This window comes from Alistipes putredinis DSM 17216 (assembly GCF_000154465.1).
Lineage (GTDB): Bacteria > Bacteroidota > Bacteroidia > Bacteroidales > Rikenellaceae > Alistipes > Alistipes putredinis.
Map to the genome: position 1 here is coordinate 286,197 of NZ_DS499580.1, position 57,671 is coordinate 343,867.

51 protein-coding genes (2 of these 51 cut by a window edge) are annotated in these 57,671 nt (G+C 57.5%); 22 read left to right on the top strand and 29 right to left on the bottom strand.

Annotation, left to right across the window (positions count from 1 at the left end):
* From carB to ALIPUT_RS10225, 17 genes are all read left to right on the top strand, one after another.
* On the top strand, positions 1–2,287 hold the 3' portion of the coding sequence (carB, locus tag ALIPUT_RS10145) for a carbamoyl-phosphate synthase large subunit (protein ID WP_004329836.1). 896 nt of this gene lie to the left of the window's left edge; only the last 2,287 of its 3,183 coding nucleotides appear in the window; its start codon lies beyond the left edge, outside the window; the stop codon is at positions 2,285–2,287.
* A gap of 276 nt (positions 2,288–2,563) precedes the next feature.
* Positions 2,564–3,307 (top strand): dihydroorotate dehydrogenase electron transfer subunit, encoded by a 744-nt coding sequence (locus tag ALIPUT_RS10150; RefSeq protein ID WP_040293804.1) that lies wholly within the window; start codon positions 2,564–2,566, stop codon positions 3,305–3,307.
* Positions 3,301–4,233 (top strand): dihydroorotate dehydrogenase, encoded by a 933-nt coding sequence (locus ALIPUT_RS10155; protein WP_004329839.1) that lies wholly within the window; start codon positions 3,301–3,303, stop codon positions 4,231–4,233. Before ALIPUT_RS10150 ends, ALIPUT_RS10155 begins: the two co-directional genes overlap by 7 nt.
* A 26-nt stretch (positions 4,234–4,259) precedes the next feature.
* Positions 4,260–4,967: an orotidine-5'-phosphate decarboxylase gene (pyrF, locus tag ALIPUT_RS10160; RefSeq protein WP_004329840.1), complete on the top strand. Its 708-nt coding sequence runs from the start codon at positions 4,260–4,262 to the stop codon at positions 4,965–4,967.
* A 256-nt stretch (positions 4,968–5,223) separates the two neighbouring features.
* A complete protein-coding gene (locus ALIPUT_RS10165) occupies positions 5,224–5,487 on the top strand; it encodes a glutaredoxin family protein (RefSeq protein ID WP_004329843.1) in 264 nt (87 codons plus the stop codon).
* A gap of 57 nt (positions 5,488–5,544) precedes the next feature.
* Positions 5,545–6,177, top strand: coding sequence for an orotate phosphoribosyltransferase (gene pyrE / locus ALIPUT_RS10170; protein ID WP_004329844.1), 633 nt, complete (start codon positions 5,545–5,547; stop codon positions 6,175–6,177).
* Positions 6,178–6,183: 6 nt separating this feature from the next.
* The gene (gene pyrB, locus ALIPUT_RS10175; protein WP_004329845.1) at positions 6,184–7,269 is read left to right on the top strand and encodes an aspartate carbamoyltransferase; all 1,086 of its coding nucleotides are present in this window, start codon (positions 6,184–6,186) and stop codon (positions 7,267–7,269) included.
* A 348-nt stretch (positions 7,270–7,617) separates the two neighbouring features.
* A complete protein-coding gene (gene purE, locus ALIPUT_RS10180) occupies positions 7,618–8,085 on the top strand; it encodes a 5-(carboxyamino)imidazole ribonucleotide mutase (RefSeq protein ID WP_004329847.1) in 468 nt (155 codons plus the stop codon).
* Positions 8,086–8,098: 13 nt separating this feature from the next.
* Positions 8,099–9,190, top strand: a complete 1,092-nt coding sequence (gene purK, locus ALIPUT_RS10185; RefSeq protein WP_040293899.1) for a 5-(carboxyamino)imidazole ribonucleotide synthase — start codon at positions 8,099–8,101, stop codon at positions 9,188–9,190.
* Between the two features lie 16 nt (positions 9,191–9,206).
* On the top strand, positions 9,207–12,917 hold the full coding sequence (locus tag ALIPUT_RS10190) for a phosphoribosylformylglycinamidine synthase (RefSeq protein ID WP_004329849.1): 3,711 nt from the start codon (positions 9,207–9,209) through the stop codon (positions 12,915–12,917).
* A gap of 22 nt (positions 12,918–12,939) precedes the next feature.
* Positions 12,940–13,656: a phosphoribosylaminoimidazolesuccinocarboxamide synthase gene (gene purC / locus ALIPUT_RS10195; protein WP_004329850.1), complete on the top strand. Its 717-nt coding sequence runs from the start codon at positions 12,940–12,942 to the stop codon at positions 13,654–13,656.
* Positions 13,657–13,662: 6 nt separating this feature from the next.
* Entirely contained in the window at positions 13,663–15,096 is a 1,434-nt protein-coding gene (gene purF, locus ALIPUT_RS10200; protein ID WP_004329851.1) for an amidophosphoribosyltransferase, read from the top strand.
* 111 nt (positions 15,097–15,207) lie between these two features.
* Complete coding sequence (purM, locus tag ALIPUT_RS10205; RefSeq protein WP_040293807.1) at positions 15,208–16,233, top strand: phosphoribosylformylglycinamidine cyclo-ligase; 1,026 nt, start codon at positions 15,208–15,210, stop codon at positions 16,231–16,233.
* A gap of 4 nt (positions 16,234–16,237) precedes the next feature.
* Positions 16,238–16,804 (top strand): phosphoribosylglycinamide formyltransferase, encoded by a 567-nt coding sequence (purN, locus tag ALIPUT_RS10210; RefSeq protein WP_004329853.1) that lies wholly within the window; start codon positions 16,238–16,240, stop codon positions 16,802–16,804.
* Between the two features lie 298 nt (positions 16,805–17,102).
* Entirely contained in the window at positions 17,103–18,632 is a 1,530-nt protein-coding gene (gene purH, locus ALIPUT_RS10215; RefSeq protein WP_004329854.1) for a bifunctional phosphoribosylaminoimidazolecarboxamide formyltransferase/IMP cyclohydrolase, read from the top strand.
* 95 nt (positions 18,633–18,727) lie between these two features.
* Positions 18,728–19,990: a phosphoribosylamine--glycine ligase gene (purD, locus tag ALIPUT_RS10220; RefSeq protein WP_004329855.1), complete on the top strand. Its 1,263-nt coding sequence runs from the start codon at positions 18,728–18,730 to the stop codon at positions 19,988–19,990.
* A gap of 63 nt (positions 19,991–20,053) precedes the next feature.
* Positions 20,054–20,905, top strand: coding sequence for a bifunctional 5,10-methylenetetrahydrofolate dehydrogenase/5,10-methenyltetrahydrofolate cyclohydrolase (locus ALIPUT_RS10225; RefSeq protein WP_004329856.1), 852 nt, complete (start codon positions 20,054–20,056; stop codon positions 20,903–20,905).
* A 263-nt stretch (positions 20,906–21,168) separates the two neighbouring features.
* Here the strand turns inward: ALIPUT_RS10225 and ALIPUT_RS10230 are convergent, their stop codons facing one another.
* The 26 genes from ALIPUT_RS10230 to ALIPUT_RS10355 all read right to left on the bottom strand — a co-directional run bounded on the left by ALIPUT_RS10230 (position 21,169) and on the right by ALIPUT_RS10355 (position 50,971).
* The gene (locus tag ALIPUT_RS10230) at positions 21,169–22,170 is read right to left on the bottom strand and encodes an electron transfer flavoprotein subunit alpha/FixB family protein (protein WP_004329857.1); all 1,002 of its coding nucleotides are present in this window, start codon (positions 22,168–22,170) and stop codon (positions 21,169–21,171) included.
* 135 nt (positions 22,171–22,305) lie between these two features.
* Positions 22,306–23,088: an electron transfer flavoprotein subunit beta/FixA family protein gene (locus tag ALIPUT_RS10235; RefSeq protein ID WP_004329858.1), complete on the bottom strand. Its 783-nt coding sequence runs from the start codon at positions 23,086–23,088 to the stop codon at positions 22,306–22,308.
* Between the two features lie 102 nt (positions 23,089–23,190).
* The gene (locus tag ALIPUT_RS10240) at positions 23,191–24,330 is read right to left on the bottom strand and encodes an acyl-CoA dehydrogenase (RefSeq protein WP_004329859.1); all 1,140 of its coding nucleotides are present in this window, start codon (positions 24,328–24,330) and stop codon (positions 23,191–23,193) included.
* A 26-nt stretch (positions 24,331–24,356) separates the two neighbouring features.
* Entirely contained in the window at positions 24,357–25,100 is a 744-nt protein-coding gene (gene fabG, locus ALIPUT_RS10245; RefSeq protein ID WP_004329860.1) for a 3-oxoacyl-[acyl-carrier-protein] reductase, read from the bottom strand.
* Positions 25,101–25,112: 12 nt separating this feature from the next.
* The gene (locus ALIPUT_RS10250; protein WP_004329861.1) at positions 25,113–25,517 is read right to left on the bottom strand and encodes a MaoC family dehydratase; all 405 of its coding nucleotides are present in this window, start codon (positions 25,515–25,517) and stop codon (positions 25,113–25,115) included.
* A 7-nt stretch (positions 25,518–25,524) separates the two neighbouring features.
* The gene (locus ALIPUT_RS10255) at positions 25,525–26,184 is read right to left on the bottom strand and encodes a 3-oxoacid CoA-transferase subunit B (protein ID WP_004329862.1); all 660 of its coding nucleotides are present in this window, start codon (positions 26,182–26,184) and stop codon (positions 25,525–25,527) included.
* Between the two features lie 72 nt (positions 26,185–26,256).
* Positions 26,257–27,048 carry a lysine 5,6-aminomutase subunit beta gene (gene kamE, locus ALIPUT_RS10260; RefSeq protein ID WP_004329863.1) on the bottom strand — a complete coding sequence of 264 codons (792 nt, stop codon included), beginning with the start codon at positions 27,046–27,048 and terminating at the stop codon, positions 26,257–26,259.
* A gap of 61 nt (positions 27,049–27,109) precedes the next feature.
* Positions 27,110–28,681, bottom strand: a complete 1,572-nt coding sequence (gene kamD / locus ALIPUT_RS10265) for a lysine 5,6-aminomutase subunit alpha (RefSeq protein ID WP_147554456.1) — start codon at positions 28,679–28,681, stop codon at positions 27,110–27,112.
* 33 nt (positions 28,682–28,714) lie between these two features.
* Complete coding sequence (gene kamC, locus ALIPUT_RS10270; RefSeq protein ID WP_004329865.1) at positions 28,715–30,112, bottom strand: lysine 5,6-aminomutase reactivase ATPase KamC; 1,398 nt, start codon at positions 30,110–30,112, stop codon at positions 28,715–28,717.
* Between the two features lie 153 nt (positions 30,113–30,265).
* On the bottom strand, positions 30,266–31,273 hold the full coding sequence (kamB, locus tag ALIPUT_RS10275; RefSeq protein ID WP_004329866.1) for a lysine 5,6-aminomutase reactivase subunit KamB: 1,008 nt from the start codon (positions 31,271–31,273) through the stop codon (positions 30,266–30,268).
* Between the two features lie 32 nt (positions 31,274–31,305).
* Complete coding sequence (kamA, locus tag ALIPUT_RS10280; protein ID WP_229034914.1) at positions 31,306–32,568, bottom strand: lysine 2,3-aminomutase; 1,263 nt, start codon at positions 32,566–32,568, stop codon at positions 31,306–31,308.
* A gap of 221 nt (positions 32,569–32,789) precedes the next feature.
* A complete protein-coding gene (kdd, locus tag ALIPUT_RS10285) occupies positions 32,790–33,833 on the bottom strand; it encodes an L-erythro-3,5-diaminohexanoate dehydrogenase (protein WP_275203427.1) in 1,044 nt (347 codons plus the stop codon).
* A gap of 42 nt (positions 33,834–33,875) precedes the next feature.
* A complete protein-coding gene (gene kce / locus ALIPUT_RS10290; protein WP_004329869.1) occupies positions 33,876–34,697 on the bottom strand; it encodes a 3-keto-5-aminohexanoate cleavage enzyme in 822 nt (273 codons plus the stop codon).
* Between the two features lie 188 nt (positions 34,698–34,885).
* Positions 34,886–35,281 carry a 3-aminobutyryl-CoA ammonia lyase gene (gene kal, locus ALIPUT_RS10295; RefSeq protein WP_004329871.1) on the bottom strand — a complete coding sequence of 132 codons (396 nt, stop codon included), beginning with the start codon at positions 35,279–35,281 and terminating at the stop codon, positions 34,886–34,888.
* 54 nt (positions 35,282–35,335) lie between these two features.
* Positions 35,336–35,989: a CoA transferase subunit A gene (locus ALIPUT_RS10300; RefSeq protein WP_004329872.1), complete on the bottom strand. Its 654-nt coding sequence runs from the start codon at positions 35,987–35,989 to the stop codon at positions 35,336–35,338.
* Between the two features lie 243 nt (positions 35,990–36,232).
* Positions 36,233–37,609 carry a GNAT family N-acetyltransferase gene (locus tag ALIPUT_RS10305; protein WP_004329873.1) on the bottom strand — a complete coding sequence of 459 codons (1,377 nt, stop codon included), beginning with the start codon at positions 37,607–37,609 and terminating at the stop codon, positions 36,233–36,235.
* Positions 37,606–39,534 carry an LTA synthase family protein gene (locus tag ALIPUT_RS10310; protein WP_040293811.1) on the bottom strand — a complete coding sequence of 643 codons (1,929 nt, stop codon included), beginning with the start codon at positions 39,532–39,534 and terminating at the stop codon, positions 37,606–37,608. Before ALIPUT_RS10310 ends, ALIPUT_RS10305 begins: the two co-directional genes overlap by 4 nt.
* Before the next feature lies 1 nt (position 39,535).
* Positions 39,536–40,387: a carboxylating nicotinate-nucleotide diphosphorylase gene (nadC, locus tag ALIPUT_RS10315; protein WP_004329875.1), complete on the bottom strand. Its 852-nt coding sequence runs from the start codon at positions 40,385–40,387 to the stop codon at positions 39,536–39,538.
* A 435-nt stretch (positions 40,388–40,822) separates the two neighbouring features.
* The gene (gene trmB, locus ALIPUT_RS10320; RefSeq protein ID WP_004329877.1) at positions 40,823–41,611 is read right to left on the bottom strand and encodes a tRNA (guanosine(46)-N7)-methyltransferase TrmB; all 789 of its coding nucleotides are present in this window, start codon (positions 41,609–41,611) and stop codon (positions 40,823–40,825) included.
* A gap of 6 nt (positions 41,612–41,617) precedes the next feature.
* Positions 41,618–42,046, bottom strand: a complete 429-nt coding sequence (locus ALIPUT_RS10325) for a hypothetical protein (RefSeq protein WP_004329878.1) — start codon at positions 42,044–42,046, stop codon at positions 41,618–41,620.
* A gap of 9 nt (positions 42,047–42,055) precedes the next feature.
* On the bottom strand, positions 42,056–43,786 hold the full coding sequence (locus ALIPUT_RS10330; protein ID WP_004329879.1) for a regulatory iron-sulfur-containing complex subunit RicT: 1,731 nt from the start codon (positions 43,784–43,786) through the stop codon (positions 42,056–42,058).
* Between the two features lie 123 nt (positions 43,787–43,909).
* The gene (locus ALIPUT_RS10335) at positions 43,910–45,271 is read right to left on the bottom strand and encodes an MATE family efflux transporter (protein ID WP_004329880.1); all 1,362 of its coding nucleotides are present in this window, start codon (positions 45,269–45,271) and stop codon (positions 43,910–43,912) included.
* A gap of 354 nt (positions 45,272–45,625) precedes the next feature.
* A complete protein-coding gene (locus ALIPUT_RS10340) occupies positions 45,626–48,085 on the bottom strand; it encodes an ATP-dependent Clp protease ATP-binding subunit (RefSeq protein ID WP_004329882.1) in 2,460 nt (819 codons plus the stop codon).
* 173 nt (positions 48,086–48,258) lie between these two features.
* On the bottom strand, positions 48,259–48,759 hold the full coding sequence (locus ALIPUT_RS10345) for a metallophosphoesterase family protein (RefSeq protein WP_004329884.1): 501 nt from the start codon (positions 48,757–48,759) through the stop codon (positions 48,259–48,261).
* Between the two features lie 176 nt (positions 48,760–48,935).
* Complete coding sequence (locus tag ALIPUT_RS10350) at positions 48,936–49,574, bottom strand: hypothetical protein (protein ID WP_004329885.1); 639 nt, start codon at positions 49,572–49,574, stop codon at positions 48,936–48,938.
* A gap of 125 nt (positions 49,575–49,699) precedes the next feature.
* On the bottom strand, positions 49,700–50,971 hold the full coding sequence (locus tag ALIPUT_RS10355) for a replication-associated recombination protein A (RefSeq protein WP_004329886.1): 1,272 nt from the start codon (positions 50,969–50,971) through the stop codon (positions 49,700–49,702).
* 490 nt (positions 50,972–51,461) lie between these two features.
* On the opposite strand from ALIPUT_RS10355, the gene ALIPUT_RS10360 reads away from it, so the two are divergent.
* Positions 51,462–51,776, top strand: a complete 315-nt coding sequence (locus ALIPUT_RS10360; protein WP_004329888.1) for a hypothetical protein — start codon at positions 51,462–51,464, stop codon at positions 51,774–51,776.
* Positions 51,777–51,995: 219 nt separating this feature from the next.
* Here the strand turns inward: ALIPUT_RS10360 and ALIPUT_RS12880 are convergent, their stop codons facing one another.
* Positions 51,996–52,217 (bottom strand): hypothetical protein, encoded by a 222-nt coding sequence (locus ALIPUT_RS12880; protein ID WP_022459563.1) that lies wholly within the window; start codon positions 52,215–52,217, stop codon positions 51,996–51,998.
* Positions 52,218–52,235: 18 nt separating this feature from the next.
* On the bottom strand, positions 52,236–53,993 hold the full coding sequence (gene aspS, locus ALIPUT_RS10365) for an aspartate--tRNA ligase (protein ID WP_004329891.1): 1,758 nt from the start codon (positions 53,991–53,993) through the stop codon (positions 52,236–52,238).
* Between the two features lie 138 nt (positions 53,994–54,131).
* On the opposite strand from aspS, the gene ALIPUT_RS13190 reads away from it, so the two are divergent.
* From ALIPUT_RS13190 to ALIPUT_RS10375, 3 genes are all read left to right on the top strand, one after another.
* Positions 54,132–54,308, top strand: a complete 177-nt coding sequence (locus ALIPUT_RS13190) for a hypothetical protein (RefSeq protein WP_004329893.1) — start codon at positions 54,132–54,134, stop codon at positions 54,306–54,308.
* Positions 54,286–54,732, top strand: a complete 447-nt coding sequence (locus ALIPUT_RS10370; protein ID WP_004329894.1) for a nucleoside deaminase — start codon at positions 54,286–54,288, stop codon at positions 54,730–54,732. Before ALIPUT_RS13190 ends, ALIPUT_RS10370 begins: the two co-directional genes overlap by 23 nt.
* A 168-nt stretch (positions 54,733–54,900) precedes the next feature.
* The gene (locus ALIPUT_RS10375) at positions 54,901–55,869 is read left to right on the top strand and encodes a tetratricopeptide repeat protein (protein ID WP_004329895.1); all 969 of its coding nucleotides are present in this window, start codon (positions 54,901–54,903) and stop codon (positions 55,867–55,869) included.
* 326 nt (positions 55,870–56,195) lie between these two features.
* Here the strand turns inward: ALIPUT_RS10375 and queG are convergent, their stop codons facing one another.
* A complete protein-coding gene (gene queG, locus ALIPUT_RS10385) occupies positions 56,196–57,125 on the bottom strand; it encodes a tRNA epoxyqueuosine(34) reductase QueG (RefSeq protein ID WP_004329896.1) in 930 nt (309 codons plus the stop codon).
* Positions 57,126–57,212: 87 nt separating this feature from the next.
* Here queG and ALIPUT_RS10390 point away from each other — a divergent pair, with 87 nt between their 5' ends.
* Positions 57,213–57,671, top strand: the start of a protein-coding gene (locus ALIPUT_RS10390; RefSeq protein ID WP_004329897.1) for an AMP-binding protein. Its footprint extends 1,182 nt past the window's final position; only the first 459 of its 1,641 coding nucleotides appear in the window; it begins with the start codon at positions 57,213–57,215; the stop codon falls past the right edge of the window.

Genomic DNA, 57,671 nt, shown 5'->3' on the forward strand with positions numbered 1-57,671 from the left:
CAATCCCCGCGTGTCGCGGTCGTCGGCTCTGGCGTCGAAGGCCAGCGGCTATCCGATCGCCCGCGTCAGCGCCAAGATCGCCGTGGGCCTTACGCTCGACGAGATCCGCATCGCCAATACGCCGGCCAGCTTCGAACCGGCTCTCGACTATGTGGTTACCAAGATCGCCCGCTTCCCGTTCGACAAGTTCAGCGACGCTTCGAACCAGCTCGGAACCCAGATGAAGGCGACGGGCGAGGTGATGTCCGTGGGCCGCACGATGGAGGAGAGCCTCCTGAAGGCGGTGCGCTCGCTCGAAACGGGGGTCTGCCATATCTACCATAAGAAATTCGACGACTGGACGGTCGATCGGATGCTCTCCTATATCAAGGAGGGAACGGACGACCGTCTTTACGCCATCGCCGAGCTGATCCGCCGGGGCGTCGAGCTGGCGCTGATCTACAACAGCACCAAAATCGACATGTTCTTCCTCGAGAAGTTTAAGAACATCGTCGAGTTCGAAAAGGTCGTAGCGGCCAATCCCCGCGACATCGAAACGTTGCGCGACGCCAAACGCATGGGTTTTAGCGACAAGTTCATCGGTCAGTTGTGGGGCATGAGCCAGAAGGAGATGTTCCTGCTGCGGCGCGAGCACAATATTTTCCCGGTTTATAAGATGATCGATACCTGCGCGAGCGAGTTCTCCTCCTATGTGCCGTATTTCTATTCCACTTACGAGCAGGAGAACGAGTCGATCGTGAGCGAACGCGAGAAGATCGTGGTGCTCGGGTCGGGACCGATCCGCATCGGGCAGGGCGTCGAGTTCGACTATTCGACCGTGCATGCCATCTGGTCGATCCGCGCCGCCGGGTACGAGGCGATCATCATCAATAACAATCCCGAAACCGTTTCGACGGACTATACCACCAGCGACAAGCTCTATTTCGAGCCGCTGACCGTAGAGGACGTGATGAACGTTATTACGCTCGAAAAACCGAAAGGGATCGTCGTGTCGCTCGGCGGCCAGACGGCGATCAACCTCGCTGAGCCGCTGCACGAACTGGGTGTGCCGATCATCGGTACGGGTGTCGAGGCGATACGGAATGCCGAAGACCGGGGTTGTTTCGAGAAGATCATGGAGGAGTTGGGAATACCCCAGCCTGAGGCCGAGGCCGTGACCGATATCGAAGCCGGTGTGCGAGCCGCCGAACGGATCGGCTACCCGGTGCTGGTGCGCCCGAGCTACGTGCTGGGCGGCCGGGCCATGCAGATCGTTTCGAACGAGGAGCGTTTGCGCCACTATCTCCAGACGGCGGTCGAAGTCAATGAGGACAGCCCTGTGCTGGTCGATCGTTATATTATGGGCCGCGAACTGGAGGTGGACGCCATCTGTGATGGCAAGGATGTCTTCATTCCCGGTATCATGGAGCACGTCGAGAAGACGGGCATCCACTCCGGCGACTCGATCAGCGTCTATCCGACCTTCAGCGTGAGCCAGAAAGCCAAGGACAAGATCATCGATTATACCGTGCGGCTGGGCCGCCGGATCGGTATCGTCGGTCTGTATAATATCCAATTTATCCTCGACGGGGAAGAGGACGTATATGTGATCGAGGTGAATCCCCGTTCGTCGCGCACCGTGCCGTTCCTTTCGAAAGCGACGGGTGTCCCGATGGCTGACATCGCCACACGGGTCATCCTGGGTCATTCGCTTCGGGAGCAGGGCATTACCGAAGTATATGGCAGGGAGCGCTCCCGCTGGTTCGTCAAGGCCCCGGCCTTCTCGTTCGCCAAGATCCGGGGCATGGAGTCCTACCTCTCGCCCGAGATGAAATCCACGGGCGAGGCGATCGGATACGACAACAAGCTCACCCGGGCGCTCTACAAGGCGCTCCAGTCGTCGGGTATGACCGTCGCCAACTACGGTACGATCTTCCTCACGATCGCCGACAAGGACAAGCAGGATGCGCTGCCGCTGGTACGGCGCTTTTATGACCTGGGTTTCAATATCGAGGCGACGAAGGGCACGGCGGAATTCCTGCGTCAGCATGGTATTCGCACCCGTACGCGCCGCAAGTTGAGCGAAGGCAGTACGGAGATCATCGACTCGCTGCGCCAGGGCCATGTGAGCTATGTCATCAATACGATCGACATCAACCAGCACAACACCCGGCTGGATGGTTACGAGATTCGCCGCACGGCCGTCGAGAACAACGTGACGATCTTCACGGCGCTCGAAACGGTAAAGGTCCTGCTGGATGTATTGGAGGAGATAACCCTGGGTGTTTCGACCATTGATGCCGAATAGTTTTCGATTTCATGCGGCAACTGCGTCACATCCCTCTTTGATCCGAATGGAAAAGACGGATAGTGTTCCCCATCCGCTTCAAAGTCACGATGCACCGCATTTGTCGGCCTGAAATCAAAAGCGAGTTTCGTTCAGAGGGCACCTTTCGCACCTTCTCGCAGTCCGCGACAGTCCCATACCAGCGAGTATGCTCTTGCCGTGTCCTGCTTCGGTCGGCGCGAAACCGGCTCCTTTGAAATTGAGACGAAAGCGAAGCACATAGTTTGGAAAAGAAAAATGTATAAAAAAGGCATATATACTGTTACGGCCAACGAACCGCTGACGCCCTCCGTCTGGCGGATGACGCTCGAGGGGGATACGCAATACCTGACCCGTCCCGGGCAGTTCGTCAATATCGAGGTCGAAGGGCTCTACCTGCGCCGTCCGATTTCGGTGTGCGACTACGACGAGCGGACGCTGACACTGATCTATAAGGTCGTCGGCGAAGGCACGGCCCGGTTGAGTGAAATGAAGGCGGGCGTCAAGCTCGACCTGCTGACCGGCCTGGGGAACGGCTTCGATCCGGATGCGGAGTGCCGCAGGCCTCTGTTGGTCGGAGGCGGAGTGGGCGTTCCGCCCCTCTACAACCTGGCCAAAAAACTGATTGACAAGGGTAGAAAAGTGACTGTGGTGTTGGGATTCAATACCGCTTCGGAGGTTTTCTACGAGGAGGAGTTTCGGGCGCTCAGTGCGGAGGTCTTCGTAACGACAGCGGACGGCACGCACGGGACAAAGGGTTTCGTAACGACGGCGATCGCTGAAAAGAAGCCGGATTTTGATTATTTTTACGCCTGCGGCCCGCTGCCGATGCTGCGTGCATTGAGCGATGCGACGGGCGACATCCCGGGCGAATTGAGTTTCGAGGAGCGCATGGGCTGCGGCTTCGGCGGCTGCATGGGTTGTTCCTGTCAGACGAAAAACGGGGCCAAACGTATCTGTAAGGAGGGGCCGGTGTTGAAAAAGGAGGAGATTATATGGTAAACGAATCCAAGAAAAACTTCGATACGTCGGTGACGCTGAGCGGCCTTCGGCTGGATAATCCGGTCGTGCCGGCCAGCGGTACGTTCGGCTACGGCAACGAGTACAAGGATTTTTACGACATCAACATTCTCGGGTCTTTCTCCTTCAAGGGGACGACGCGCGAGGCTCGCTTCGGCAACCCCACGCCCCGCATCGCCGAGTGTACGGCGGGGATGATAAATGCCGTCGGGTTGCAGAATCCTGGCATCGATGCGGTGATCGGCGAAGAGCTGCCCCGGCTGAAGACATTCTTCCGCAAGCCGGTGATCGCCAATATCAGCGGCTTTTCGGTCGAGGAGTATGCCTATTGCTGCGAGCGGATCGACAAGGAGGAACAGGTCGGTTTGATCGAGGTCAATGTAAGCTGTCCCAACGTGCGGCACGGCGGCATGAGCTTCGGCACGTCGCCCGAAGCGGCGGCCGAGGTGACGCGTGCCGTGAAAGCCGTGACCACCAAACCGGTCTATATCAAACTCAGTCCTAACGTGACGGACATCGTGGCGATCGCCCGGGCGTGCGAGGAGGCCGGTGCCGACGGCATCTGCCTGATCAATACGATGCTGGGCATGCGGATCGACGTGAAATGCCGCAAGCCGATCATCGCCAACGTAATGGGCGGATTTTCCGGTGCGGCGATCTTCCCTGTGGCCGTGCGGATGGTTTATCAGGTAGCCCGGGCCTGCCGGATTCCGGTGATGGGGTGCGGCGGCGTGGAGACGGCCCACGACGTTATCGAAATGATGATGGCCGGGGCGACGGCCGTGCAGGTGGGGGCCGCCAACCTGCGGAACCCTTATGCCTGCAAGGAGATCGTCGAGGCACTGCCCTGTGAAATGGAGCGGCTGGGGATCGAACGGCTGTCCGATATTATCGGCATCGTGAAGTAATTTTGTGAAAATTATAAATAAGAGATATGACCAACAGAGACGTAATCATCGCCTGCGATTTCAGCAGCGCCGAAGAGACTTTCCGGTTCCTCGATCTGTTTAAGAACGAGGCCCGCAAACCTTTCCTGAAGATCGGCATGGAGCTTTTCTATGCCGAAGGGCCCGAAATCGTGCGTGAGATCAAGCGCCGGGGGCACCGGATTTTCCTTGATCTGAAACTGCACGACATTCCCAATACGGTCAAGAAGGCGATGGCCGTGCTTTCGCGCCTCGACGTGGACATGTGCAACGTGCATGCGGCCGGCACGATCGAGATGATGCGTGCGGCGGTCGAAGGGCTGACCCGTCCCGACGGCACGCGCCCGTTACTGATCGCCGTGACGCAGCTTACTTCGACTTCGGAGGAGCGTATGCAGCGCGAGCTGCTCATTTCGGCTTCGATCAACGATACGATCGTCAAGTATGCGCAGAATACCCGCGAAGCGGGACTGGACGGCGTGGTCTGCTCGCCGCTGGAGGCCGGTATGGTGAAGGCGGCCTGCGGAAAGGAGTTCCTGACCGTTACGCCCGGCGTGCGTTTTGCGGACGGAGAGGTGGCCGATCAGGTGCGGGTCACGACTCCGGCGCGTGCGCGGGAAATCGGCTCGGACTATATCGTGGTTGGGCGTCCCATCACGGCGGCAGCCGATCCCGTGGCGGCCTATCGCCGGTGCGTGGAGGAGTTCGTGAAATAGAGTGTGCGACGGTAGGGAGTATTTCGGGCGGTACGGAAGGAAGGGCTGCTTTGCGGCCCGGATCGAGCGATACGGACGGGATTCGTGTCGTGCGGCAGTTGTCTAAAATGGGTTTGGGAGCGTGGAGTTCGCGGAACTTCGGTCGGCACGGGTGTTGCCGGATCGTGCGAACGGAATGCGCGCCGAATTGCGGCGACCGAAGAGGCCGATTGCCGCGACAGGCAAGAAATAAGTTTTACTCTAAATCAAGAAAGTTATGAAACCGGTTACACTTTTCTATCAGCCCCGGTGCCCCTTCTGCAAGAAGGCGCTGGGTTATCTGGAGGAACTGCAGCGGCAGGAACCGTACAGCCGCATCGAAATCAGGATGATCGACGAACTGGCCGAACCCGAAGTGGCCGACCGTTACGACTACTATTACGTACCGACATTTTACGTCGGGGACAAGAAAGTGCACGAGGGCGGTATTATGCCCGACGAGGTGGAGGCCGTACTCCGTATGGCCCTCGACGAGCGATAGGCGGAAAGCCGTTTTTGCGGAAAAAGGAATGACAATCTAAAGAATGTAGAAATAGTTATGGAAAGAGAAATTGCCAAAGGCCTGCTCTCGATCGGTGCGGTATTCCTGCGCCCCGAGCAGCCGTTTACCTGGGCGAGCGGTATCAAAAGCCCGATTTATTGCGACAACCGGTTGATTCTGACCGCCCCCGAGGTGCGGAAGAAGGTCGAGGCCGCGATTGCGGAAACGGTGAAGGCGAAATTCCCCGCGTGCGAGGTGCTGATGGGAACATCGACGGCAGGCATCGCTCATGCGGCCATCGCCGCGACGATCCTCGACCTGCCGATGGGATATGTCCGCAGCGGCTCGAAGGATCACGGTCGGGGAAACCAGATCGAGGGCAAACTCGAAAAGGGCCAGAAAGTCGTGGTAATCGAAGACTTGATTTCGACGGCGGGATCGTGCATCGAAGTGGTCGAGGTGTTGCGTGCGGCCGGTGCCGAGGTGCTGGGCGTAGTGAGCATCTTTACGTACGGCATGAAGAAAGGACTGGATCGGCTTGCCGCAGCCGACGTAATCAACCATAGCCTTTCGAATCTCGACGCGCTGGTCGAAGTGGCGGCCGAGGAGGGGTATATCAAGCCGGAGGATCGGCAGCGCCTGATCGCCTTCCGCGACAATCCTTCGGACGAAAGCTGGATCAATAAATAAACCGCTATGCGCCATTTAATCGACCCTACGGATCTGTCGGTCGCCGAGATCGGGCAGATCATCGCCTTGGCGGAGGACATCATCGCCAACCGGGCCAAATACAGCGAAGTCTGCAAGGGCAAAAAACTTGCGACGCTCTTCTACGAGCCTTCGACCCGCACGCGGCTGAGTTTCACTTCGGCCATGCTGGAGCTCGGCGGCAGCGTCATCGGCTTTTCGGACGCCGCTTCGTCGTCGGTGTCGAAGGGCGAAACGGTCGCCGATACGGTACGGGTGATTCGTTGCTTCGCCGACATCATCGCCATGCGCCATTTCAAGGAGGGGGCGCCGCTGGTCGGTTCGCAGTATGCCGGTATCCCGGTCATCAATGCCGGGGACGGCAGCCACAGCCATCCGACGCAGACACTTACCGACCTGCTGACGATCAAGCGCGAGAAGGGGCGGCTGGATCACCTGACGATCGGCTTCTGCGGCGATCTGAAATTCGGCCGCACGGTGCATTCGCTTATCAAGGCGATGTCGCGCTACGAAGGGATTCGGGTGGTGCTGATCGCCCCCGACGAGCTGCGGCTGCCCGAGTATATGCTTCATGAGATCGAAACCCAGACCGAAGGGGTGGAATTCCGCGAGGTATCGACGATGGAGGAGGTGATGCCCGAGTTGGACATTCTCTATATGACCCGCGTGCAGAAGGAGCGTTTCCTCGACGAGGAGGAGTTCAACCGCGTGAAGGACAGCTTCGTGCTGGATCCGTCGAAACTCCGCACGGCCAAGCCGGATATGATCGTGCTGCATCCGCTGCCCCGCGTGAACGAAATCACGCGTGCGGTGGACAACGATCCCCGGGTAGCCTATTTCCGGCAGGTCGAGAACGGCAAATTCGTGCGTATGGCCTTGATCTATACATTGTTGAAGTGGGCCGAAGGCGAGAAGCTCGCCGCAGTCCCCGACCTGGCCGAGGGGATGTTCATAGACCGGAGTATGAAATGTCCCAACTCCCGGTGTATTTCGGCTACGGAGGATGTCGATCCGCTTTTCGTCAAAGCGGGAGACACCTGCCGTTGCGCTTATTGCGAGGCGAAAATCCGGTAGCGGATTTTGTCGATACAATGTCGAAATAAAACTGTCGGGATTGTTAGGTTGTCGTTGAAATTATTCGTACTTTTGTGCAAGTAAAAGACGATGGGCCGCAGGTCCGTCGGCGGCTACGGCTTCCGAAACGATGGAAAGGATTCAGATGCACCATACCCGGCGAAAGCGACAGCAGATGCTGTCGGCTCGATGTGCGGTCGGAGCGTGCAGTGTCGTTCCTGCATCGGATTTTATCGACGGAACTATGCAGGAGGGCACGAATCGGCTTCCCGCAGCAATATAATCTTGCCGCTATGACGAATTCTGTCGTAGCGGCTCTTTTTTGGTTGATTTAGTACGTTTCTTACTATGAAAGTTGGAGTAATCATGGGTTCGACCAGCGACTGGGACGTTATGTCCGACGCTGCGGCGACGCTCGCGCAATTCGGTGTGGAGTTCGAGAAGCGGGTGGTGAGCGCCCACCGCACCCCCGACCTGCTGGTGGAGTATGCCAAAACGGCCAAGTCGCGCGGACTGGAGGTAATCATCGCCGGAGCCGGAGGCGCTGCGCACCTGCCCGGCATGGTGGCCAGTATGACCGCACTTCCGGTGATCGGTGTGCCGGTCAAATCTCGAGCCCTGAACGGGCTGGATTCCTTGCTTTCGATCGTGCAGATGCCCGGCGGCGTGCCGGTTGCGACCGTAGCGATCAACGGGGCGAAGAATGCGGCCCTGATCGCCGTGTCGATCCTGGCGTTGAAGGACGAGGCGCTGGCAGCCCGTCTGGAGATGTTCCGTGCGAAACAGACTGAGGATGTACTTAAAGCGGAACTTTAGACCGATGAGTGCGGTGAAGACGATCGGAATTATCGGTGGCGGCCAGTTGGGGCTGATGATCATCGAGCAGGCGCATCTGCTGGGTGCGCGGACGATCTGCCTCGATCCGGCGGAGGATGCTCCGGCGTTTAAGATCAGCGACGAGCGGATCGTGGGCCGGTTCGACGATCCGGCGGCGCTCGAAGAGCTTTGCCGCCGCAGCGACGTGGTGACCTACGAGTTCGAGAACGTGCCGGGCGATCTGCTGGTGGCTCTCGAGCAAAAATACAATATCAAACAAGGGTTCAGGCCTCTGTTCGACTCGCAGGATCGCCTGCGGGAGAAGAGCAATGCCTGCGATCATGGATTGAAGACGCCCGCTTTCATGGCTGTCGATGACGAGGAGTCGCTGCATCGGGCCATTGCGCGAATCGGTTATCCGTGCGTGCTCAAGACCCGTACGCTGGGCTACGACGGACACGGTCAGGCGGTGCTTCGCGGCGAGGCCGACCTTGCGAAAGCCCGCGAACTGCTCGCGGTGCCCTGCATTCTGGAGGAGTTCGTCCCGTTCGATTTCGAGGCCAGCGTGGTGCTGGTGTCGGACGGAGAGCGCGTGATCTGCTTCCCGGTAGGGCGGAATATCCACAAGGACGGTATTCTGGATCTGTGCATCGTGCCGGCGGAGATGCCGGACCAGGTGCGGGAGCGGATGGTGTCCCAGAGCAAGCGTTTCATGCGCGACTGCGGTTACCGGGGGATTCTGGCTATCGAATATTTCGTGAAGGGAGACGAGGTCTATTTCAACGAAATGGCGCCGCGCCCGCACAACAGCGGACACTGGACCATCGAGGGTTCGACGACCAATCAGTTCCGGGAGCTGTGCCGTTACCTGCTCGATATGCCCCTCGAAGAGCCGCAGCTGAAGGCCCCTACCGTGATGAAAAACATCCTGGGACAGGATCTGGAGCGGGCCGAGGCGCTTGCCCGGGAGAATCGCCCCGGTGTGTATGTCCATATTTACGGCAAGACCGTTTCCAAGCCCAAGCGCAAGATGGGACACGTGACTTTCGTCGGTGTGACCGGCGAGGAGTATGCCGCCAAGTGGGCCGACAGATTTGTGAAATAAAGTCAAAAATAAGATAATGAAGAGTTACCGTATTTTCGTTGAGAAATACCCCGAATTCCGGGTCGAGGCCGAGAGCCTGCTCCGCGACCTGAATGCCAACCTGAATCTTTCGCTCGACGGCCTGCGGCTGCTGAACGTGTACGACCTGTTCGGTTTTTCGGACGAATTGCTGGAGAAGAGCCGTTACAGGGTCTTCGGCGAGGTGGTTACCGATGCCGTGACGGATTCGTGCGATCTGGGCGGCAACAGCTTTCTGGCTGTGGAGTGCCTGCCCGGACAGTTCGACCAGCGAGCGGCTTCGGCCGTGGACTGCGTGCGGTTGATCGATCCTTCGGCCGAGGTGAAGATCAAGAGTTCGAAGCTGCTGATCTTCCCTTCGAAACTTCCCAAGGAGACGATGGAGCGTATTCGTCGCTATTATATCAATGCCGTGGAGTCGCGCGAGAAGGATTTGCGGGTCCTGGACGATTTGGAAAGCGCCCCCGTGAAACCGGTGCCGGTATTGGACGGGTTCCGGGAGATGGAAGATGCGGAACTCGATGCCTACTGCAAGAAGAACGGTCTGGCGATGAATGCCGACGACCTGCGCGAAGTGGTCGAATATTTCCGGAGAGAGGGTCGCGATCCGTTCGAAACCGAGCTGCGGATTCTCGATACGTACTGGAGCGACCATTGCCGTCATACGACCTTCACGACCGAGCTGGAGAACATTACGGTCGAGGAGTCGTTCGTGAAAGACGAGATCGAAGGCACGCTGGCGCTTTACCTGAAAATCCGCCGCGAACTGGGGCGCGAGGGCAAGAGCATCTGCCTGATGGACCTGGCGACGATCGGTGCCCGTTACCTGCGCAGCAAGGGACTGCTCGACGACCTGGAGGTGAGCGAGGAGAACAACGCATGCAGCGTTTTCGTCGATGTGGACGTCGATGACCGGACCGAGAAATGGCTCCTGCAATTCAAGAACGAAACCCATAACCACCCGACCGAGATCGAACCTTTCGGCGGAGCTTCGACCTGCCTGGGCGGTGCCATCCGCGATCCGTTGTCGGGTCGCAGCTACGTCTATCAGGCGATGCGTGTGACGGGTGCGGGAAATATCTATCAACCCGTAAGCGAAACGCTGCCCGGCAAATTGCCCCAGCGCGTCATCAGCCTCAAGGCCGCTGCCGGTTATTCGAGCTACGGCAATCAGATCGGACTGGCCACGACCCACGTCCGCGAGGTGTATCATCCCGACTATGTGGCCAAACGCCTGGAGGTCGGTGCCGTGGTCGGTGCCGTGAAAGCCGAAAACGTGCGCCGGGAGTCCCCCGTGCCGGGCGATGTGGTCCTGCTGCTCGGCGGCCGCACGGGCCGCGACGGTGTCGGCGGTGCGACGGGTTCGTCGAAAGAGCATACCGACAAGTCGCTCGAAATGTGCGGCAGTGAGGTGCAGAAGGGCAACGCCCCCGAAGAGCGCAAGCTGGAGCGGTTGTTCCGCCGTCCGGAAGTGACGCGCCTGATCAAGAAGTCGAACGACTTCGGTGCGGGCGGTGTGAGCGTAGCCATCGGCGAGCTGACCGACGGCCTGGATATTTACCTCGATCGCGTGCCGACCAAGTACAGCGGTCTGAATGCGACGGAGCTGGCGATCAGCGAGTCGCAGGAGCGTATGGCCGTTGTGATCGAAGCGAGTGCCGAAGAGGAGTTCAAGCGCTACTGCGCCGAGGAGAATATCGAAGTGACCCATGTGGCGGACGTGACGGACTCGCGCCGTATGCGGATGTACAACAAGGGCAAATTAGTGGTCGATCTTTCGCGCGAGTTCATCGACAGCGCAGGGGCCAAGCACTATGCCCAGGCCGCGATCGGTGCGGTCGAGGAACGCGATCCTTTCCGCCGCGAGGTGAAGGGCGGTACGCTGCGCGAAAAGATGCTTGCGAACCTGGCGGACGACAATGTCCTCTCGCAGAAGGGGCTGATCGAGATGTTCGATTCTACGATCGGCGCTTCGACCGTGCTGCTGCCTTTCGGCGGTCGTACGCAACGTTCGGAAACACAAGTGTCGGTGCAGAAGTTGCCGACGGACGGATATACCGATACGGCCAGCATTATGGCCTTCGGCTACAACCCTTTCCTGGCGTCGTGGAGTCCCTACCACGGTGCGGCCTATGCCGTCGTGGACGCTGCGGCCAAAGTCGTGGCGGCGGGTGCCCGCTACGATAAGATGCGCTATTCCTATCAGGAGTATTTCGAGCGCATGACCAAGTCGCCCCGTACGTGGGGCAAGCCGCTCGGGGCGCTGCTCGGTGCCCTGAAGATGCAGGTCGAGCTGGGACTGCCCTCGATCGGCGGCAAGGACTCGATGAGCGGTACCTTCGAGCAGATCAACGTCCCGCCTATGCTGATGGCCTTCGGTATTACGACTGTCGATGCCGGACGCGTCATCTCGACCGATTTCAAGAAGGCGGGCCATTCGATTTACCTAGTGCGTCATACCCCGCTCGAAAACCATATGCCCGATACCGGGGCGTTGAAGCGGAATTTCGATTTCGTAAGTTCGGCTATCGAGTCCGGCAAGATCGTTTCGGGCTATGCCGTCGGCTTCGGCGGTGTGGCGGAAGCGCTGGCCAAGATGTCTTTCGGCAACGGCATCGGTGCCGATGTCGAGGTGGATGAAGCGACGTTGTTCGACAACTCTTACGGTTCGATCGTGGTGGAGAGCACCGAGCCGCTCGATTTCCCGGCCGCCGAGTTGCTGGGACATACCGAGGCGGAGGAATCGCTCACGATCAACGGCGAAAAAATGCCGCTCGAAGAGCTTTACCGGGCCAATACCGAACGCTTTGCGACGGTTTATCCCGATAAGGGAATCAACCATGCGCCGGTCATGGAGGCGATGCCGGCTCTCCGCAGCTTCACCTATCCGGGCGAGGCGGTCGAGCGTCCGGTGGTTTTCATCCCCGTATTCCCGGGCAGCAACTGCGACTACGACACCGCGAAGGCCTTCCGCCGGGCGGGTGCCGAAGTGCGCAGCGAGGTGTTCTGCAACCTGACGGCGGAGGCTATTTTCGACTCGATCCGCCGGATGAAGGAGGCGATCGCTGCGTGCCATATCTTCGTGCTCTGCGGCGGCTTCTCGGCGGGCGACGAGCCGGACGGCAGCGGTAAATTCATTGCCAATGTGCTGAACAACAAGGATATTTCGGAGGAAATACATCGTCTGCTCGACCGGGGCGGCCTGATTCTGGGCATCTGCAACGGCTTCCAGGCGCTGGTCAAGTCGGGCCTGCTGCCCTACGGACGGCTGGGCCTGGTGACCAAAGAGTCGCCGACGCTCTTCCGCAACGACATCAACCGTCATGTGTCGCAGATTGTTTCGACCCGCGTGGCGACGACCAACTCCCCGTGGCTGTCGAGTTTCTCGGTGGGCGATATCCATTCGATCGCCGTGAGCCACGGCGAGGGCAAGTTCGTCGTGAACGAGCCTCTGGCCCGCGAGCTGTTCGAGAACGGGCAGGTGGCGTTCCAGTATGTCGATGCCGAAGGCCGCGTGACGGCCGAAGCCCCGTACAATCCCAACGGATCGTATTATGCGATCGAGGGTATCGTGAGCCGCGACGGGCAGATACTCGGTAAGATGGGCCATACGGAGCGTTACGGGGAGAACCTCTTTAAGAACATCGCCGGAGAGAAGGTGCAGGACATCTTCACGAATGCGGTGAACTATTTCCGGAAAACAAAATAACAATTATAAAATACCAACCACTATGCAACAAGGCGAAATGCTTTACGAGGGTAAGGCCAAACAGGTTTTCCTGACGGACGATCCGGATATGATCCTGATTCACTACAAGGATGCGGCGACGGCGTTCAACAACATCAAAAAGGCCACGATCGAGAACAAGGGCGTGCTGAACAACCGGATCTCGACCCTGATCTTCGAATATCTCAACAAGCAGGGGATCAAGACTCACTACGTGAAGACCCTGAACGACCGCGACCAGTTGTGCCGCCGTGTGCGGATCATTCCGCTGGAGGTGATCGTCCGCAACGTCATCGCCGGCTCGATGGCCCAGCGTCTGGGTATCGAGGAGGGAACGAAGCCTTCGAACGTGATTTTCGACATCTGTTACAAGAACGACGAGCTGGGCGATCCGCTGATCAACGATCATCATGCGGTGGCGCTGGGTGTCGTAACCTATGACGAGTTGAAACAGATTTATGCCATGACCGCCCGGATCAACGAGGTGCTCAAGGAGCTTTTCGCCAAGATGAATATCAACCTGATCGACTTCAAGATCGAGTTCGGCCGCACGTCGGACGGCGAGATCGTTCTGGCGGACGAGGTGTCGCCCGATACCTGCCGGCTGTGGGATATGGCTACCAACGAGAAGCTCGACAAGGATCGCTTCCGTCGTGACTTGGGTAAGGTGCGCGAGGCTTACGAGGAGATCCTGGCCCGTCTGGAAAAAGTAATCAAATAAGTTCCGATGCACAAAGAGAGCATAATGCAGCCGATCTGCGACCGGGAGCTGCACGAGGAGTGCGGCGTTTTCGGCGTCGTGGGAGTGCCCGACGCAGCTAACCTGACCTACTACGGCCTTCATTCCCTGCAACATCGCGGGCAGGAAGGGTGCGGTATCGTAAGCGTTTCGAAGGAAGGGGCGATGCGGCGTGTTCGGGGCGAAGGACTTGTTACGGAGGTGTTCAACGAAGCCAAGCTGGCAAACCTTGCGGGCGATATGGCCATCGGTCATGTCCGTTATTCGACGGCCGGTGGCGGCGGGACGGAGAATATACAGCCTTTTCTGTTCCATCATAACACGGGTGATTTCGCATTGGCCCACAACGGGAATATCGTCAATGCGGATCTGCTGCGCAACTACCTGGAGAACAAGGGCAGTCTTTTCCAGTCCACTTCGGACAGCGAAGTGTTCGCCCATCTTATCAAAAAGGAGGTACGCAACCACAACCGGCCCCGTATCTATTCGATCATCGAGGCGCTCAATATGCTCGAAGGAGCGTTCGCGTTTCTGGTGATGACGGCTAACCGCATCTATGCCTGCCGTGACAAACACGGTCTGCGGCCCCTTTCGATCGGCAAGTTGGGAGACGGCTATGTCGTCAGCAGCGAAACCTGTGCTTTCGAGGTGGTGGGTGCCGAATTCGTGCGTGACGTAGAGCCCGGCGAGATCGTTACGATCGATCGGCACGGCATCCGCAGCAGCGACTATTCGATGTTCAAGCGCCATATGATGTGTGCGATGGAGTATATCTATTTCGCCCGCCCGGACAGCGACATCGAGGGCCGTAACGTGCACGCCTTCCGCAAGGAGTCGGGACGCTTGCTCTACAAGGAGGCGCCGGCAGACGCGGACATCGTGGTCGGAGTGCCCGATTCGAGTTTGAGCGCTGCCATGGGATACGCCGAAGCGAGCGGTCTTCCCTACGAGATGGGACTTATCAAGAACAAATACATCGGCCGCACCTTCATCCAGCCGTCGCAGTCGATGCGTGAGAAGGGCGTGCGGATGAAACTTTCGTCGGTGAGCGGTATCGTTTCGGGGCAGCGTGTGGTGCTGATTGACGATTCGATCGTGCGCGGTACCACCTCCCGGCGCATTGTGCGTCTGTTGCGTGAGGCGGGGGCCACGGAAGTTCATGTCCGCATCGCCAGCCCTCCGTTCAAGAATCCCTGTTTTTACGGTGTTGATACTTCGACGTACGAGGAGCTGCTGTGCGCCCGCATGTCGGTTCCGGAGGCGTGCGAGTATATCGGAGCCGATTCGCTGGCTTACCTCTCGCCCGATGCCTTGCTGAAGGCGGGCAATCGCTGCGAGTTGTGCATGGCCTGCTTCACGGGCAATTATCCGACGTCGCTTTACGGGACGATCGAGGAGGCGAACAAAAAAGAAAAATGTTAAACAAACCGCTTCGTTTTCGATCTGCGGTGTCAGGGAAGAACCTGTCCTGCATGCGTATTTCGAAAACATCGGGTGGAAATATTCAGGAAACAGCTAAAACCAACTATTGTTATGGCGGAAAGTTATGAAAAGGCCGGTGTGAACCTCGAGGCCGGATACGAAGTGGTGCGCCGCATCAAGAAACACGTGGCTTCGACCTCGCGGTTGGGCGTGATGGGTAACATCGGCGCCTTCGGCGGAATGTTCGATCTCTCGGCGCTTAATGTCAAGGAGCCGGTGCTCGTGAGCGGTACCGACGGCGTGGGAACCAAGCTCAAGCTGGCTTTCGAGATGGATAAGCACGACACGATCGGCATCGACGCCGTGGCTATGTGCGTGAACGACGTGCTGGCGCAGGGGGCCGAGCCGCTCTTCTTCCTGGATTATGTAGCCGTGGGGCACAACGAGCCTGCGAAGATCGAAGCGATCGTGGCGGGTGTGGCCGAAGGCTGCCGTCAGGCCGGCTGTGCACTCATCGGCGGCGAAACGGCCGAGATGCCGGGCATGTATGCCGGCGGCGAGTACGATATTGCGGGCTTCACGTGCGGCGTGGTCGAGAAGTCGCGCCTGATCGACGGTACGAAGGTGCGTGTGGGCGACGTGTTGGTGGGTATCGCGTCGAGCGGTGTCCATTCGAACGGTTTCAGCCTTGTGCGTAAGGTGGTTGCCGATGCAGGACTGGATCTTCGCAAGGCTTATCCCGAATTGGACGGCCGTGTGTTGGGCGAGGTGCTCCTGACGCCGACCAAAATTTACGTGAAACAGGTGCTCGAAGTGATCCGAGCCTGTAACGTGCACGGCATCAGTCATATCACGGGCGGCGGTTTCGACGAGAATATTCCCCGCATCCTGAGCGAGGGCCAGGGTATCGAGATTCACGAGGGGACGTGGGAGATCCTGCCCGTGTTCCGCCTGTTGGAGAAATACGGCAAGATCGCTCACCGCGAGATGTTCAATATCTTCAACATGGGTATCGGTATGGTGATCGCGGTTTCGCAGGATGAGGCTTCCGAAGTGATTGCCATTTTGGAGAAACAGGGCGAGAAAGCTTCGGTGATCGGCCGGGCGACGGATCGTCCGGGCGTGGAAATCCGATAGGGCGATGAAGACGATCGCAGTATTCGCCAGCGGAAACGGCTCCAACTTCGAAGCATTGGCTGCGGCTTGTGCCGATGGGCGCATTGCGGCCCGCATCGCCCTCATGGTCTGCGACAAGCCGGGGGCTTTCGTGAACGAGCGGGCTGCCCGTTACGGTATTCCGACTTTTACGTTCAACCCCAAAGAGTACCCTTCGAAAGCCGACTACGAACGGGAGATCGTCCGCAGGCTTCGGGCCGAAAGGGTCGAGCTGATCTGTCTGGCGGGGTATATGCGCATCCTTTCCGATGTGGTGCTGGAGGCGTACCGCGACCGGATCGTCAATATTCATCCCTCGCTGTTGCCTGCGTTCAAGGGGGCGCATGCCATTGCCGATGCCTTTGCTTACGGCGTCAAGGTCTTCGGCGTGACGATCCACTATGTGAACGGAGAGCTCGACGGGGGCCGGATCATCGCCCAGCGGGCTTTCGAGTATCTGGGGAGCGATCCGGAAGAGCTGGAAGCCCGGGTGCATGCCGTCGAACATCCGCTGTATGTGGAAACGGTGGCAAAGTTGGTTGCGGAGCAATAGGATCGCGGGAACGTCGCGGTTTAGTGCGGATTCGGACCTGGAAACACATCGTCGGATACCGTGAATAACGGCGACCGCGAGTCGAAAACGATAAAACTACGTATATATTAACGCGATCATATCCTTTAGTGTACCTCTTTGGAAATGCAGCGACCCGAGTCCCTTTCGAGAAAGGATTAGGGGAAGGCGGAGTGGTAAATGCGGTCATTGGACCGCGAATAAGCGACTCTCGGATTCGGTGTTGAGATCGTCGGAAATGGTATATTGAAAGATATGATTGCCTATATAAATTAGCAATATGAGAGCATTAATCAGTGTGAGCGATAAGACCGGCGTGGTGGAGTTCGCGCGCGGACTTCGAGAGCTCGGCTGGCAGGTGATCGCCACCGGCGGTACGATGAAACTGTTGGCTGAAAGCGGCGTGGAGGTGATCAACATCAGCGATGTGACGGGGTTCCCGGAGATCTGCGACGGACGTGTCAAGACGCTCCATCCCAAGGTGCACGGCGGCCTGCTGGCTCGCCGCGACGATCCGAACCACCTGAAAGCGTTGCGGGAGAACGGCATCGAGTTCATCGACATGGTGTGCGTGAATCTCTATCCCTTCCGTCAGACGATCGCCCGCGAAGGGGTGACGATGGACGAGGCGATCGAGAATATCGACATCGGCGGACCTTCGATGTTGCGCAGTGCGGCCAAGAACTACAAGGACGTGACCGTAGTGTGCGACCCGGCGGATTATGACACGATCCTTGCGGAGATTAGGGGATACGGCAATACGACTCCCCGATTGCGGTTGCAGCTCTCGGCCAAGGCATATACCCATACCGCCGAGTACGATGCGATGATCGCTACGTACATGCGTGAAAAAGCGGGGCTCGACGAGAAGTTGTTCCTGGAGTTCGATCTGGTTCAGCCGCTCCGCTACGGCGAGAATCCGCACCAGCAGGCCAAGTTCTACCGCAGCGGCGAACGGGTGCCCTATTCGCTGGCCTATGCCCGGCAGCTCAATGGCAAGGAGATGTCCTACAATAACATACAGGATGCCAACGCAGCCCTTGCGATCGTGCGGGAGTTCGATGAGCCGTTCTGCGTGGGACTCAAACATATGAATCCCTGCGGTGCTGCGGTGGGGCGGGATGCGGCGGATGCCTGGACGAAGGCTTACGAGGCCGACAAAGTGTCGATTTTCGGCGGTATCGTCGCCCTGAACCGACCTGTGACCCGTGAGGCGGCCGAATTGATGAAGCCGATTTTTCTGGAGATCATCATGGCCCCTTCGTTTACGCCCGAAGCCCTCGAAGTGCTCTCGACGAAGAAGAATCTGCGTCTGCTCGAAGTTCCGATGGAGAAGAGCGATGCGAAGCAGCGCCAGTTGGTGAGTGTGACGGGAGGATTGCTGGTGCAGGACCTCGACCTCGAAACACGTCCCGTGACGGCGGATATGTGCGTGACGGAGAAGCGGCCGACGGAAAGGCAGCTCGCCGATCTCGATTTCGGCTGGCGTATTGTCAAGCATGTGAAGTCGAACGCTATCGTAGTGGTGAAGGACGGTCGTACGCTGGGTGTCGGAGCGGGGCAGATGAATCGCATCGGCTCGGCGGAACTCGCGCTCAAGCAGGCCCATGCCCAGGGTGTGACCGAAGGGCTGGTACTGGCTTCGGACGGCTTTTTCCCCTTCGACGACTGCGTGAGCCTGGCGGCTGCGAGCGGCGTCGAGGCGATCGTGCAGCCGGGAGGCAGCGTCCGGGACGAGGATTCGATCCGGAAGGCCAATGAATCGGGTATTCCGATGTTGTTTACCGGGATGCGTCATTTCAAACATTAAACTGCGGATTTCGTGTCCGTCGGTCGGATTATTTTTTATGGACGATTTCCGAGCCGCTCTTTGCGGAAAGTGCGGTCGGGAATAAACGATAGGTTATGAAAGTTTTAGTCGTAGGCGGCGGTGGCCGCGAACATGCCGTCGTCGATGCGTTGTCGCGTTCGCCGCAGGTTTCGAAGATATATTGCGCTCCCGGCAATGCGGGTATCGCTCGTCAGGCCGAGTGTGTGCCGGTCAAGGATACCGATGTCGAGGGATTGCTTTCCCTTGCTCGTGAAAAAGAGATCGACCTCACGGTGGTAGGACCCGAAGCGGCGCTCGTGGCCGGTATCGTCGATCGCTTCCGTGAGGAGGGACTTCGTATTTTCGGCCCGACGAAGGCGGCGGCCCGCATCGAGTCGAGCAAGGAGTTTGCAAAAGATCTGATGGGGCGGTACGGTATTCCGACGGCCGGTTACCGGGCGTTCGACGATTACCGGAAGGCTTCGGAGTACGTTCGTTCGCGCCCTCTGCCCGCCGTCCTGAAATACGATGGTCTGGCTGCGGGAAAGGGTGTCGTTATCGCCCGGACGATGGAGGAGGCCGATGCCGCGTTGCGCGACATGTTGCTGGACGACAAGTTCGGCAAGGGACGTGTGGTCGTGGAGGATTTTCTGACCGGACCCGAATTTTCGTTCATGTGTTTCGTGTCGGGGCGCAAGGTGCTGCCGATGGTGCTGGCGCAGGATCACAAACGGGCGTTCGACGGCGATGAAGGTCCCAATACGGGCGGTATGGGAGCATACTCCCCGCTGCCGTTCATTACTCCGGAAGACGAGGCTTTCGCATTGGAAAAGGTGATGCAGCGCACGGCCGACGCTCTCTGCGACGAGGGATGTCCTTTCACGGGCGTGCTTTACGGCGGTTTGATGAAGACCCCGCAGGGAATCCGCGTGATCGAGTTCAACGCCCGTTTCGGCGATCCCGAAACCGAAGTGGTGCTGCCCCGCCTGAAGAGCGACATTTACGATATTTTCAGCGCCGTAGCCGACGGACGGGATCCGGGCGAGGCCGAGTGGCACGACTTTGCGACTCTGGGGATCGTGCTGGCATCGAAAGGATATCCCGGCTCCTATGAGAAGGGGTATGAAATTACGGGAACGGAGCAGGTGGACGGCGTAGTGTACCATATGGGCACGGCGATAAAAGAGGGGCGGCTCGTTACCTCGGGCGGCCGGGTGATGATCGTCGTCTGCCGGAGTGCCGACCCGGAGCAGGCCAGGTGCCGGGCGCTCGAGGAGGTCCGGAAAATCGGTTGCGAGAATCTTTTCTATCGATCCGATATCGGTATGAAGGCTCTTTCGTTTTTAGTGAAAAAATAGTTATATTTGTCCTTCGAATCCCTGGATGGGACGGATAAGCAATCTTTAAAATCAAAACAATATATGGTAATCAGCGGAAAAGAATTAGCGGCGGCTTGCAAGGCCAAGATGGCCGAGCAGGTGAAGACATTCCCGGAGAAATACGGCCGGCTGCCCCATTTGGTAGTGGTGCTGGTCGGTGAGGATGCGGGCAGCGTATCCTATGTGACGGGTAAGACGAAGGCTGCCGACGAGGTCGGTATCCTGAATACGACGATTCGCAAGCCGGCGGACATTTCGGAGGAGGAGTTGCTGAAAATTATCGACGACCTCAATGCCGACGATACGGTGGACGGAATTTTGATCCAGCTGCCGCTGCCGAAACATATCGATTCGGATAAGGTGATCGCACGGATTCGTCAAGAGAAGGATGTGGATGGCTTCCACCCCCTCAATGTGGCGGCTCTCTGGCAGAAACAGCCCTGCGTGCTGCCCTGTACGCCGAAGGGTATCATGAAGCTCCTGAAGGATTCGGGCGTGGAGCTGGCCGGACGCAAAGCCGTTGTGATCGGCCGCAGTACGATCGTGGGGCTTCCCGTTGCCAAGCTGTTGCTCGATGAGAATGCTACGGTGACCATTACTCACAGCCGGACGAAGAACCTGGCGGATGTGACACGCGAAGCGGAGATTCTGGTCGTGGCGATCGGCCGTCCGAAGTTCGTTACGGCGGATATGGTGGGCGACGGTGCCGTGGTGATCGACGTGGGTGTCAATCGTGATCCCGAAACGGGGAAATTGTGCGGCGACGTCGATTTCGAGGCTTGCGAGCCGAAGGCTTCGCTGATCACGAAAGTGCCCGGCGGGGTAGGTCCGATGACGATCGCTTGTCTGATCGAGAATACGATCGAGGCATTCCTCAAAAAAGTTGCGAAATAGATTCCGGGTATCTGTGCAATCGTGCCGAATGAGGACGGATTGCCTTGATGCGGATTATATCTCGATATCAGGAGCAGACGCAAGGAAAAACCTTGCGTCTGCTTTTTTATTTGTTTCACAAGGGCTGAACTGCCTGTTTTTTGTGAATATGTGGGAGGGGAGAGGTCTGGTCGGGCGGGTTTCAGAGGATTCGCACCGGCCATAAAAAATAAGGGAGGATTCATTGCGAATCTTCCCTTATTTTGAAGAGCAAGTCCCCGGACTTACTTTTTCATCGTCTTCAGTTTCTCTGTCAGGATCGGAACGACCTTGTGCACGTCGCATACGATACCCACGTCGGCGACGTTGAAGATCGGAGCGAATTTATCCTTGTTCACGGCGATGATGAAGTCCGACTCCTCCATACCGGCCAGGTGCTGGATCGCACCCGAGATACCCATGGCGAAGTAGAGATCCGGACGAACCGTTTTACCGGTCTGTCCGACCTGTCGCTCGTGTGCGAGAATACCTGCATCGACCATCGCACGCGAAGCCGATACTTCGGCACCGAGCACGTCGGCAAGCTCGCGCAGGGTCTGGAACCCTTCTGCCGTGCCGACACCGCGGCCGCCCGAAACGAGTACTTTGGCCTCCGTAATGTCGATCATATTCTTCTGTTCCTTGACCGTTTCCAGAATCCGTACGCGGAACTTCGATTTGTCGAAATTGATTTTTACATCCTCGACCTTTCCTTTGCGGGTCGGATCGGCCGCTTTGGCACGCATCACACCGGGGCGTACCGTGGACATCTGGGGACGATGTTCCTTGCAGATGATCGTTGCCATCAGGTTACCGCCGAAGGCAGGACGCGTCATCAGCAGGTCGCCGTCTTCCGAAATGTCGAGTCCGGTACAGTCGGCGGTAAGTCCCGTGCCGATGCGTGCCGAAAGACGCGGACCGAGGTCGCGGCCGATGCTGGTGGCACCGATCAGCAGAATGCTGGGCTTGCGCTCGTGGATTACCTGGGTGATGGCCTGTGCGTAAGGCTCGGTGGTGTACTGGGCGAGTTCGTCGGCTTCGATCGAAAGGACCACGTCGGCTCCGGCTGCGATCAGCTCGTCGGCCTTGTCTTTGACTCCTTTGCCGAGCAGCAGGGCGATTACCTGCTCATGGAGTGCGTCGGCCAGTTCGCGGGCTTTTCCCAGAAGTTCGAGAGCGACGTTCTGAACGACTCCGTCACGCTGTTCGACGAACACGTAAACGTTTTTATATTGAGATTTATCCATCTTGGTAAGTAACTGTGTTTTTTATGAACGTTTTCAGCGGGCTGGACCGAAAGGATTCGGCTTTTGCCGGGTGCAGAAAACGACTGTTGTAAATGAACGATCGGTAATTTACAGCTTCGCAGTTGCCGGGGCCGATCAGATTATGAATTTTTCTTGCAACTTCTCGACGATCAGATCGGCTGCTTCGGCCGGCTCCAGCTCGAAGACCTTACCTGCGGATTTCGCACCCTTCGTGAAGGATTTGAAGACGCGGGTCGGCGAACCGTTGAGGCCGAGTTTCGACTCTTCGACGGAGATGTTGTCGAAACCCCAGACTTCCACCTGCTTGTCGTATGCCTCCACGATGCCGCGTACCGACATATAACGGGGCCGGTTGGCCGAAGAGAGTACGGTTACCACGCACGGGGTTTCCACCTCGAGCAACTGATACCCCTCTTCCGTCCATTTCTTGACGACGAGCCGGTTTCCTCCTTCGTATTTAATGCCTTCGAGGTAGGTCACCTGCGGCAGACCGAGGTGTTCGGCGATCTGCGGGCCTACCTGGGCCGTGTCGCCGTCGATAGCCTGACGACCGGTAATTACCAGGTCGAACTCCAGCATGCGGAGAGCACCGGCGATAGCGTTCGAAGTCGCCAGCGTATCGGCACCGGCGAATTTGCGGTCGCTCAGATGAATCGCACGGTCGGCACCCATTGCGAAGGCTTCGCGCAGGATGTCGTCGGCCTGCGGAGGACCCATCGTGATAACGGTGACGTGTGCGCCGTACTGGTCTTTCAGCTCCAGAGCCATTTCGAGTCCGGCCTTGTCGTCGGGGTTCATGATGCTGGGCACACCGTCGCGGATCAGCGTTCCCGTAACGGGATCGAGGCGGATTTCCGTCGTATCGGGAACCTGTTTTATACAAACTACAATTTTCATTCGAATATCTGTTTTTTATTGTTTTTACTTTATGTGTCCTTGCGAGGGGAGTACGACCGGCTTCGGGGTTTATTCCGGAACCGGATGCACGGTCGCCCGCCGCTATTTCAACAGTGCCGACGAAATCACCATCCGCTGTACTTCGGAAGTACCTTCGTAAATCTCGGTGATCTTGGCATCGCGCATCATGCGCTCAACGGGGTATTCGCGCGTGTAGCCGTATCCGCCGTGGAATTGCACGGCCTTGGTCGTCACTTCCATTGCGGTTTCCGCTGCAAAGAGCTTGGCCCGGGCGGCATCGACCGAGAATGGGAGCTTCTGGTCTTTCTTGAAGGCTGCTGCACGTACCAGCAGGCGGGCAGCTTCGATTTTGGTATCCAGGTCTGCCAGTTGGAACTGGGTGTTCTGGAACTGTCCGATCGTCCGTCCGAACTGTTTGCGCTCCTTGACGTATTTCACGGTTTCGTCCATCGCCCCCTGCGCGATGCCGAGGGCTTGCGAAGCGATACCGACGCGGCCGCCATCGAGGGTCTTCATAGCGATGCTGAAGCCCTTGCCGACCTTGCCGAGCAGATTCTCCTTGGGAACGATGCAGTTCTCGAAAATCAGCTCGCAGGTCGCCGAACCGCGGATACCCATCTTCTTCTCTTTCTTGCCGATCGAGAAACCGGGGAAGTCGCGCTCGACAATGAATGCCGAGATACCGCGCGTACCCTGCGACTTGTCGGTCATCGCCATCACGATATAAACGTGTGCGTAAGCGGCGTTGGTGATGAAGATTTTGTTGCCGTTCAGGATATAGTGGTCGCCTGCATCGACTGCCGTGGTCTGCTGTGCCGCAGCATCCGTACCGGCGTTGGGCTCCGTGAGGCCGAAAGCGCCGAGCCATTCGCCCGAGCAGAGCTTGGGCAGGTATTTCATTTTCTGTTCTTCGGTACCGTGCTCATAAATCGGAGCGGCGCAGAGCGACGTGTGTGCCGATACGACCACGCCCGTAGTGGCGCATACGCGCGACAGCTCTTCGACGGCCATCGAATAAAGGATGTTGTTGCCGCCTGCACCGCCGTAGTTGACGGGGAAGGGAATACCGAAGATTCCCAGTTTTGCCATTTTCTCTACGGTTTCCACAGGGAAACGTTCCTCTTCGTCGATTTCGGCAGCCAGAGGTTTCACCTCGTTTTCGGCAAATTCGCGGATCATTTGCCGGAACAGCTGCTCGGTTTTGGTCAATTCGAAATTCATTTTATAAGTATGGTTTTTTAATGATTTTAAACAGTCATACCGCCATCTACGCTCAAAACGGCACCATTGACGTAGGCCGCTTCGTCGGATGCGAGGTAGAGATAGGCGGCGGCGATCTCCTCGGGACGACCCAGGCGACCTACGGGAACTTTGGCCCGCATGCCGTCGAGTACATTCTCAGGCATCTTGGCAACCATTTCGGTTTCGATGAAGCCCGGGGCTACGGCATTGACCGTGATACCCTTACGTCCCAGTTCGCGGGCCATCGTTTTGGTCATACCGATCAGGCCGGCTTTCGTGGCCACGTAGTTGGTCTGGCCGAAGTTGCCGTAAAGCCCTACTACCGACGAGGCATTGACGATGCGTCCGTAGCCGGCTTCGAGCATGTAGTTCAACACGGCCTTGCAGCAGTAGAACGTGCCCGAAAGATTGACGTCGATCACGTTCTGCCACTGTTCGACGGTCATTTTCTTGAGCGTGCTGTCGTTGGTGATGCCGGCATTGTTGATCAGGATGTCGATCTTGCCGAACTTGTCGGCGACGCGCTTGGCCGCAGCGGTTACCGCCTCGAAATCGCTCGTATCGACCTTGTCGAAGGTGATGGCGAGCCCTTCGGCTGCGGCTTTTTTCTCCATTTCCTTACCGCGGGCTTCGTTACGTGCCCATACGACTACCTGTGCGCCTTCGCGTGCGAAACGCAGTGCCGTTGCTTCGCCGATACCGGCCGTGCCGCCCGTGACGATGGCGACTCTGTTCTCAAGTCTTTTCATGGTTATCTCTTTTTAGATGAATTCTTTGTTGTGTTTGAGTTTGGCGGTGCCCGTGATGCACTCTTTGCCGGCAGCATCGAGCAGCAGGCATTTGATCGTACCGATGTGTTTTTCGGTGTTTACGTCGATTACTTCGAATTCGGCCGTATATTTCTCCCCGGCGAAGACGGGTGCACGGAACGACATCTCCTGCGAGAGATAGATGGTGCCCTGTCCCGGGAAGAGCATTCCGAAGACCTTCGAGAATACGGAGGCCGAAAGGAATCCGTGCACGATGGGACGGCCGAACGGGGTTTTGGCTGCGAATTCCGGATCGAGGTGGATCGGGTTTTTGTCGCCCGTGATTTCGGCGAAAGCGATCACGCCTTCCTGCGTATAGGTCACTTCGTGACGGTATTTATCTCCTGTTTTGATCATGGCGGGCCTATTTTTTCATGGGTTTAAGATCCTTGGACACGATCAGGTGCGCTTCGGTAGCGGCCTGAACCTGTTCGACGGTGAATTCGGGGTTGATTTCCGTCAGCACGATGCCTTCCGGGGTAATCTCCATGACGCCCATTTCGGTTACGATCATGTTCACGGAGCCTTTGGCCGTCAGCGGCAGCGTACATTTCTTGAGGATTTTGGGTGCGCCTTTGGCCGTGTGTTCCATGGCCAGGATCACCTTGTCGGCACCCGTGAGCAGGTCCATCGCACCGCCCATGCCGGGGGCTTTCTTGCCCGGGATGATCCAGTTGGCCAGGTCGCCTTTTTCATCGACCTGCAAGGCTCCCAGTACCGAAGCGTTCACATGACCGCCGCGGATGATGCCGAACGAGGTGGCGCTGTCGAAGCACGAGGCGCCCTCGAGGGCCGTGACGAATCCGCCGCCGGCATTGATAAATTCGGGGTCTTCCTCGCCCGGTGCGGGGGTCGGGCCCATACCGAGCAGGCCGTTTTCGCTCTGCAGGAAGATTTGAACGCCTTCCGGCAGGTAATCGGGGACGGCCGTCGGCAGTCCGATACCGAGGTTCACCACGTCGCCGTCTTTGAGTTCCATCGCCACGCGTTTGGCGATGATTTCTCTGATCTGTTCCTTTTCCATAGATTTATGTCGTTTTTGTCTGTTCGTCGTACTGTCTTGAAACGGGGCGGTTCTGGAATCCGGGACCGTTTCCTATTTGCGGTGCATTCTGCGGGCCATCTCCTGGGCGATGAACGACGCCACGTCGTCGGCGTAGGTGTTCATGCCGAAGCCGGCGTCATAGCCCAGCTCTTTGGCCAGTTCGTGCGAGATGCGCGGGCCGCCGCACGCCAGAATCACTTTGTCGCGCAGCCCTTCGGCTTCGAGCATTTCGACCAGCTCCGTGAGGTTCTTGATATGGATATCCTTCTGGGTCACCGTCTGCGAAACCAGCAGGGCGTCGGCCTTGAGTTCGATCGCTTTGGCGATGAACTCTTCGTTGGTCACCTGGCTGCCCATGTTGAGGGCTTCGAACATCTCGTAGCGCTCCAGTCCGTAGTGGCCTGCGAAGCCTTTCATGTTCATAATGGCGTCGATACCTACCGTATGGGCGTCCGTGCCGGTGCTGGCGCCGATCACCACGATCGGGCGGCCGATCTGCTCGCGGATGAAGCTGTCCGTTTCGGCCATGTCCCATTTGGTCGATTCGACTTTCGGGACATGGATATTCGAATAATCGACCGTATGGGTGCAGCTTCCGTAGCAGTTGAAGAACGTGTAACCGGCCGTCAGCTCCCGGTGGAATACTACCTGCGGGTTCTCGAAGCCCATCTTTTTCATCAACTGTTTGGCCGCTTCGATGGCTTCGTCGCCGGCGGGCACGGGCAGTGTGAAACTCAACTGCGTTTTGCCGTCGTTCATTGTGTCGCCGTAGGGCTTTATCTTTTTCAGGTCGAGGGTCTGGTCGAAATCCCTGCCTTCGGTTGAATATAATCCTCCACTCATAGAATCAATATGCTAATATAGTTAAAATAAGGCGTTTGGTCGTACTTGCAGCATCGGAATATCATTTTTTCGCTGCGGCGCGACTGCCGTTTTTCATAATCTCCACGAAGGGGTTGTAGTAGTTGCGGCCCTTGCTGCTCACGCCCTCCAGACCCTTGCCGCCGTTCATGGGGCGTTTGATGTCGGCGAAGATTCCCTTCTCGAGCGCCGAGAAGAGTCCCTCTTTTTCGAGGCGTTCGAGAAGTGCGGTAGCTTTGTCCAACACCTCCTTGGCACGTTTGCGGATCAGTCCGCCTTCCTTGAACTCCACTTCGTCGCCGATGTTCTTCATGTTGTTGAAGATGTAGCGGGCGTTCTCGATGGAAAGGTAGCGGTCCGACATGAACGGGGTGTGGATGGCTTCGGTCGGCATACCTAACAACTGAATGCCCTGCGAAGTCCAGATGCCCACCATGTTGAACAGTGCGTCCTGGATATGTCCCCGGAAGATGTTGCCGGTCATGAACTTCGTCGGCGGCATATATTTCAGCGGAGCCTTGGGGAAGATCTCGCGGGTCATCTGCGCCTGCGCCAGCTCGTAGAGGAAGCCGTTTTCGAGCATTGGATCCATCTCGAAGGCGTGTCCCAGACCCATTTGCTCCTCGGGCAGGCCGGCCAGCAGGGCCAGTTGTTCGTTGATCAGGTCGGAAGCCAGCACCGTGTGAGCCTCCTCGACCGCGTCGGCTGTGGTGAGGTAGTTGTCCTCGCCCGTGTTGATGATTACGCCGGCGAAGCCGTTGATTACGCGCGACATATATTGATCGACCAGCGTGCGCTGCATGTTGATGTCGCGGAACAGAATGCCGTACAGGGCGTCGTTGAGCATCACATCCAGACCTTCGAGTGCGCCCATTACGGCGATCTCGGGCATGCAGAGGCCCGAGCAGTAGTTGCACAAGCGGATGTAGCGGCCGACCTCTTCGCCTACTTCGTCCAGAGCCTTGCGCATGATGCGGAAGTTCTCCTGGGTGGCGAACGTACCGCCGAATCCCTCGGTCGTCGCGCCGTAGGGCACGTAGTCGAGCAGGCTCTGGCCCGTGGTGCGGATTACGGCGATGATGTCGGCGCCCTGTCGGGCTGCGGCCTGTGCCTGTACGACATCTTCGTAGATGTTACCCGTCGCTACGATTACGTAGAGGTAGGGGCGCGGCCCTTCGCCGATGGTGGCGATGTAGTTTTCTCGACGCTGGCGGTTGGCTGCGATTTTGGCGATGCTGGCGTCGATATACGGTTTCAGCGCCGCTTCGCGCTCGGCTGCCGTACATACGGCCGAGCGGGTGATGTCGAGTTTGCCGGCAGCGATCTGCTCGGCGATTTGCTGGGGCGTGAGTCCCGTTTCGACGATCGCGTTGCCGAGGAAGAACAGGGCGCCTTCGCCCAATACGTTTTTCTCCCGCAGCTCTTCCACCACCACGTTCGGCAGCGGTACCGCGTTGGCATCCACGCCGTCGATGCCGATCAGACGGCACAGCGTCCGCTCGACGGCTACCGTCGTATAACCTTCCACAAAATCCTGCACCCCGTTGGCGATCTTGCGCGCTACGTCCCGGGCGTGTTCCACCTGGTTAAAGTCTATTCCTAATTTGCTTTTCATATCGTTCATGTAGGCTGTGCCGTACGGCTGCCGTCATTGGTTGTTTTTGAGTTCTTCGTTGCGTTCGATTCGCCGGAGGATCTCCGGGTCGATGCCCAGAATACGGGCGATCCGGATCGCTTCGTGCGGAACTTCGTCCGTCGTGACCTCCTCGAGTGAGTAGTCTATGAAATCGTTGATGTTTTTCAGCGTGATCCTCTCCTCCGCGTTCGTTTCCGAGAAGCCTTTTACCTTCAGCTTGCGGCACGGAGCCGCGATGCCGTTGTAGTGGGTGGTTACGAGCGAAGGGACTTCGTAGTCGGCCAGAAATTCGAGGACGCCGTTCACGATCGCCCTTCCTTCGACCGGATTGGTCGTGCGGGCCGGTTCGTCGATGAGAGCCAGCACCCGCCTGCCTGCCCGGACGCTTTTGGCCAGTTCGTCCATCCGCATCATCTCGGCCGCGAACGACGAGAGTCCGCTGAGCTGGTCCTGTCCGTCGCCGATGGAGCAGTGCACTTCGTCCACAAGGGCTATTTCCGCCCTTTCGGCCGCAATGTAAAATCCGAATTGCAGCATGTACTGGGCCAGCTCGACGCTGTGCAGCAACACGGTTTTGCCCGACATGTTGGCGCCGGTGATTACCGTAGGTCCCGTCGTCAGGCGGATGTTCACGGGCTGGAATCGCTTCCCGGCCGCTTCGAGCGAAATCCGCAACTCGGGGTTGAACAAGCCTCGGAAGGAGGTCGTGTCCTGCGTTATCGCGGGACGGGTAAGGCCCCAGTCGCGGGCCTGCATCGCCTTGGCGATCACCACATCGAGCCATCCCATCCGGTCGAGTGCCTGTTGCAACGCTTCGTGGTATTTCCGCAATTCGACGGAGAGTCTCTCCCGAATGCGGTCTTCGATTTCCACGCTGCGGAAATAGAGCTCCTGCACTTGAGACTCGTCGGCTCCGGCCTGTTTGCGTGCTTTGATCTGTTTGCGCAGGGTCGCCAGCTCCTCCGAGTAGGCGTCATAGACGAAGAAATGGGGGAGCCGGTTGCCTTCCGGATCGAGCAGATCGACGACCCCGTTCAGCTCGGGAAGTTCCGCAAGATGCCCTTGCGAAGCCAGTGGTCGAAGCTCTTCCGCCAGCAGCGCGAAAAACTTCAATTCGAACAGTTCGATGTCGTCGAATACGCAGTTGCCGCCCGTGCGTTCGATCGTTGAGCGGATGTCGCGCAGCAGGGCCAGTTTGCGGCGAATCGTTTCGGTGCGGTCGCGTCCCGCTTCGGTTTCGAGCAGGCGCAACACCGAGGCGATGCGGTCGTGTTCCGCCGTGATCGCCGACTCCTCGCCGAGCCATGTCATTTCATGGAGCATACGCCGCCCGACGGAGGAACAGATCTCCATTCCTTCGACGACGCAGCGCAGTCCGCTGGTATGTTGTATGGCCTCTTTGAGTCGCATTCGTTTTCTGGTTATTCGATGCAATTTTACACGGGTTCGCGTATTTATTTCACGGTCTCCGGCCGTATCAGAGCGTCTGACCTTCCTCTGACTCCCCTCCTCGGAGGGGACTTTAAGATCCTTGATTTTGTTCGTGTGTAGCCGTATTCGTTTCTATTCGGGCATTTTCTTTACGTCGTAAACCGGTATTTGCAACGCCTCCTGCATCGCTTCGCACAACCGTCGGGAGTCGAGTACCAGCCCCGACGGAGCCGTCGGATTGACCGTGACGGCCAGCAGCCGGCTGCGGTGCACCACCCTGATCCGGTGTCCCCGGCGCAGGAAGGCGTAAAACGCTTCGGGCGAGGCGAACACCCGCGTAAAGTCGCGGACGATCAACTCCACTTCCCGTTGTTGCGTTCGCAGCAGTTGGAACAGCTTGTCCGTGACGATGCCGGTGGCGTAAATCCGCCGGCCGTGCCGGAACAGGTTCTCTCCGCTCCGTTCGAGCATCAGCACCGAGGGTAATTCGAGGTCGATCGGTTCGCCGCCGCCGCTGACGGCCCACACCCCCTGTGTCAGAGGATCGAGCCGGGTACGCAGCGCATCCTCGATCTCTTCGATTCCGATCAGTTCGTAAACGTATTTCGTCTTGCGGACCAGTTCGGGAATATTTCCCGCGACGGCAGCTCCCGTGGCCAGGATCATCGCTTCGGTGACCGCCGGCGAAGCCAGGCTCAACCGCGACAGGGCGCCGTCCACGATCGTCGTGCCTACGCCCCGGGCTTTGAGCCGGTCGATCAGGGCTTTCAGGCCCGCCGTGTCCGAAGGTCCGGAGAGCAGCAATTTGCCGCTCATCCTCGCGCGGGCCGTTATCAGCCGCCCGAGCGCCGTCCGCTCCAGACTCACGTCGAGGACCTCGGCCGCGAGCCGTTTTTCCCGGTAGTGTTTCTCCGAGGTGACGAAGATCATTCCCTCGGGAATCTCGATCTCGGGCTTCGCCGTCTGGCACACCTGATCCCGGCTCTCGCCGTCGATTCCGACCGAAGTCAGGGCGAAACGCTCCGCCTGGCCGCCGAGTTGTCCCAGAATGTAGTTCAGACATTCGGTTTTACCCGTGTTCTTCTCCAGGCCGACGATGGCCAGGCTGCCGAAATCCGATATGTTCGTTACGAATCCCAATCCGGTGCGGGCTGGTCTTGCAGCGTTACGTTCTAAAGGTTGTGGTTACGGGTCTTGCGGCTCAATTCGGACGGCTCGAGCGAAAGACGTCCGCCGCTCAACAACTCGGCCACGCCTTCCTTCCGACGTGCTTTCTCGCACTCTTCGCAGTGGCATTCGTCCTTGTAGTCGGTCGGTTCCGTATAGGTCGTGATCACACCTTCGTAGTTGCGGAGTACCACGCGGTTCGGAGCCTGCGAGATGACATAGTTCGGCATGACAGGAATCTTGCCACCACCGCCCGGAGCGTCCACGACGAATGTCGGAACGGCGTAACCCGAGGTGTGTCCCCGGAGGTTCTCGATGATTTCGATGCCTTTCGATACCGGAGTGCGGAAGTGTCCGATGCCCAGCGACAGGTCGCAGATATAAATATAGTAGGGACGCACACGCATCTTCACCAGTTCGTGCACGAGCTTTTTCATGATGTGCGTGCAGTCGTTCACACCGCGCAGCAACACCGACTGGTTGCCCAGGGGAATACCGGCGTCGGCCAGACGTGCGCAGGCCTGCTTCGATTCGGGGGTCACTTCGTTCGGATGATTGAAGTGGGTGTTCAGCCAGATCGGGTGGTATTTCTTGAGCATGTTCACCAATTCCGGTGTGATGCGTTGAGGCAGCACGACCGGGGTGCGCGAGCCGATGCGGATGATCTCCACGTGGGGAATGGCACGCAGACGGCTGATGATATATTCGAGTTTTTCGTCGCTCACCAGCAGGGCGTCGCCGCCCGAGAGCAGCACGTCGCGTACCTGCGGTGTACGGGCGATGTAGTCGATGCAGTCGTCGATCTGTTTCTCGGGGGTTGCACAGTCGTGCTGGCCGGCGAAGCGGCGGCGCGTGCAGTGGCGGCAGTACATCGAGCACATGTCGGTAATCAGGAACAGTACCCGGTCGGGGTAACGGTGCGTCAGACCCGGTACGGGCGAGTCGCTGTCCTCATGCAGGGGATCTTCCAGGTCGGCGGGCGAGCGCTTCAGCTCCTCGACGGTAGGAATGGCCTGCTTGCGGATCGGGCAGTGCGGATTTTCCGGATCGATCAGCGTCAGGTAGTAGGGCGTGATGGCCATACGGAGCGTTTTGAGCGATTCACGGATGCCTTCCTCCTCTTCAGCGGTCAGCTTGATGTATTTCTTGAGCTCATCTACGGTCTCAATCCTGTTTTTTACCTGCCAGTGCCAGTCGTTCCATTGCTGGTCGGTCACTTCGGGAAAGAATTCTTTTCTGCGGCTCATTGCGGGTGTGAGAGGTGTCATTTGATTTTATTTGTTTCGTTCGATTGTTACGTTGTTGCGGTTTGTGTTTTTTCGCCGATGTAGCGAGCGTTTGTTTTCGCCGTCCGCTCATCGAAAACGAATGCGGCGGACGGCTATTTTCGATGAGTGCCTCCTGCCTCGGTAAGTCGGATCCGTCCTGCTTTTTTAATTTGCGCCGGGCGGGGACGATGAGGAAAGGCGGCAGGTGTCGTTCGTATCGGTTAGGCGTACAGCTCGGTGAATATCTTTCTCAAGGCTTCGCATTCGCGGAACTCCTGAAGCGTGATCTCCGCATGTCCCTTCGTATAGCCGTTTCCGATAATCATCGTCACGTCGCTGCCGACGCCTTCGGCGCCGAGAGCGGCTTTCGTGAAGCTCGTGGCCATCGAGAAGAAATAGACGATGCCCGTATTCTTCGTACAGAGGATGCTGGTCATTTCGGTGTCGGGAACATTCACATTGTTGATGGTGATGTCGCACATTTCGCCATTGGTCAGCTCCGTAATCTTTTCGAGTACCGGAATCGGCTGACGAGCGTCCATGCAGACGACCTCGTGGCAGAAGCCCAACTTGTCCAGGCGCTCCTTCTCCTCGGGACTGTAACAGAGTCCGATCACTTTGCCCGTTACGCCGACCCGCTTGCGAGCCTCGTAGCAGCAGAGCATGCCGGATTTGCCAGCTGCGCCGATAATCAGCACCGTGTTGCCGGGGCGAACCAGTTTGGCTACCTGTGCCGGAGCTCCGGCCACGTCGAGGGCCGACATTACCAGCTTTTCGGGCAGGTCGGAAGGTATTTTGGCGTAGATGCCGCTTTCGAACAGGATCGCCTTGCCATCGATATCGACCTGATCGACATCGGGGCGAATCTCCTTGATCTTGTCGATCCGCAGCGGAGTAAGCGACAGCGAAACCAGCGTGGCGATCTTGTCGCCTACCTTGAGGTCGGTCTTGCCGACGAGCGCGTCGCCGATCTTCTCGACCGTACCCAGCAGCATGCCGCCCGATCCGGTTACCGGATTGCGGTGTTTTCCTTGTTTTTCGACGATGTCGAGCATGATCTCGGCGATCTTGGCTTTGTCGCCTCCGGCCTGGTTCGAGATCTGGGTGAAGCTGGCCGAGTCGATGTTGAGGGTCTGTACGTCGATTAGGATCTCGTTGTCGTAGATCTCGTCCATGTTGTTGTCCAGCTTGTCTGCCGGCTGGGGAAGCACGCCCTTCGGGGAGATTACCCGGTGTGTGCCGTATTTATGTCCTTTTTTCATTATGGTGTTTTGTTGTGTTGCAGTGTTGATGTTTTTTGGGTGATCTTATTTCTTGAGTCCCAGAATGCGGCGAGCTTCGTCCGGTGTAGCGACCTCGCGTCCGAACTCTTTGGCCATGCGAACGACCTTCTCGACCAGTTCGCCGTTGGATTTGGCCGGAACGCCTTTGGAGAGATAGACGTTGTCCTCGAAACCTACGCGCACGTGGCCGCCGTCGATGATCGCCAGGGCCGCCAACGGAAATTCGTAGCGTCCCACGCCGGCTACCGTGTAGGTCGCATCGGCCGGAATGCTGCCCCGCAGGAAGACGAAATCCCGGATGTCGCCTCCGATGCCGCCGTTCACACCCATCACGAAGTCGAAATGCATGGGGTCGGCGATATAGCCCTTCTTGTGCAGGCGGAGCGCCATTTCGATCATACTCTTGTCGAAGACCTCCAGCTCGGGTTTGATGCCCCGCTCGATCATCTTCTGACCGAAGTACTTGATCGTGTTCTCCGTGTTCTCGAAGATTTCATCGCCGCCGAAATTGAGCGTGCCGCAGTCGAGGGTCGCCATTTCGGGGAGCAGCTCCGTAGGTTGCAGCCGTTCGTCGTTGGTCATGCCGACGGCACCTCCCGTCGAAGGCTGGATGATTACGTCCGGGCAAACCGCACGGATAGCGTCCATAACCTGTTTGAAGCGGTTTTTATCCTGCGTGGGTTGGCCGTCGTCGTTGCGCACGTGCAGGTGGATGATGCTCGCGCCGGCATCGTAGGCCGACTTGGCCTCCCGGGCGCACTCTTCCACCGTGTAGGGGACTGCGGGGTTGTGTTCCTTGAGTACTTCCGCTCCGCAGATCGCGGCCGTTATGATCAGTTTTTCCATGGGGTCTTTGGTTGAAAAGTTTGAAAATGGTTGAATTCCGTTGCTTTGTCCGATGTGGCGGCTAAACCTGTTCGGACCTGTTCGCCGAGAATTTCCGGTCGCATCGGCCGTTTTCTCTCTCCGGCGCTCCTGCCTGCGGTCTTCGCATCGCGGGACGCTTTCGTGTCCGGAACGGGCCGAAAATTCCGTTAGCGGCTCTCAGGGATGCGCTGGTCCTCTTTTTTTACGACGCACGTGCCGCTGGCACGGCAGACCACGACGGGCTCTTTGAGTACGTCGGCCGCAGAGGGCGAGATGTCGGGGCGTGCAGCGACCACTTTGCGGGCTTCGAAGACCATCTTGCGCGAGGTGTTGCCCACCTTCACGATTTCGCCCACCGCTTCGATATAATCGCCGGCATAGACCGGGGCGAGAAATTCGACGTTGTCGTAGGCCACGAACAGTCCTTCGTCGCCGTCGTGCATGATCAACAGTTCGGTGGCCACGTCGCCGAACAGATGCACCATATGGGCGCCGTCCACCAGATTGCCTCCGTAATGAGCGTCTTTGGCACTCATCCGAAGCCGTATCATTGATTTTTCCATAACCTGATATTTTTAATTCGATTGAGATGCGGATTTGTTCTTTCGGCCGTTCGGTTATTTGGCCGGAGCGACCATGTAATCTACGAAGATACCCGGCGTGCGGACCGCTTCGGGGGCTATCGCTCCGGTTTCTACCAGCTCCCGCACCTCGGCGATCACCAGGTCGGCTGCGGTGGCCATCAACGGGTTGAAATTCTGTGACGTGCCTTTATAGACCAGGTTGCCCGATCGGTCGGCCAGGCTCGCGCCGAGCAGGGCTACGTCGGCCCGCAGCGGTTTTTCGAGCAGGTAATCCTTGCCATCGACGTTGATGATTTGTTTGCCTTCGGCTACGATCGTTCCGAGTCCGACCGGAGTGAGCACACCGCCCAGACCTGCCCCGCCCGAACGAACCCGTTCGGCCAGCGTTCCCTGCGGGCAGAATTCGATCTCCAGTTCGCCGCTGTTCATCTGCTCGCTGGTGCAGGGGTTGGTGCCGATGTGCGATACGATCACTTTGCGGACCTGCTTCCCGGCGATCAGCCGTCCGCAGCCTTTGTCCGGATAAGCCGTATCGTTCACGATGAGGGTGAGGTCCTTTACGCCCGATTCAACCAGTGCGTCGATGATCGCGTGGGGGCTTCCGTTGCCCAGAAAGCCGCCGATCATGACCGTCATTCCGTCTTTTACCATTCCCGCCGCTTCGGCAGCAGATATAAGCTTCTTCATATGGTGATTGATTTTACTTAAAATTAACAATATCAGTCTTTAATCTAACAAAATTAAACATTTGACGAATGATTTGCAATGATTTCGACGTTTTTTTGTCGATAATCGGTCACTTCTTCTCCGAAAGAGTGGAATCTTCGGATCCGATCGCGCGGAAGCGGGTGTTCGGAAGGACCTGAAAAAGTACGGCCGGACGCCTCGAGGCGTCCGGCCGTACTTTCTGCGGAACGGTTCTTTGCGGGATCAGAGAAGTCGGCAGTGCAAACGTTCGGGCAGCGGTGCGCTGTTGTCGCGGCGCCAGACCATGGCCCGATCCTGTTCCTGGTTGCCCGAGCCGAAGTCGAAGTCGTCCGGCGCTTCGAAAACGACCGGAAGCGACCGGTCTTCGAAGCCGAACGGGGCGTAAAAGTCCTTGAGGCTTTCCTGGCTCGGGATAAGGATCGCGGCGTCGGCCCCTTCTTCTGCGATCCGCCGCATTGCCTCGCGCATCAATCCGGAGGCCAGGCCCCGGCCCCGGTAGTCGGGGTCGGTCGCCACGCCGTAGATGTAGGTCGTGCGCCCCAGCTCGCTTTCGAACGGGATCAGGTGCAACATGGCTGCCAGACGGCCGTCCTCTTCGGCTGCGAGCATCCGCTTGCGGCTGTAATGGCTTATCAGGAAGGAGTCGATGAAGGTTTCTTCGTCTTCGAAGCACTTTATCCAGAGCCGTTTGCAGGCTATTTCGTCGGGGTAGAGGCAGAGGGCCGTATATTTCTTCTCGAGGAATGCCGGATGGTAGGAGAGCTTGGCCTGCCGTAGTCCCGGAATACCCAGGTCCTCTTCGCGGTCGATGAGCGTGTATTGCTCGGACAGGTGCGCCACGAACTCCCGGTTGATGATGGTGAAAGCCCCGTCGTATTCGGTGTCGGCCTTTTCGACATGGACACAGAACGTATGGTCGTTGATCGGTGAGCCGTAAGTGAAAGCGACGAGTTTATCGCCGACGTAGATGCAGCCGCCGATAAGTCCCAGCCGGTCGAAATGGGCGAAAGCCCGCTGCATGGCCCGCTGTTCGGCCGACAGCTCGCCCGTATGTCCGCTGCGGGTCTTGCGCCATTCGGCTTCCAGACGCATGCACTCCGCAGCATGGTCGCGGGTCATAGGCTCGTAGCGGTATTCGTATTCCGCCTCGAAGCGGTTGATGTGGTTGCGTTTGGATTGGTATTTCCGGCCAGGAAGGTCGCGCAGGTCCGAAGCGTTGTATACATAGTCTTCCAGATTGCGGTCGGAGGCGAAAGCGAACTGGCAGTGGCCTACGCTGCGGAGTTTTTCGAGCCCTTCAGGTGTCATGTCGATGATCCGAAGCCGTTGTCCGGCAGCGAGTATATCCTCCTCCAGATGCCGCAGGACGGGGGTGAAATCTCCTGCGCCGACAGGCTGCATGTAGCCGATCCGGTCGCTGCCCCCGATCTGGAAGCGGATGACCAGAAAGCCGTCCACTACGCTCCAGGCGGTTTTGAACTGGAATTGCCAGCAAAACATGTTGGCGAACGCCAGGTCGCAGTTCGCCGGGGCGTAAGGCAATGTGAAGGATTCGATTTCGGCCTTGTCTTCGATCGTAATGGGTTTGAAGGTAATCATAAATTGTCTTCTACGGTGTAATTTTTGGCTTCCACATGCCCGTAATACTGTTGAATCAGGGCCTTGAGCCGTTTTTCGACCGACACGGTCTGTTCCCGGTCCGAAGTCCCGTTTCGGAACGTCGCGCCGGTCATCCGCTCCTCGTCGAACGAGAAGAGCGCTTCGTCCGTTACGACCCGGAATTCCGAATCGTACATCACGGCCCACGGTTCGCGGTCGGGTTCGTTCAGAATGTCGCGTCCGAATGCGAAATAGGGTTCCCGGTTTCCCAACAGTCCCAGCAGGGTCGGCATGATGTCGATCTGCTGCACGGTCTGTGCCAGAAATTGCGGTGCGAGTGCGCCGTCGGGGGTGTGGATGAATCCGACGATGTGGTAGTTGCCGGGATAGGAGCGGGTTTCCTCTGCCATTTTCTCCGAGGAAACGTGGTCCGCGACGAAGACGAAGATTGTCCGGCGGAACCACTCTTCGTCCTTGAAACGGCGGTAGAAGTTGCGGAAGGCGAGATCTTCGTAGGCTACGGGTTTGTGTATTTTGGTCGTTCCCGCCGGCAGCTTGTCGGCGTATTGTTCGGGCACGACGAAGGGATGGTGCGACGAGAGGGTAAACAGCGTGGCGAAGAAAGGCTCCTGCATTTTCGAGAGCTCTTCGCCCGTGAATTGCAGGAACGGTTCGTCCCAGATACCCCAGTAACCGTCGAAATCCTCCGTGCCGTGTGCCGCTTCGTAATCCTCGCGGCTCAGGAGCCGATCGACTCCGGCGCTGCGGGCGTAGGCTCCGAATCCCATCGAACCGCGCTCCGAACCGCAGAAGAAGGCGGTTCGGTAGCCTTTGTCGCGGAGTATCTGCGGCAGTTGGCGGCTTTTGCCCAGCGACTGGGGCATCAGCACGAAAGGTTGTTTGAAGGAGGGGATGCTGCCCAATACGGCGGGCATGGCCTGGATCGAGCGGGTGCCGTTGGCGTACATCTGCCCGAAACAGAGGCTCTGCCGCATGAGCGAGTCGAGGAACGGCGTATAGCCCGGTTGCGTGCCGTTGCCGTACAATTCGGGTTTGAGGTAGGCCGAATGTTCGGCCGACATGCTTTCCAGAATGAAAACCATCACGTTGCGCCCTTCGAGGTTCACGGCCGAAGAGTCGGGGCGGTGGGTCGGGGTGAAATATTCGTCCAGTTTTTCGGGCGAAAAGTAGCGGGTGTATTTGACCGATCCGCCGCTGCCGATGGTCCGCAGAATGCAGAAGGGGTTGCTCAGGATCAGGTTGGCCTTTTCGCTGGTCGAGGCGTAGAGCGTGGCGTTCGAGAGGGTGATCGGGCGGGTCATGCGCGTTACGCCGCCCCGCATGCCGGCGATGCCGAGCAGAATGGCGATCACCAGCAGTCCCGTATTGACCGAGTAATAAACCCAGCCCTCGCGCAGGGGCGATCGGGGTGTGATCTTGCGTCCGTAACCCCAAACGAGCAGCCAGATGAGGGCTGCGCCGACGAGGAGCAGGTACCAGTTTTCGGCGGCGAATTTCAGCACGAGCTGCACCGAATTGGAGTTGTCGGCGAAGAAGATTTCGTCGGCGGTGAAACGCTTCTGCGTGTAGCGGAAATAGACGCAATCGGCCAGGTTTACGGCCACGATCAGCAGCGAATTGATCACCGCATAGTACCAGAAGAGAATACGCCGATACCAGCTCCGCTTCCGGAAATGGAACGGCAGCAGCGAGAGAACGATGAAAAGCAGATTGGCGTAGAGAACCGATACGGTGTCGAACTTCAGACCCCCCCCCGCCAATGTCAGGACCTCCTGCCAACCCAGGGGGCCGATCAGGGCGTAGTTGTAGCAGTAAAAGACGATTCGGCAGAGCAGCAGGACGATGTAGAGCAGGACGATGCGCCGCAGGAGCATGCCCGGATTACTATGTAGCCAGCGTTCCACCTTAGCAGGCTTTTAACGACATGTCGAGCGATTTGATCTGGTGCGTCAGGGCGCCGACCGATATGAAGTCCACGCCTGTTTCGGCGTATTCGCGTAGCGTGTCGAGCGTGATGCCGCCGCTCGACTCCGTTTCGCAGCGTCCGGCGACCTTCGCGACGGCCTGCCGCGTCAGCTCCGGGGTGAAATTGTCGAACATGATGCGGTCCACGCCTCCTGCGGCGAACACTTCGTCGATGTCTTCGAGCGAACGCACTTCGCATTCGATCGGAATGTTCTTGCCTTTTGCCTTGAGATAGGCTTTGGCTCCTTCGATGGCCGGGCGGATGCCGCCTGCAAAGTCTATGTGGTTGTCCTTCAGCAGAATCATGTCGAACAGTCCCATGCGGTGATTCTCACCGCCGCCGATCTTGACGGCCATCTTGTCCAATACGCGCATGCCCGGGGTGGTTTTGCGCGTGTCGAGAACTTTGGTATGCAGGTCTTTGATCTTGTTGGCATAGACGGCTGTCTGGGTCGCCACGCCGCTCATGCGCTGCATGATGTTCAGCAGGATGCGTTCGGCTTGCAGCAGGGACTGGAGCCGTCCCGAAACGTAGAAGGCCACGTCGCCCGGCTTCACGCGGTCGCCGTCGCGGAGGATCTGTTCGAATTGCATGTCGGGGTCCAGGCGTCGAAGCACCAGTTGTGCGATTTCGATGCCCGCGAGAATACCCTCCTGTTTGCAGAGCAAGCGCATGCGGCCTTTTTCCGTCGCGGGGATGCAGCAGAGCGAAGTGTGGTCGCCGTCGCCGATGTCTTCGCGGATGGCCAGTTCGATGAGCGCATCGACGAAAGGTTTGTATTCGGGTTTCATATTTTTTCGGTTTTTATGGGTGAAACGAATCGTTTCGTTCGGCAGGGCCGGACGAATGTCTGAAGAGAGAACGGTAACCGTGCGTTTGGCCCGCAAAGATTACCGCTCCGCTCCGGCACCCACAAAAATACGAAAAATAATTGCCATTTTTCAGGAAAAATATTAATTATATGTCGGTTTTGTGATCCGGACAAATGGTAATTCTTGTATTTATAAGTGTTTTTTCAAAAAAATACACCATTATTCGACGTTCGTAATATCAAATCCACGGCTTCCAATGCTTTGTTGACGGTGCGCTTCAGATTTCGATCGGTATGCGGATTGGCATAAATTCGTCGAGAATCTGATTTCTTCCGATGGAGGGGGACTCCTTGCCGTATATGTCGGTGATGAAGAATTTTCAACGACATGTACTCCGGGTACGGAATACGTGATTTATGGATTTGCGTATGATGATCTGGAGGTTCGGTCGGATATATCGTTTTTCCGTGCTTCTTCGTTGTCCTTCTCGTCCGTGTCGTCGCCTTCCCAGTCGAACGGCGGGAAATCGCGTCGTTCACCCAGCGAGAAGCGGGTGTAGGTGATCGGCAGCTTCCGTTCGAGGAACATCTGTTCGTAGGCGGTCTTGACCGAGAGTATTTCGTCCGCGAACCCCGAGCCGTAGATGTCGTTGTTGGCCACGTCGCAGGGCAGACCGAACCGTTCGATCACGGCTTGCGTGTAGGCGTAGAGGTGTTGCGAGTCGGTCTTGAGGTTGATTCGTCCGCCGGGAACCTGCATCTGTGCGTACTGGCCCAGGAAGAGGGGTGAGGTGAGCCGTTTCTTGGCCCGGCGCGATTTGAGCTGCGGATCGGGGAAGGTGATCCAGATCTCATCGACCTCTCCTTCGGCGAAGAAGGAGGCGATCATTTCGATGCGGGTACGCAGAAAACCGACGTTGCGCATTTGCCGTTCCGTGGCGGTTTTGGCTCCGCGCCACATGCGGGCACCCTTGATGTCGATACCGATGAAGTTGCGGTTGGGGTCGCGCTCCGCGAGTGCGACGGTGTATTCGCCCTTGCCGCAGCCCAGTTCGAGTACGATCGGACGGTCGTTATGGAAAAAGTCGCTGTGCCAATGTCCTTTGAGCGGATGGTCGCGGCGGAAGGCCTCCTCGAAGGCGGGTTGTACGAAACATTCGAACGTGAGGTTCTCCGCAAAGCGTCTGAGTTTGTCTTTGCCCATCTGTTTTTATTCGCTTTTTTGCTGGTTGATGCCGATGGCTTCCACGCCCCGGACCGGCATCGCCGGGGTGAAAGCCATCCTGTAAATGCCGCTGTCGGGAAAAATTACGTGCCGACGATAGGGAACCGACGCTTCCTCCGCGAGGGCTGCCGGGTGCCTGCGGGGAGGAAGGCCCAGCGTGTAGGATTCCTCGAAAACCAGGGAGTCGGGCGAAATGGTCCGTATCGTCAGCCGCAGCGTGTCGTCCCGAAAGGAGTCGTTGTAACGCACGACGATGTATAGGTCGCGCGGGGTCACGGTATCCGCGTTCGGAATTTCGATTTCGGCACTTTCGCTCCACGTGCCGCCCCCGGTATCGGTTACGACCGTCTGATGCGGCGAAAGGCAGCTCGTAACGAGCATTCCGGCGATCGCTATGATACTCCGCAGGTACATTACGAGTCGTTATTGCTCTTTTTTCGGCGGTTCGGGTTGTGCTGTCTCTCCGTTTCCGCCTTCCCGACGGTTGCCTTCCCGACGGTTGCGTCCTCCGCGTCCCCGAGGACGGCGGCGGGCACCGTTCTGTCCCTCTTCGCCCGGAGATTGGGAGTGTGTCGGAGTCGGATCGGTTTCGGAGCCGTTTTGTCCCGGACGGTTTTCGGAACGAGAACGCTCCGAACGACGTTCCCCGCGCTGTTCGCTGCGAGAGCCCTGACCGTTGCCGCGTTCACCGTTCTGTTCGCCGGAGGTGTTCCCGCGTTCGGTGCGCTGTTCGTTTTTCTGGGTGCTCTGTCCGTTGCGCGACCCGTTCCGGTCGCTGTTGCGTGGGTTGCGCGGTTCGCCCTGACCGTTATTCCTTTCTCCGCGCGATTCGCGGCTTTCGCCTTGTCCGTTTCGATTATTCCGTTCACGGCGGTCGCGTTTTTCGCGGCGTTCACTCCGGTTGGCAGCGGGTTCCTGTTTTTCGTCCTTGCGGGATTCCGAAACGGCGGCCGCTTCTGCGGCGCTTCCGCTGCGGGCACCGTTGTTCCGGTTCTCGCGTTCCTCTGCCCGGTCGCTGCGGCGTCGGTTGCGGCCCTTGCGTTTGGAGCCGTTGCCGTCGAAGCGTGTGATGCTGTCCTCCTCCGAGCGATAGGTCGGTTCTTCGAACTTCTCCCGTTGTGGTTGCTCCGCCGACAGCTGATCGACCTTCTTGCCGGCGCGGTTCAGCGCTATGATCTCCTTGACGCGGGCGACGGGAAGCGTCACCACGTTGGTCATCGTATCCTTGCTGCTGCTGAAGGACATGGTACCGGCCAGGATGTCGGTTTTGACCAGGTAATATTCGCCGTCGAGAGCCTGGAGCGGTTCCCGCAGACGGGGGAACTCCTTGCGGGCGTCCACGTAGGTGTCGTATTCGTAGGCGAGGCAGCACTTGAGTTTCGAGCACTGTCCGGCCAGTTTTTGGGGGTTGAGGGAGATCTCCTGCATACGGGCCGAGTTGGTCGTCACACTCGAGAAATTCGAGATCCACGATGCGCAACACAGTTCGCGGCCGCAGGCTCCGATGCCGCCGATGCGTCCCGCTTCCTGGCGGGCGCCGATCTGTTTCATTTCGATGCGGATGTGAAACCGTTCGGCGAAGACCTTGATTAGCTCGCGGAAATCCACGCGCTCGTCGGCGATGTAGTAGAAGATCGCCTTGATCTTGTCGCCTTGGTACTCCACGTCGCCGATTTTCATATTGAGTCCCATTTCGGCGGCGATCTGGCGTGCGGTGATCATCGTTTCGTGCTCCAGAGCGATGGCCTCCTGCCAGCGTTCGATGTCGTAGGGTTTGGCCTTGCGGTAAATCTTCTTGAATTCGCCGTTGTAGGGGTTGAAACCCACGCGGCGCATTTGGCGGGCTACCATGTCGCCCGTCAGGGAGACGATGCCGATGTCGTGTCCCGGCGAAGCTTCCACAGCGACGATGTCGCCCCGTTCCAGCGGCAGATTATTGACGTTTTGGTAGTAGGAGCGCCGGGTGTTCTTGAAGCGCACTTCGAAAATATCGGTCGGCGTGTGTTGCGGGTATTGCTCCAGCCAGGCTGTTTCGTGCAGTTTGTAGCAACCCTCGCAAGGCTTGGCTGCGACCCCTTCGGGGGCGTAGTAGAACGTGCAGCCGCGACCGATTTCGGGCTTGGGCGCTTTCGTATATGGTTTGGTGTTATCCATTGGAGTCATAAATTTCGGTAAAGATAGTGAAATCCGGGAGCAATGCCAAATTTATTCGGCTGAGACTCCGGCATATTCCCGCCGGGCGGATGTGCGTCGCTGCCGGGAAGCGGAGATCCCGGATTATCGGATGCCGGCCTTCCAGCGCCGGATATCGCGGCGGTAGCGGACGATCAGCAGTACGGCGGCCGTCGTAAGACCGACGGTGAAGCCCAGAATCAGCCCCTGTGCGCCCATTCCCAATGTAAAGCCCAACAGGTAACCCACCGGCAGGTTGAAGACGATGTACGAGAGGAAAGCGATCGGCATGATGATCTTCACGTCCTGAATACCCCGCAGAATGCCTACCGAAACGTTCTGGATGCCGTCCGCCAACTGGTAAACGGCGATCAGCAGGATCAGCTTCGAGGCCAGGTCGATCACTTCGGCGTTGGTGGTGAAGAAAGTCGGGATGACGTTGCAGAGCGAGATGAACGTGATGGCGGCGAAGAGGTTCCAGGCGATGACCAGGTGGTAGGAGGCCTTTGCCGCCAGAGTCAGCTCCTTCAAGCTGCGGGCGCCGTAGCAGTGGGAGATGCGGATGGTCGTGGCGGCACCGATCGAAGTCACGATCATGAAGGCGCAGTTGCCCAAGGTCATGGCGATCTGGTTGGCGCTGATGGCCGTTTTGCTCAGCCAGCCCATCATGATACTGGTGCCGACGAAGGCCGAGGCTTCGAGAAACATCTGCAGGGAGATCGGAAGGCCCATACGCAGCAATGTGCGGATCGTTTTGACCGAATAGTTGCGGGGCGAGAATCCCTGAAGATAGGCGCGGTATTTCTGTTTTTTGTAGAAATAGCCGATAATCATGATCGGCATGGCGATGCGCGATCCGAGGGTGCCGAGCCCCGCACCTGTGGCGCCCAGTTCTTCGAATCCGAGGTGGCCGTAGATGAAAATCCAGTTCAAGCCGACGTTCATCAGGTTGCAGAGAATCACCACGACCATTTCGACCCGGGTGTTTCCGACGCCTTCGAGGAATTGCTTGAAGGTGAAGAAGAGCATGATGAACGGCATGCTGTAAGCCAGCAACTTGTAATACGGTATGGCCATATCGACCACTTCGACGGGCTGTCCCATGTGGTACATCAAAGGGATGACGGCCAGTTGGAGCCCGCAGACCAGAAATCCCAACAGAGTATAGAACATCAGGCCGTTTTGCAGGTATTGCGACGATTTGCAACGGTCGCCCTGGGCGTAGAGTTCGCCGATCAGGGGCGTGAGGCCCAGTGCGATGCCGACGCCGGCGATGAAGAGGATGAAGAAGACCGAGCCGCCGAACGAAGTGGCGGCCAGCGGCGTGGGGTCGTCGCCTCCGTAACGGCCGACCATGACGTTGTCGGCGACCTGTACGAGGATCTGCCCCAACTGGGTCATCACGACGGGCAGGGCCAGTTTCAGATTGGCTTTGTATTGTCGTTTGTAGGTTGAAAAACGGTACATATATTTCTTGAATCAGACGACAAAGGTACGAAAATAATCGATTATCCCTCTTTCGCATCCGTTTCGAAGGGGGAACGGAGTCTGATGTCCGGACCTTTCGACCGGGTGTCGGGGCCGATTTTGCAGGCAGATGTCGAAAGCATGCGGGACGGACATATATGGAGCTGTTCCCGGTTTCGATGCAAATGCCTCGTTGCCGGGAGGACTGTTCGGGGTTATTCCGTATGTCGGGCCGGGGTTGTTGTCGGTTCTGGAAAACCGCTTAGTCGAAGGAGTGGGTGAGGCGTGAAAATCCCGGCCGATACTTGCTTCGGCCGGGATTCGAAAACCGTCCGCCACTGGTTCTGATTTATGTTAGGCGACCCGGAGAATCACCTCCTTTTCGCCGTCGGGTTCCACGATCACCCGCTCCCCGCTGTGCAGTTTGCCGTCGATAATCAGTCCCGAGAGAGGTTCCTCGATGCGTTCGAGCAGCGTGCGGCGCAGGGCGCGGACGCCGTATTTGCGCTGGTAGCCGATGGCGGCAAGGGTCCGCTTCGCCTCGTCGGTGATTTCGACCTTGTAGCCGAGTCGGTCGGTACGGGAGAGCAGCCCCTTGAGTTCCAGGTCGATGATCCGCTCCACGTCCGAGAGGTCGAGCGTGCGGAAGATGACGATGTCGTCGATGCGGTTCAGGAACTCCGGTGCGAAGGTTTCTTCCAGCGCCCGGCGGTATTCCGACTGCGGGGCTTTCTGCTGGGTGTCCGATTTCGAACAGGTGCTGTACCCGACCTGCGTGGAGCGTATTGCCGCGGCCCGCGATCCGACGTTGGAGGTGAGAATGATTACCGTATTTCGGAAATCGACCTTGCGCCCCGAACCGTCGGTGAGGTGTCCCTCGTCGAAGATCTGCAACAGGGTGTTGAAGACTTCGGGGTGGGCTTTCTCGATTTCGTCGAACAGGACGACCGAATAGGGATGGCGGCGTACCGCTTCGGTGAGCTGTCCGCCTTCGCCGTAGCCGACATATCCCGGCGGGGAGCCGATCAACCGTGCGACGTTGTGTTTTTCGCTGTATTCGCTCATGTCGATACGGATGAGTCCCTTGTTCTCGTCGAAGAGCCATTTGGAGAGCTCTTTCGCCAGCAGGGTTTTGCCCACGCCCGTCGGTCCGACGAACATGAAGACGCCGATCGGACGCCCTTCGTCCTTGAGTCCCGCCCGGGAGCGTTGGATCGACCGCGAAATCTTTTCGACGGCTTCGCATTGGCCGATGACGCGGGCCGAAAGATAGTCCGCAAGGCCGCGCAGACGTTCGCTTTCGCTGCCCGAGAGCCGTTCGGCTGGGATTCCCGTCATGGAGGTAATAACCTGCTCGATATGCTCGGCCCGGATTTCGGGCGGGCCGGGATCGGACGGAAGAGTCCATACGGCGCCACCGACAGTCGTCGTGTCCGCTGCCGCCGTTTTGCGGGAGCGGTTTTTGGGCGTTTTGGCTCCTGCTGCGGCGCCGACCGGTTCGCGGGATGCGGTTTTTCGGGACGGTTTTTCGGTTTTGCCTTTGTCCTGCAGGTGAATACGTGCCCCGGCTTCGTCCAGCACGTCGATCGCCTTGTCCGGAAAGTTGCGGTCGGTAATGTAGCGCCCGGTCAGGGCGACGCAGGCCCGCAATGCTTCGTCCGAGTAGCGCACTCCGTGGTGCCGTTCGTAATGGGGTGCGATGTTGTGCAGGATTTGCAGGGTTTCCTCTTCCGAAGCGGGTTCGACGAGGATTTTCTGAAAGCGGCGTTCCAGCGCGGGATCGCTCTCGATATCTTCGCGATATTCGTCCAGCGTCGTGGCTCCGATGACCTGCAATTCGCCCCGCGCCAGGGCGGGTTTGAGAATGTTGGCCGTGTCGAGGCTTCCCTGGGTCGAACCTGCGCCCGCGATGGTGTGTATTTCGTCGATGAAGAGGATCGAGTCCTGCTTCCTGCGCAATTCTTCGAGAAGTCGCTGCATCCGTTCTTCGAACTCACCTCTGTATTTGGTCCCGGCCAGGAGCGACGATACGTCGAGCGAATAGAGCCGTTTGCCGCGGATGGTGGCGGGAACTTCGTCCGCTGCCATCCGCAGGGCCAGCCCTTCGACGATGGCGCTCTTGCCCACGCCGGCTTCGCCGATCAGGATCGGGTTGTTCTTCTTGCGGCGCGAGAGGATCTGCACGATGCGTTCCATCTCCCGCTCGCGTCCTACGACGGGATCGATGCGGCCTCTGCGAGCTTCGTACGTAAGGTCGGTGCCGAATTTGTCCAACAAGGCAGGTTCCGCAGGAGGAGTGTCCCGGACAGGTTCGCGCAGGCCGATGAACCGTAGTTCGGGTGTCGGCCGAAAATTGGTATCCGGAGGCGTCGTTTGATCGGCCTCCAGGGTCATCTTTTGCAGTTCGGTCGCTATCGCCTGTGCATCGAAATGGTACATGGCCAGCACCTGCGAAGTGATCGTGTGCGGGTCGCTCACGATGTGCAGCAGTGCGTGTGCCGTCGAAACATGGTGCATCGGGGCGAACAATCGTTGTAATTCTCTGGTGTATAAAGGGAAAAATTCTTCGGGATTCTGCCTCGATGAATCGGGTGCCGATACCGACCGAATCTCGCTTTCGATGCGAAGGCATATTTGGTGAATCTCCCAGTCCTTGAGGCGGGAGGTGAGTATCTGATGCGCTAAGGACCCTTCTTCCCGCAGAATCTCAAGGGTGAGAAAATCCTTGAGTGAGTGGGTAATAGCGCGTTTCGAGGTTTCGAATGCCGTACGGGCGATGATGGCCTCGAGCGTTTTTGAGATTTTAGCTTGCATCTTGGATTCCTTTTTTAGTTTTCCGTGTTCGGAAAAGCGAACGCGGTCGCTCTCTCCTCGCTTGTCGAAAATGTACGTTTTGTCCTGTTGAAATTACAGACTTATAACGAAGAAATCCCAGGTAATATTATGTTAAATAAAAATATTGCATATTGAACGATTTCGTCCCTTTATCAAGCGCCGGGACGAGGCCATTCGCCGATTTCCATGTCGCGGATGTCGGTGCCGTCGATGGTGAAGCGCAGGGCGCTGCGCACCTTGTGGAAACCGTAGCAGCCGGCAGCGCCGGGGTTGAGGTGAAGCAGGTCGTAAACGGGGTCGTAGATGACCTTGAGAATGTGGGAGTGCCCCGCGATGAAGATTTTCGGGCGCAGCGATTGGATCCGCGCTACGGCCTGCGGGGTGTAGTGGCGGGGATAGCCGCCGATGTGGGTCATCAGGACGCTCACCCCTTCGCACTCGAAGGAGAGAAATTCGCGGTAGGTGCGTCGCATGATACCTCCGTCGATATTGCCATAGACGGCCCGCAGGGGTTTGAACGCCGCGATCTGGTCGGCGACCTCCGGAGAGCCGATGTCCCCGGCGTGCCAGATTTCGTCCACGTCCTTGAGGAATGTTTTGAGCGTTTGGTCGAACGTACCGTGGGTGTCGGATATGAGTCCTATGCGTTTCATGGGAGGTCTGTGTTTGTTTTATGATACCGGTAAGTTTCGGGAACAGTTTTGCTTCGTTATGCTATGCGGTTTGTCTTCTTTCTCTCTCTCTCTTGCCGGGTAGGAGATATATCTTTTATCGTCAGACTGTTCCTCGCTGCGATTTGTTTTCTTCCGTGCTTTTAGTACGTTGGAAACTAAATAGGCCCTAATTGTACAATCCAGTCTTTATTTCCACAAAAATAATCAATGAAACGAATACCATGTACTCGAGGTTGCGGTGGAAGCTGTACATCTTTGGGTGTATTTGACAGTGCCCAACACTCACGTGCATTTTTATTCCAATTTTCTAACAGAATTGCCTCCTCATAATTGTAAACATTGAGGTCTGCCCACCAATTATGAACATATAATGTATCATTATGTGACAATTTATTATCTATTTTTCCATCGATACCCGCACTCAAAAAGAGAAAAGAAACAGGACGTTTTGTACGATAGTCATAAAGAGGAAAATATTGTAATTCTTCCTTGTTTTTTGCAAGAGGATCGGTCAATAGTTGTTGTGCTCTTAAATCCTCTTCTTTCATATCTGGCCAATAGGTTTTTTGGACGAAAGCAACCGCGTCATCCATTGATTCGGGGAAATAACCGACTGTATCATAGTACACCATAGGAAGTTGTTGGTATGTTGCCGTCAATTGATTGTCTGATATTATTCGGCTCATCAACTTATCATATTTACAAGTCAAATAACATTTAAAGACTATAAATCCCACCAACAATATAGTTAATACCAATATTATTGTGATTTTACCACTCTGTTTCATTTTCATTCGGAATCAAAGTATTGTGTCGCTGCCGTTCGCCGGGACGAAGTACGGGATGTTGTCCGATCGTATTTCCGGGGCTGTCCGGCAGTCGGCTTCAGGAATGCCGGAAGGCGTTGTGTCTCCGGCTGTTATTTATATTTGTCCTTCCACAGATCCCGGATGCATGCGGCGATCTTCGCCTCGGCGGCGTTGCGGGTGTTCGGCTCGTAGAATTTCTTGCCTTTGAGCGTTTCGGGCATGAACTCCAGCTCGGCGAATCCGCCGTAGTCGTGGGCGTATTTATAGCCTTTGCCGTATCCTGCCTGATCCATCAGCTTGGTCGGAGCGTTGCGCAGGTGCAGGGGTACCGGGCGGTTGGTCGTATCGTGTTCGACGAAGGAGAGCGCCTGGTTGATGGCCATGTAGGCCGATTTGCTCTTGGGCGAGGTGGCCAGGTAGATCGTGGTTTCGGCCAGCGTGATGCGGGCTTCGGGCATGCCGATCTTGTGTACCGTGTCGAAACAGGCGTTGGCCAGCAGCAGGGCGTTGGGATTGGCCAGGCTGATGTCTTCCGAGGCCAGGATCACCAACCGGCGGGCGATGAAGCGCGGCTCCTCGCCTCCGGCCAGCATGCGGGCCAGGTAGTAGATCGCTGCGTTGGGATCGCTGCCCCGCACCGATTTGATGAAGGCCGAGATCACGTCGTAGTGCTGTTCGCCGTTCTTGTCGTAGAGGGCGATGTTCTGTTGCAGACAGTCGGTGACGTATTGGTTAGTGATCGTTACTTTACCGTTTGCGGCACCCGTGATGATGTCCAGAATGTTGAGCAGCTTGCGGGCGTCGCCGCCCGAGAAACGGAACAGCGCTTCGGTTTCCTGCACCTCGATCTCCCGGGTTTTGAGCTCCGGATCGGTGGCGAGGGCCCGGTCGAGGAGGGTTTGCAGCTCCCCGTCGGTCATCGGCTGGAGGATATAGACCTGGCAGCGGCTCAACAGCGGTGAAATCACCTCGAACGAGGGATTTTCGGTCGTGGCTCCGATCAGCGTCACCACGCCCTGTTCGACAGCACCCAGCAGCGAGTCCTGCTGCGACTTGTTGAAGCGGTGGATTTCGTCGATGAACAGGATCGGCGGTTTGGAGTCGAAGAATTTCTGCTTGCGGGCCGATTCCAACACCTCGCGCACCTCCTTGACGCCCGACGTGACGGCCGACAGGGTGTAGAACGGGCGTTTGAGAGTCGTGGCAACGATCTTGGCCAGCGTAGTTTTTCCCACGCCCGGCGGACCCCAGAGGATGAACGAGGGGACATTGCCCGTTTCGAGGAACTTGCGGAATACGCCGTTCTGCCCGACCAGGTGGGCCTGTCCGATATATTCATCGAGCGTACGGGGACGCAGTCGTTCGGCGAGGGGAATGGACATGGAAAGCATTTTTTGTCGCTCAAATGTACTGAAAATTTTTGTTTTCGGCAACGGCCGGACTGAATGCGGTCCGAAAGAGCGGATGCGTAGAACCGCTGCCGTCCGGTTCGGGGATTCGCAGCGGGGAGATCGTGTCCTGGCCGGATTCCGTTTTTACGTCGTGCTTCACGCTTGTTCTGCGGTCGCAGTTCCCGAAGCGACGCGCACTATTGTATATTTCGAAAAGCCGCTATATGTACTGTACATATTGATACACACGGAAAAGTGTAAGTCTGTTCCCGAATCGTGAACGTAGGAAATTCATTTTGGCGGAGAATAGGCAGACATCTTCTCGCGTCGTATCCGTATTCTGCGGGTATAGGCGCGGGGCTGTCGCTTATTTCACGCCAAAAGGTACTCCTACGACCTGCGATTCTGAAATGGGCTTCGGTGCCACGCTTTTCTTTTTATTACCAGTCGTCGGGGTACGGACGATACAATCTTAAATTTTATGGATAATATTACGAAGCAGAATGGAAATGAAGTCGGCAGACATCAGGTCGAAGGGCAGACGATCATTATCAATCAGCAGGAGCGGAGAAGCACGAACGGACTGGGAACCGCCGGTTTTATTCTGGCCTTGTTGGGTTTGATTTTCAGCTGGGTTCCGGGGCTCGGCTGGGTATTGTGGGCCTTGGGTTTGATTTTTTCATTCGTGGGAATTTTCAGAACTCCCCGCGGCTTGGCGATCGCCGGGCTTGTCATATCGTGTATCGCGTTGATCGTTTTGATTATCTTGGTGAGTGCGATCGCTTCCCTGGTGTAATCATTTCAGTTGGTATGAAGAAAGAGTATCCTTCTGTTCAGGATACTCTTTCTTGTATTGGCGATACTTGAAGCTTTAATATCTCCGGTTTTTCAATTCCGGATACAGTTTGTCGAACGGCGAAAGATCGCTCTAATCCGGTGCATCGAGCATTATGTTGCAGCCATCGTTGTTCTTCGGAGAAGCCTTGAATTCCGTGTAACTGTCTGGCTAAAGGAGCTATTTGCGCAGTTTGTCCTGCCGTTCGCGCTCCTTGCGGCGCATCGAGCGATAGCTGTTTCCCATCAGCGCCAGAAGCAGCAGCACCGTGACCCAGGCGCGGACTTTGTCGCCCGTGGCCGCAGTACCGCATGTATAGACGGTGATGAGCATTGCCAAACTGCATGCTAAAAGGATCATGCAGAACCTGAGCAGCCGCCGAAGCGATCTTACAGAGGCCATACGAGATCTTGTTTTGGTTTATTCTTCCGGTTTTACCAATTGAATGTGTAACTCGTCGAGCTGCGCCTGGTCGATATAGCCCGGTGCGTCGAGCATCATGTCGCGGCCGTTGTTGTTTTTCGGGAAGGCGATGTAGTCGCGGATCGACTCCGAACCGCCGAAGAGCGAGCAGAGCCGGTCGAAACCGAAGGCCAGTCCGCCGTGAGGGGGTGCGCCGTACTTGAAGGCGTTCATCAGGAAGCCGAAACGCTCCTGCGCTTGTTCCGCCGTGAAGCCCAGCAACTCGAACATCTTGGCCTGCAGTTTCGAGTCGTGGATACGGATCGAGCCGCCGCCGATCTCGGTGCCGTTGCAGACGAAGTCGTAGGCGTTGGCCCGCACGCGACCGGGGTCGCTGTCCAGGTATTGTACGTCTTCGAGCTTGGGCGAGGTGAACGGATGGTGCACGGCGTAGTAACGCTGGGTCTCGTCGTCCCACTCGAACAGCGGGAAGTCGATGACCCACAGCGGAGCGAACTTCTTCGGGTCGCGCAGGCCCAGCTGCTGAGCGACCTCCAGACGCAGGGCGCAGAGCTGGGTGAGGGTCTTGAATTTCTTGCCGCAGAGGATTAGCACCAGGTCGCCGGCTTTTGCGCCCGCGCGTTCGGCCATCGCCCGCACCTGCTCGGGCGAGTAGAATTTATCGACGGACGACTTGACGTTGCCGTCCGCTTCGACGCGGATCCAGACGAGTCCCTTGGCACCGATCTGCTGGCGTTTGACGAACTCCGTGAGGGCGTCGATCTGTTTGCGGGTGTAGCCGGCGCAGCCCGTCGCGGCGAAGCCGGTGACGTACTCCGCGTCGTCGAAAACCGCGAAGCCGTGACCTTGGGCCAGGTCCGTCAGATCGGCGAACTCCATACCGAAGCGCAGGTCGGGTTTGTCCGAGCCGTATTTCTCCATCGCTTCGATCCAGGGCATGCGGCGCAGCGGCTCCGTAAGTTCGATGCCCATCACTTCGCGGAACATGTGCTTGGCCCAGCGCTCGAAGATTTCGAGCACGTCCTCCTGCTCGACGAACGACATTTCGCAGTCGATCTGCGTGAATTCGGGCTGGCGGTCGGCCCGAAGGTCTTCGTCGCGGAAACAGCGCACGATCTGGAAGTATTTGTCGTAGCCGGCGACCATCAGCAGCTGCTTGAGGGTCTGGGGCGACTGGGGCAGGGCGTAGAATTGGTTGGGGCTCATGCGGCTCGGCACGACGAAGTCGCGGGCGCCTTCGGGCGTGGAATTGACCAGGTAGGGGGTTTCGATCTCCAGGAAACCTTCGTCGCTCAGGAAGCGGCGAATCTCCTGGGCCATCTTGTGACGCAGGATCATGTTGCGCTGCAGGGGAGGACGGCGCAGGTCGAGGTAGCGGTATTTCATACGCAGGTCGTCGCCGCCGTCCGAGTTCTCCTCGATGGTGAACGGGGGCACTTCGGCCTCGTGCAGCACCACGAGCTTCGAGGCGACGACTTCGATGTCGCCCGTAGGCATCTTCGGGTTCTTGGACGAACGCTCCACCACGCGGCCTTCGACCTGAAGGACGTATTCGCGGCCCAGTCCGTCGGCCACGGTCTTGACATCGGCCGGAGAGTGCTCTTCGACGACGATCTGGGTGATGCCGTAACGGTCCCGCAGGTCGATGAAGGTCATCGCGCCGAGGTTGCGGACTTTCTGTACCCAGCCGGCCAGCGTGACCGTTTCGTTTACATTTGCGGCACGCAACTGGCCGCAGGTATGGGTTCTGTACATGGTCGTATCTGTATTTTTCGTTATTGTCGTTTTGCGATTCACAAAGGTAGTGAAAACGGGGTGGAATCCAACAATCCCGCCTGGCGGGTTTCACCGGGTGTCATCTACTGTCTGCAAAGGTAGGAAAATGAGTGCAGAATGGAACAAACTCGTCCGTTTTTTTATAAGGGCCTCATCTCTTTTGTAAAAAAGGTCGGAAACGGAAACGAAATTCCGGCTGTAAAACGGGATAAAAAACGCAGGGACGCCGAATTCTCCGCTAAATTATTAATTTTGCCGAAAAACCGAAACGATGGAACAGCAGCAACCCGATGAAAAATTCATGCGCCTGGCACTAAACGAGGCGGAAAAAGCGTTAGAAGAGCAGGAAGTACCCATCGGTGCCGTGGTGGTCGCGGACGGACGTATCGTCGGCCGGGGGCACAACCTGGTCGAAACCTTGGCGGACGCTACGGCTCATGCGGAAATGCAGGCCCTGACAGCCGCAGCCTCGACCGTTGGAGGCAAATACTTGTCCGAATGTACGTTGTATGTGACGGTCGAGCCTTGCATCATGTGTGCGGGGGCGATTGCGTGGAGCCAGGTGGGGCGGGTGGTCTATGGCGCCGACGATCCGAAGCGTGGCTATCGCCGCTATTCGGAGCAGGTGTTTCCGCCCCGAACGACGGTGACGCGGGGGGTATTGGCCGAGGAGTGCGAGAGGCTCGTCCGTTCGTTCTTCGCCGCGTTGAGAAGGTGATTTTTGGAAAGTGCCGAAAAAAAACTAAATTTGCATTCCCTGCTTTCCGGCAGGAGTTTCGACGGATGGTTGCGACCTACAGAACGGGGCGATATTTCCGATGGGTTTGCAGGGAATGGTGATAAAAATGGACGGAACCTATTTTAACCTATAATTTATACAATATTTATGAAAAAACTTTTGATTTCCGCGCTTGCCCTGTTCGTTGTGGGGTCTGTGGCTGCGCAGGAAGGATTGGGCGAAACTTACAATAAGGCTGTCGCCGCTTACAATTCGAAGGATTTTGCATCCGCAGCTACGGCTTTCGAAACGCTTATCGATCAGGGGCTCGATTCCGAGGATCTCGATGTCCAGAGTTGGGTTGCAACGGCCAAGAAGAGTGTGCCGGTGTGCTATTTCCAAATGGGTCTTACGGCTGCTAAGGGAAATGATTTCAACACGGCGGTCGAGAATCTTACCAAGTCGGCCAATAAGGCGGCTCTTTACGGTGAGTTGCAGCAGGAGCGTATGTCGAATATGTTGATGGCGAAGATATATCTGATGTGGGGCGGAAAGCCTTTCAACGAAAAGAACTACGCCGAGGCTGCTGAAATTTTCGCCAAAGGTTATGCCGCCGATCCGAAAAATATGGAGATGGCCAACTTCTTGGGCATTTGCTATTGCGAGCTGGGCGACTTCCAGAAAGGTTTGGTTATTTTCAACGAAATCGCTTCTCAGGACAACCCCAAATATGCGGAGGATGTCGTGAAGGCAAAGGAGAACATCAAGCTCTATACCAATAACCGTATTGCCAAGTTGCAGGGCGAGAATGATTTCGACGGTATTATCGCCGTTGCCGACGAGATGCTGACCGTGAATCCGCAGGATGCGCTGGCCCAGAAGATTCGTTTGCAGGCACTCTTCGACAAGAAGGATTATGCCGGCGTGATCGCTTCGGCCGAGGAGGCTGCTGCCGTGCAGACCGACGAAGAGGAGCGCAGCGACGTTTATTTCATTTTGGGTGCAGCTTACAATGCCCGCACGATGCCCCAGCAGGCGATCGACGCCCTTTCGAAAGTAACGGCCGGTGCGAATGTGGCTGCGGCACAGAAAACGGTGGCACAGCTTAAGGAGAACGCAGCCAAAGCGAACAGTTAGCGGGGTATTCCTGTTTTTGAAATGCGGGGCAGACTTTTTCGGAAGTCTGCCCCGTTTTATTCGAAAGGGCTTTGACTTCCGGGATACACGCGGGGGCGGTTCAGCGGATGGTTTTGCGCTTTATCGCGGCGGGTCGGCTGTCGGGCCGATTCAGGAGGAGCGGGAGCCTTTGTGCCGCAAGTCGGGGCGATGGCGGTGGTGAGCCGGCCGGTCGGGTTCCGGTTTTCCTGTCTTTTCGTACGGAAGGTTTCCCGAACAGCCTGCGGACAATATCCGGAGAGGTTTCGTGTCGGTTTGCTGTCTGCCTCTCCGTCCAATGGCGGGCCCTACTCTTCGTTCTTTTCCTGGTTTATCCGCACGTTTTGCTGGATGCGCCGCAGTCCGCTGCGTGCGAGAGGTGTATTGCCGAACCGCAGGAGAAACTCCTCTTCGCTCATTGCGAGCCACTCCCGATCCGAAATCGTCAGCGGGTCGAACAGGGGATCGAAATGCGGCGAGCGGTGCATGGGGGCTTTTTGGTTGTGGGGACAGCAGCTCTGGCAGCGATCGCAGCCGAAGATCCATCCGTCGAGGTCGGGCAGGGCGCTGTCGGACTCCTTTTCGATCGTACGACAGGAGATGCAACGGTTCGTGTCGATCACCTTGGGCGCGACGATGGCTCCCGTCGGACAACTGTCCAGGCAGTTCCGGCAGCGGCCGCAACGGGCTCCTGCGAACGGGGCATCGTACTGGTCGGACGGCAGGGTAAGTACCAACTCGCCCAGCAGGACATAGGAGCCGTATTGGGGCGTGAGCAGCAGGGATTGCCGCCCGATCCAGCCCAGACCCGCTTCGACGGCCAGTTGTTTTTCCAGCAGCGGAGCCGTATCGACGAACGTGCGGCCCGTGAGCCCGGGGTATTGCCGGCGCAGGGCTTCGAGCATCGTGCCCAGCATCCTCTTGAGGACGGGGTGGTAGTCGCGGCTGCGGGCGTAGGAGGCGATTTTTGTGCGGCACCCGGGCGGATAGCCTTCGCCCAGCGGGTTCTTGTAGCTCACGGCGCAGACCACGACCGTCTGCGCCCCTTCGACCAAGTGTCGGACGTCGAAACGTTTGTCGAGGTTGCGTTCGAGGTATTCCAGCGAGGAACCGTAGCCTTTGGCGAGCCATTCGCGGAAGTAGGATTCGTTCTCCGCAAGATGCTTGCAGGGCGTGATTCCGCAGAGGTCGAAGCCTGCATTCTCGGCAAGTTTTTTGATGTATTGACCAGAGATCATGGCGATAATTCGGCTCAAAAATAGTGTATTTACGGCAAATAATAGTAAATTTGCCCCGAGTATATTCTCATTTTAATTCGAAAGAAAATGACTATCCATACACTTTACGAACTGGTTCAGCACAGTGTAAAGAGTTTTGCATCGAAAGTCGCTTTTGCCATGTACGGCGGGGAGGAGCTCTCCTATGCCGAGGTGGGAACCCGCGTCAAACACGTGCAGGACCTTTTGATCGGAGCCGGTTTGAAAGCGGGCGACAAGGTGGCGCTGTTGAGCAGCAACATGCCCAACTGGTGCGTTTCGTACCTGGCCGTCACCTCTGCCGGCATGGTCGCCGTGCCGATCCTGCCCGATTTCTCGACCGAAGAGCTGGAGATGATTATCGCCCACTCCGAGGCCAAGGCGCTGATGGTTTCCGACAAGCTCTTCGCTAAATTGGCGAAGTCCACGATCGAATCCCTCCATATCGTGATTCGTACCAAGAATCTGGGCGTGATCGCCTCCCGTCCTGCGGCGGAGAAAGGGGCGGTCGGAATTCCGAATCCCGAA

Coding starts and splice junctions, on each gene's coding strand:
- ALIPUT_RS10150 (WP_040293804.1), top strand. CDS start 2,564: ATGTATAAAAAAGGCATATATACTGTTACGGCCAACGAACCGCTGACG.
- ALIPUT_RS10155 (WP_004329839.1), top strand. CDS start 3,301: ATGGTAAACGAATCCAAGAAAAACTTCGATACGTCGGTGACGCTGAGC.
- pyrF (WP_004329840.1), top strand. CDS start 4,260: ATGACCAACAGAGACGTAATCATCGCCTGCGATTTCAGCAGCGCCGAA.
- ALIPUT_RS10165 (WP_004329843.1), top strand. CDS start 5,224: ATGAAACCGGTTACACTTTTCTATCAGCCCCGGTGCCCCTTCTGCAAG.
- pyrE (WP_004329844.1), top strand. CDS start 5,545: ATGGAAAGAGAAATTGCCAAAGGCCTGCTCTCGATCGGTGCGGTATTC.
- pyrB (WP_004329845.1), top strand. CDS start 6,184: ATGCGCCATTTAATCGACCCTACGGATCTGTCGGTCGCCGAGATCGGG.
- purE (WP_004329847.1), top strand. CDS start 7,618: ATGAAAGTTGGAGTAATCATGGGTTCGACCAGCGACTGGGACGTTATG.
- ALIPUT_RS10190 (WP_004329849.1), top strand. CDS start 9,207: ATGAAGAGTTACCGTATTTTCGTTGAGAAATACCCCGAATTCCGGGTC.
- purC (WP_004329850.1), top strand. CDS start 12,940: ATGCAACAAGGCGAAATGCTTTACGAGGGTAAGGCCAAACAGGTTTTC.
- purF (WP_004329851.1), top strand. CDS start 13,663: ATGCACAAAGAGAGCATAATGCAGCCGATCTGCGACCGGGAGCTGCAC.
- purM (WP_040293807.1), top strand. CDS start 15,208: ATGGCGGAAAGTTATGAAAAGGCCGGTGTGAACCTCGAGGCCGGATAC.
- purN (WP_004329853.1), top strand. CDS start 16,238: ATGAAGACGATCGCAGTATTCGCCAGCGGAAACGGCTCCAACTTCGAA.
- purH (WP_004329854.1), top strand. CDS start 17,103: ATGAGAGCATTAATCAGTGTGAGCGATAAGACCGGCGTGGTGGAGTTC.
- purD (WP_004329855.1), top strand. CDS start 18,728: ATGAAAGTTTTAGTCGTAGGCGGCGGTGGCCGCGAACATGCCGTCGTC.
- ALIPUT_RS10225 (WP_004329856.1), top strand. CDS start 20,054: ATGGTAATCAGCGGAAAAGAATTAGCGGCGGCTTGCAAGGCCAAGATG.
- ALIPUT_RS10230 (WP_004329857.1), bottom strand. CDS start 22,170: ATGGATAAATCTCAATATAAAAACGTTTACGTGTTCGTCGAACAGCGT.
- ALIPUT_RS10235 (WP_004329858.1), bottom strand. CDS start 23,088: ATGAAAATTGTAGTTTGTATAAAACAGGTTCCCGATACGACGGAAATC.
- ALIPUT_RS10240 (WP_004329859.1), bottom strand. CDS start 24,330: ATGAATTTCGAATTGACCAAAACCGAGCAGCTGTTCCGGCAAATGATC.
- fabG (WP_004329860.1), bottom strand. CDS start 25,100: ATGAAAAGACTTGAGAACAGAGTCGCCATCGTCACGGGCGGCACGGCC.
- ALIPUT_RS10250 (WP_004329861.1), bottom strand. CDS start 25,517: ATGATCAAAACAGGAGATAAATACCGTCACGAAGTGACCTATACGCAG.
- ALIPUT_RS10255 (WP_004329862.1), bottom strand. CDS start 26,184: ATGGAAAAGGAACAGATCAGAGAAATCATCGCCAAACGCGTGGCGATG.
- kamE (WP_004329863.1), bottom strand. CDS start 27,048: ATGAGTGGAGGATTATATTCAACCGAAGGCAGGGATTTCGACCAGACC.
- kamD (WP_147554456.1), bottom strand. CDS start 28,681: ATGAAAAGCAAATTAGGAATAGACTTTAACCAGGTGGAACACGCCCGG.
- kamC (WP_004329865.1), bottom strand. CDS start 30,112: ATGCGACTCAAAGAGGCCATACAACATACCAGCGGACTGCGCTGCGTC.
- kamA (WP_229034914.1), bottom strand. CDS start 32,568: ATGACACCTCTCACACCCGCAATGAGCCGCAGAAAAGAATTCTTTCCC.
- kce (WP_004329869.1), bottom strand. CDS start 34,697: ATGGAAAAACTGATCATAACGGCCGCGATCTGCGGAGCGGAAGTACTC.
- kal (WP_004329871.1), bottom strand. CDS start 35,281: ATGGAAAAATCAATGATACGGCTTCGGATGAGTGCCAAAGACGCTCAT.
- ALIPUT_RS10300 (WP_004329872.1), bottom strand. CDS start 35,989: ATGAAGAAGCTTATATCTGCTGCCGAAGCGGCGGGAATGGTAAAAGAC.
- ALIPUT_RS10305 (WP_004329873.1), bottom strand. CDS start 37,609: ATGATTACCTTCAAACCCATTACGATCGAAGACAAGGCCGAAATCGAA.
- nadC (WP_004329875.1), bottom strand. CDS start 40,387: ATGAAACCCGAATACAAACCTTTCGTCGATGCGCTCATCGAACTGGCC.
- trmB (WP_004329877.1), bottom strand. CDS start 41,611: ATGGGCAAAGACAAACTCAGACGCTTTGCGGAGAACCTCACGTTCGAA.
- ALIPUT_RS10325 (WP_004329878.1), bottom strand. CDS start 42,046: ATGTACCTGCGGAGTATCATAGCGATCGCCGGAATGCTCGTTACGAGC.
- ALIPUT_RS10330 (WP_004329879.1), bottom strand. CDS start 43,786: ATGGATAACACCAAACCATATACGAAAGCGCCCAAGCCCGAAATCGGT.
- ALIPUT_RS10335 (WP_004329880.1), bottom strand. CDS start 45,271: ATGTACCGTTTTTCAACCTACAAACGACAATACAAAGCCAATCTGAAA.
- ALIPUT_RS10340 (WP_004329882.1), bottom strand. CDS start 48,085: ATGCAAGCTAAAATCTCAAAAACGCTCGAGGCCATCATCGCCCGTACG.
- ALIPUT_RS10345 (WP_004329884.1), bottom strand. CDS start 48,759: ATGAAACGCATAGGACTCATATCCGACACCCACGGTACGTTCGACCAA.
- ALIPUT_RS10350 (WP_004329885.1), bottom strand. CDS start 49,574: ATGAAAATGAAACAGAGTGGTAAAATCACAATAATATTGGTATTAACT.
- ALIPUT_RS10355 (WP_004329886.1), bottom strand. CDS start 50,971: ATGTCCATTCCCCTCGCCGAACGACTGCGTCCCCGTACGCTCGATGAA.
- ALIPUT_RS10360 (WP_004329888.1), top strand. CDS start 51,462: ATGGATAATATTACGAAGCAGAATGGAAATGAAGTCGGCAGACATCAG.
- ALIPUT_RS12880 (WP_022459563.1), bottom strand. CDS start 52,217: ATGGCCTCTGTAAGATCGCTTCGGCGGCTGCTCAGGTTCTGCATGATC.
- aspS (WP_004329891.1), bottom strand. CDS start 53,993: ATGTACAGAACCCATACCTGCGGCCAGTTGCGTGCCGCAAATGTAAAC.
- ALIPUT_RS13190 (WP_004329893.1), top strand. CDS start 54,132: ATGGAACAAACTCGTCCGTTTTTTTATAAGGGCCTCATCTCTTTTGTA.
- ALIPUT_RS10370 (WP_004329894.1), top strand. CDS start 54,286: ATGGAACAGCAGCAACCCGATGAAAAATTCATGCGCCTGGCACTAAAC.
- ALIPUT_RS10375 (WP_004329895.1), top strand. CDS start 54,901: ATGAAAAAACTTTTGATTTCCGCGCTTGCCCTGTTCGTTGTGGGGTCT.
- queG (WP_004329896.1), bottom strand. CDS start 57,125: ATGATCTCTGGTCAATACATCAAAAAACTTGCCGAGAATGCAGGCTTC.